Here is a 57,671-nt window from a genome sequence, read left to right on the forward strand (position 1 = left end):
CCATCGAAACTTGCCATAGAAGCCGGATTAATTTCCTGGGCCCCACCACAGATTACGCGTTCCTGCAATCCTTGTTTGATCATCAAATAACCCATTCCAATAGAATGAGAGCCGGATGCACATGCTGCGCTAAGCGTAAAATTAATCCCTTTCAGCTTAAAAATAGTTGAAAGGTTCATATTTACGGTACTGTTCATATTTTGAAAAATAGCACCGCTGCCAATGAGTGTAGTATCATGTTTTTCTCTAGCTTTATCAACGGCTTCTACAACGGACGAGGCCGTACTGTCATTTCCAAAAATGATCCCGGTTTCCGTTTTTTCAAGAAAATCTATATCCAGCCCGGCCATTTCCAACGCTTCTTTCGTCGACATATAGGCATAAATCGCTGGCTGGTGCATTCCAAGCCTCTGCCGTCTGGACAAAAATGATTTCAGGTCCGGTTCCCTTACCATACCGGTAAGCGCAGAACGAAATCCAAAATCCTTTCTTACCTGGTCAAAAATAATACCACTTTTACCTTGATATAACGACTTGGCGACCTCGTCCAGGTTTTCACCCAAACATGAATAAATGCCAATCCCGGTAATTACAACTCTGTGGTTCATAGATTAAGAATAAATCCCTCCATTAATATTTACAACCTCTCCGGTAATGTAGGCAGCCTTATCAGAACATAAAAAACTAACCAGATGTGCTACTTCATCAGCTTTACCAAAACGGTTCATCGGAATCATTTGTTTCAATTCATCCTCATTCAGGTCTTTCGTCATGTCACTCGCTATAAAACCTGGCGCAACGGCATTGACTGTGATTTTACGTTTTGCAACTTCCTGTGCCAATGCCTTTGTTGCAGATATAATGGCACCTTTTGCAGCCGAATAATTGGTTTGCCCGGCTACACCCTTCATACCCGAAACAGAGGCAATATTCACAATCCTGCCGGAGCGTTTTCTAAGCATCTGCTGTATAATATTCTGGGTTACATTAAACAATCCTTTCGTGGAAATATTCATGACATCGTCCCAGTCTTTTTCAGGCATCCACATGAATAACCCATCCTTTGTAATGCCCGCATTATTGACCAGCACACTGATGAATTTGTCTTCATTATTAGCTTTCCATGTATTTAAAACCTCGTCAACCTCAGATTTTGTCTGCACATTAAACTGCAATAATTCACCATCCCCTCCATCCTTTCTAATTTCTTCCAATGTCTCTTCGGCTGCAGTCTGATTAGACGAATAATTGATCAGAATATATAACCCGTGATCTTTTGCGAGCTGAACGGCAATGGCCCTGCCCAGCCCTCTCGAAGCACCTGTTACCAATGCACAGCTCATAATGTAAATGGGGTTTCCTTGATATATTCATAAACAGCGGCGATACTTTCCGACTGTGGAATGTCTTCTTTTACGAATTTCGCCTTCCTGCGAATCTGGTTGTAAACAGATATTGCATTAACCGATAACCTTTCCTTTTCATCAGGTTCAAGCAAATCCACCGCCTGGCAAATAGCCATAATATGAATCGCCATTACCTGATAAGAATTTTCGAGAACCTGTTTGGCAAGAACTGCACTATTGGTTCCCATACTCACAATATCCTGATTATCATTATTATTAGGGATGCTATGAACATATACCGAATTGGATAAAGCCTGATTTTCAGCAGTTGTCGATGTAGCGGTAAACTGGATTCCCTGAAACCCAAAGTTAAGTCCCCAGGTTCCGGCATTCAGAAACGGAGGGAATTTCCCGTTTAGTTTACTGTTCATCAAAAAGTTCAGCTGCCTTTCCATCAGCATAGAAAGCTTAGTCAGGACGATCTTCACTTTATCCATTTCCAATGAAATATAATCCCCATGAAAATTACCACCGTGAAACACATTGTTCTCCTCAGGATTTACAATGGGATTATCGTTGGTAGAATTCAGTTCATCTTCAATTATTTCCTGTGCGTATTTGATCGTATCGACAATAGGCCCGATAATTTGCGGCACACAACGAATCGAATAATATTCCTGGATTTTCCTTTCAAATTCCTTACGTTGTAATGCTGTATCGTCCTTAAACAATTCTTCCCGGTTGCGGATCATACCGCTGCCTTTCACAAACTCCCGCATTTCTTTTGCCACATACTTCTGGCCACGGTGGTGTTTTACAGCATTCAGTTCTTCGGAAAATGAATCGTCAAAAGCTTCGATTACTTCATTCAGCATGGACGAAGCTGCAATTGCCCACTGTACAAGACGTTTTGCATAAATGATATTGATTGCTGCAATGCCGGTCATGCAGGATGTTCCGTTGATCAATCCAAGGCCATCCCGAAGCTCCATTTTGAGTGGTGTAATACCGTGTTCAGCTAAAACTTCAGCCGTTTTCCGTCTGATTCCATTTTCATAAACATGGCCTTCTCCAATTAAATTAAGGCCTAAATGAGACAATTGTACCAAATCCCCACTCGCTCCAACACTCCCATGTTCAAAAATTTCAGGAACAATCCCATTATTAATAAACAGCACCAATTGTTTAATGACACCGGTACTTATTCCGGAATTTGCCTGTAAAAAAGCATTCAGCCGCGCCAGCATTACACTTCGGGCATAAACTTCGTTAAGAGGCTTTCCAATCCCGCTCGAATGGCTGCGGATAAGATTATATTGCAGACTGTTTAACTGGTCGGTTTCAATACGATATTGTGCCATCGGGCCAAATCCGGTATTGATTCCGTATATTATTTTATCTTTCGAAAAATCTGTTAAAAAATTAAAAGACCTTGAAACTTTGTTAAGTGCATCATCTGCCAGAACAAATTCTTTCTTCTCAAATGCGTATTGCTCGATTTGAGCTAACGAAATACTGTTCATTTATAAATACCAAAATTAAATAACATGCAAAATAAATCTTTTTTTGCGGTTTTGACAAGTTTAGCCTTTCACCGGTATTGAACATTAATAAGTTGCCGGGACACATACATTTATTTAATTTTGCCAAACACTCACGCATAACCTATTCATGATCGGTGATTTATTACTCAGGCTCAATGTACTCCTTTCAAGGCATAAACCGGTTTTCTTTTTTTGCCTGATAGGTCTGATCGGAGTTCTGAGCTATGGGATTTCCAAATTAAGGATCACTGAAAGCATATTTGCGACATTGCCAAAAGGAGAAACTTTTGAAGAGTTTAACAAGCTGGTTGAGAACAAAAACATTATCAATCAAATTGTATTTTCCATAGATGTCGATTCCGGAATCACCAGTGATGATGCAGAAATTCTGGCAGAAAAATTTGCGGATTCTTTAAAATTAATAACGAAAGGTTACATCACTAACATTCAGGCTATAAGGCCTGATATTCAGCAGGATGTATATGAATATACTTATTCCAACTTCCCGGGGTTTATTGATTCATCCTATTATTCACACATCCTGAATAAAATTCAGCCTGATTCTATCCGGGTTTCTGTAAGTTCTTCATACAACCAGTTGTTAACTCCGGGCGGGCCTTTCTTAAAGCAATATGTTGTCAATGATCCGTTGGGAATTTCGGGTGAATATTTCCGTGAACTTAATGCGGCAAATAATTCAGGCGGAATGTCGGTGGAAAACGGTGTTATGTTCTCCCGAAACAGAAAGCAGATTATCGTAACAGCAGCTACAAGTTACAATTCCGGTAACTCGGCGATGAATATTGCGTTGTTCAGCAAAGTAGAAAATTTCAAGCTTCGCTGGGACAAGCAATTTCCTCAAAACCATTTTTCCTACTTTGGTACTTTCGAAATTGCTGCCAGAAATGCCATTCAGGTTAAACAGGATTCCAACAGGACAATGATCATTGCATTGGTGGCTATCATTCTTATTCTGGTTTTATATTACCGAAAAGTTCTGATCCCGGTTTATATTATTCTTCCCGGACTTTTTGGAGGAGTTTTTGCATTGGGTATCATTGGTTTTATCCGGCCCGAAGTTTCTGGGATTTCCCTTGCAACCGGAGCTGTAATTTTCGGAATATTACTGGATTATTCCTTTCACTTTTTCACACATATCCGTCATACCAGATCTATTACGCTTGCTATTAAAGAAGTAAGCGAGCCGTTACTTACCGGTAGTCTTACAACGATTTTAGCTTTCAGTGCATTGCATTTTGCCAACTCGGTAGTTTTACAGGATTTTGGATTATTTGCATCATTAAGTTTGACCGGAGCAGCCGTATTTACACTCACCGTATTACCAGTCATTCTTCAGGCATTTTCATTCGATTACAATCATATTCCCGGCGAAAGTAAATTTTTCAATTTTCCTTCAATACCTGCAAAATTAAGATTTGCAACATTACTGGTCGTAACCTCACTCACTTTTGTATTTCTTTACTACGCACAATTCACTGAATTCGACAGCAGTTTTGAAAGCCTGAGCATGCAGAGCGGTGATATAAAGGAACGTGAAGAAAAGTTGACGGGTATCAATCCTGATACAGATAAAAGGATCTATATTTTTTCAACAAATAAAATTAAAGAAAAGGCAGAACAAACTAATTATACCGTTTATCAGAAATTAACCCGATTTAAAGCTGAAAAAAAATCAAAGAATTCGTTTCGTCAGGAGCCTTTTTAATTCCTGAAAAAATAAAACAAGAGCGAATCAGACGATGGAATGAGTTTTGGGATGATAACATAAAAGAGACTACATTTTCAGTTTTAGACCAATCTGCCAAACGATCCGGGTTTAATATTTCTGCATTTGATCAGTTCAAAAACTGGATCTCGGGCCAGAATGAAAATACTATAAACGAAAAGGAATTATTTTCCCAACTTGGATTTACAAATCTGATCGAATCTGATTCCGCAAAAACCACACTCATTACTACGCTGGTAACCAACAAAAGCCAGCTTCCATTAATCAAATCAGAATTACGGAAAATCCCCGGAGTTGAAATATTCGACCGTTCAGAACTGGCCAGTGACTTATTGTCAATGGTGAAAAATGACTTTAACTATATTCTGATCGTTTCAGCTTCTATCGTTTTCCTTACATTATTACTTGTTTATGGGAGAATAGAATTGACAATGTTAAGCTTTCTTCCGATGGTTATCAGTTGGATATGGATACTGGGGATTGCCGCCATTTTAGACATAAAATTCAATTTTGTAAATGTTGTAATCACAACTTTCATTTTTGGACTGGGTGACGATTTCAGCATTTTCGTGACGGATGGCCTTCTCAATAAATACAAAACCGGAAAAGACACCTTAAAATCTTACCAGTCGGCCATTATTCTTTCAGCACTGACAACCATTGTAGGAACCGGTGTATTGATTTTCGCTAAACATCCTGCTATTCATTCCATTGCGTTAATAAGCGTATTAGGCATTGTTTGTATTCTTTTTATTTCATTTATATTCCAACCGGTATTATTTGGCTTTTTTGTTCAAAACCGTATCAGCCGAAAAAAGGCTCCTGTCACTTTGCTTCCTTTTCTATTAAGCATTTCCAGTTTTACTTACTTTTTACTGGGTTGCCTGTTTTTGCATTCCAAATTGGTAACTATACTACTATTGCCTGTTTCCAAAAAGAGAAAGAAAGCAATGATTAACAGATCATTATCATTTTATGCCAAAACAGTAATTTATTCAGGGCCACATGTTAAAAAGAACATTTCAGGTCTTGAAAACCTTGATATGGAAAAGCCGGTTATCTTCATCGCCAATCATACTTCTTTTCTGGATATTCTACTGGCAATTATGCTGAATCCGAAAATAGTTCTGATGGTAAAAGGCTGGGTTTATAATTCGCCGTTTTTTGGCCCGATTATCCGTTATGCCGGATACATTTATACTGATGATGGAACGGAAGAAAACTTAAGAAAAATGCAGGCTTTGGTTGCCGATGGTTATTCGTTATTAATATTCCCGGAAGGCACCCGTTCCGAAGATGGAAAACCAGCACGTTTTCATAAAGGTGCATTCCATCTGGCGGAAGAATTGAATTTGGATATTCAGCCATTATTGCTTCACGGGGCTTTTGATGTGCTGCCAAAAGGCGATTTTCTGATCCGTCCGGGAGCTTTGAATGTAAGGGTTTTGCCAAGAATTAAATATGCCGAAGCTAAATGGGGAACATTGTTACGTGATAAAACCAAGAATATTTCTGCATTTTACAAAACAGAATTTGCTGATTATAAAAACGAAATGGAAGATGTATCTTATCTGAAACATAAGATATTTACCAATTACATTTTTAAGGGACCCGTTCTGGAATGGTATTTCAGGATTAAGTGGCAACTGGAAAGCAAGAATTATGCTTATTATAATACGCTGACCGGAGATAGAAAACGTATCCTGGATATTGGATGTGGATATGGTTTCCTTTCGTTTTATCTACATTATAAAAACGAAGAACGGATTATTACGGGAATTGATTACGACGAAGAAAAAATTACAATTGCAAAGCACAGTTACAATAAAACCGTGAACCTGAATTTTCAGTTTGAAGATATTATGCGGATCACAATAACCGGTCACGAAGTAATATTCTTAAATGATGTGCTGCATTATTTATCCAAAGAAAAACAATTTAATTTACTGGAAAAATGCACGGCTGCACTTGACAAAAACGGCATTTTATTTATCAGAGACGGAATTACTGATTTGACAGAAAAGCATGAGAATACCAAACGAACGGAAGCATTATCTACCGGGCTTTTTTCTTTCAATAAAAAAGAAGAGGAATTTCATTTCTTTTCTTCCAATGATATCAGGACATTTGCCAAAAGTCACAATCTGAGTTTTGAGATGCAGCAGCATTCGAACAATACCTCTAATGTGCTTTTTATATTAAGAAAGAATATTTAAAAAACACATTTACCTCACACTTTTAACTTAAAAAATATGCCCGGACTCACCGAAAAAGAATATGACTTTGTCATTATTGGTAGCGGCTTGGGTGGACTGGCTTGTGCATACATTCTGGCTTCGGAAGGCCACAGTGTAGCAGTGCTCGAAAAAAATCATCAGATCGGCGGTCATTTGCAGGTTTACAGCCGTGGTAAAACCATATTCGATACGGGAGTTCATTATGTAGGCAGTTTAAATGAGGGAGAAAATCTATATCAGTTCTTTAAATATTTCGGGATACTGGATAAGTTGAAATTAAAGCGAATGGGCGACCAGAAGTTTGATGTGGTCCGTTTTGATGATGGCAAGGAATATGATTATGCTCAGGGGTATGAATCTTTTCAAAAAGTATTACTTGATTATTTTCCCGATGAAAAAAATGCAATAGAAGCGTATTGTGAAAAAATTAAAGAGGTTTGCAGCAAATTTCCTTTGTATAATTTAAAAATCTCAGGTGAAAATTACCAACTGGATGAAGATCTTCTAAAACTGAATGCACACGACTATATTGCTTCACTGACTTCTAATTTCCGTTTGCAAAATGTACTTGCCGGAACCAATTTGCTATATGCCGGCGTGAAAGAGAAAACACCCTTTTTTGTTCATGCACTGATCATTAACAGCTATTTGTCAGGCTCTTACAAATTCATCGATGGTGGTTCACAGATAGCCATTTTAATGAGCCGCGCTATCAGAAGTTTGGGGGGAGAAATTTATAAAAGAAAGAAAGTTGTTGGGGCAAATTATGATACAGAGGGTAATATCAAGGAAGTTAAACTGGAAAGTGGAGAGACAGTCAGAGGCAAACAATTCATTTCCAATGTACATCCGTCTATGACAATTGATATATTTGGCGAAGATCGTTTTTTGAATATTTATAAGAACAGGATACATGGATTGGAAAATAGTATCTCCACTTTTTTAGTACATCTTTCTTTCTATGAAAACACGTTCGAATACCTGAATTACAATATCTATCAGCATCATAATGAGGATGTTTGGGCCGGAATAGATTATGATGAAGCCACATGGCCGCAAACTTATTTTATTTGTACACCATTTATTTCCAAACATAAAAAATATGCTGATTCTATGTCCATCATGACTTACATGAATACTTCAGAAACGGATCAATGGGCGCATACCACTAAAACAGTTTCTGAACCAGGTAAGCGGGATGCAGCTTATGACGAGTTTAAAAAGGAAAAAGAGGCAAGGGTTTTGAAGCGGATTGAAGAGGTTTTTCCAGGCATAACAACGAAAATAAAAGCAGTTCACAGCGCTTCTCCACTTACCTTCAGAGATTATATTGGAAATAAGGACGGTTCATTATACGGTGTTTTAAAGAATTCTAATTCACCGGCAAGAACACAGATCAATACAAAAACAAGAATACCAAATCTGCACCTGACAGGTCAGAATATTTCCATGCATGGCATACTGGGAGTTACCGTGAGCGCATTTGTTACCTGTTTTGCTTTTGTTGATAAAGAAAAACTCATTAAAAAAGTTATTAACGCATGATTATGCAAACAGTTGATGTTTTAGTTATTGGAGCCGGTCCGGCAGGTACAGTGGCTGCATCCTATTTAAAAAAACAGGGCTATTCGGTTACCATACTGGAAAAAGAGAAATTTCCGCGCTTTCAGATTGGCGAAAGTCTGTTGCCATGCTGCATGGAACACCTGGAAGAATCCGGCCTTTTGGAAGCAGTTAAAGTAAAAAACTTTCAGAAAAAAACCGGCGCCGCATTTATGCGTGGTGATAAAAGATGTGAATTTCTATTTTCGGAACAATTCACAAAAGGCTGGACATGGACATGGCAGGTGAAACGTGCTGATTTTGACAGTACACTTGCGAAGGCGGTTGTAGAGAATGGAGTTCAGGTGCAATTTGAATGTGAGGTATTGAATGTAGTTTGCAGTACAGGCAAACAGGTAACAGATTATAAAGATATTGATGGAAATATGCACACCATTGAATCAAAATTCATTATCGATTCCAGTGGCTACGGACGTGTCTTACCTAGGTTGTTTGATTTAAGCAAACCTTCGGCTTTTTCTCCAAGAGGTGCTGTTTTTGCGCATTTGGAAGATGTTAACCGGACAGAAAAAACAAGTAATAACATTTTTGTTCATTCGTTTGACAATAACCGTTCATGGATTTGGGCTATCCCATTTTCTGATGGCTCAACTTCGGTTGGAATTGTAAGTGATAAAGAAAAAGTAATTGAACTGGCAGCAAATGACGGAGAAAAATATAAGGATTTCATCCGGAATTTTGAAGATCTCAATGGCAGGTTTAAAAATTCAGATTTAAAATTTGAGCCCAGAAGTATCTTAGGGTATTCTATTGGCGTAAAAAAAATGTTTGGAGAAGGTTTTGTCCTTTCGGGCAATAGTACGGAATTTCTTGATCCCATATTTTCCTCTGGTGTGACTTTTGCAACCGCATCAGGATTACTTTCTGCAAAAATGACACACCGGCATTTACAAGGTGAGGACGTAAACTGGAAAACCGATTATGAAGATGTGATCCAAAAAGGAATTGACGTTTTCAGGAGTTATGTAACTGGCTGGTACAGCGGTGATTTCCAAACAATCGTTTTTACGGAACATATTAATACTGAAATCAAGAACCAGATATGTTCTGTATTGGCAGGTTATGTTTGGGATCAGTCTAATCCGTTTGTAAAAAAACACAATACAATTTTGCCTACCCTGGCTAGGGTGATTAAAATGAAAGAAAAGTTTAATAGTAAACCAGGTATTAAAAAGTGATGCAAATATAACTACGATTCTAAAACCATTTAGAAATTAAGATTGTGACTTAATGTTTCTTAATGTTGAATGGTTTAACTTAAATTGTCAATAAAATAAATCCATGCTGGACTCCTTTGTGATGATTATAGATCAGAATATTTTTAGGATTTTGAATATCGGAAAGATTAGAAATCAATAACCGGGCAGGTATTGGTTTCCCGGAAAGAAGCTGAACCGCCAGCCAAGTTGCAAAAGCGGATACGGATGGATAATCACCGACCAGGTTTTTGTAGGTATAAACAGAGCTGTGTAAAAAGAATTCCTGATGAATTTGGTCATACCAGCCATCATTCCGGTTGTCGCCACTGTAACCCAGTATTACAACATCAATTTCTTTTGCGGCAATTCCATTCCGGTCAAGAAAATGATTCATTTTGCTAAACAGCTCTTCTTTCGAAGGATAACTGATCTGGTCGGTATCTTTTATTTGCGCAATTGTTTTTGCAGATCTTTCCGCTTCAACAACAAAAAATGCTGCTCCTTCACCACAAACGGTACCTGGAGAATCAGAACTTAAAAGGTTTTCAGAAGTAGTATTTTGCCTTTTGAAAGAACCACTAAGAAAGTCTATATTATAATTATATTCTGAGATTTCTTCAACACCCCCCAACAGCAACGACTCAGCTTTTCTTTCTTCAAACAATAACATACAATCCAGCAATGCACATTCAAAAGCCAGCCCTTTATGAACATGTGTTGTATTATAACCCGTGTTTTTGCTCATTAACGCCAGATTTCCTGCTATAGCATTGGGAGTACTTTGTACAAAGTTAGTGGGAGTCAGGGTGCCTTCTTCATAATCTACGATCTGATTCAGGAATTTGAGACAATCTTCCAGTCCTCCGTTAGCGGTCCCCAATATAATTCCATCCAGATCCGGTCTCCTCTGAATCAAAGGTAACCCGGCCCCTACTCCCATTCTTACCGCTTTCCCCATTCGTCTGAGTAATCCCGCCGGTATGAGAGATCCATATACTGGTTCCAACGCTGCGTAACGATTTCCTGCATGAAATTTTATATCATTTTCAAAAAATGCGTCATCAAAAGTTCTTTGAGGTGATATGCAGGACAAGTCTGTTACAAACATGCAGGAAAAACAAAAGATTATTAACTAAGAATTTTATCAGCTTCGGAAATGAATTTTTCTATTTCACTTATGTAATCTGAAATATGCTGTTGCTTTTGTAATTCAGTCCAGTTTAATTCAACCGCCATGAGATCGGCAACAATGGGTAGTGTCCTGATTGTTGTGTCCCAATCAGTAATTTCAAGGCGGATTCTTCTTGCCAGAAAATCACGGGGAGTCACTGCCATTTCTGTACGAACTGTATAGATTATTTCTGCTTTAATGTAGGGATACCCAGAGTCCAGCCGTTCTTTTAGTTCCGGATCAGAAGTAGTTAGCCTACAAACATTTTCAGCTCTGGATCCGTATTTCTTAACTAAATGCTGGCATACATCAGCTGGTAACGAGTACTTTTTCTCTAATATCCTGTAAGACTCGAAATTGTAGTTCATGCCTCCGGCAAGTATATGTGTAGCCGTAAGGCAGGCATTTTTATTTTCGAAAATACCGTCAATCTGGTCAATCGCATCCTTAGCCATCAACCGGTATGTAGTCCATTTTCCTCCCAGTAAACTTACCAATCCGGAAACGGTATCAATTTCTACTTCATGATCCCTAAGTAAGCTTTTTGTCGATTTTCCTGTTTCAGCGGAAAGCAAAGGACGCAATCCTCCAAAACCTGCCCTAAGCTGAGAAATATCAATCTTTTTTGCCAGGTATGGATTCAGCGTATCTACCAGGTATTGCTTGTCTGCTTCATTTAATTTAGGTTCTTCCGTTATATCGTCTGATTCTGTATCCGTAGTTCCCAGCATCATTGCTCCTTCAAATGGAATTGCAAACACAACACGTCCATCCGGTGTTTTAGGAATCAGCATGGCATGTTCGCTGTTCAGTGTTTCGTACGGAAGAACAACGTGCACCCCTTTACTTGGACGGATACGTTCCTGCAAAAGCGGATTAGCCAATAAACGGATTTTATCAGAAAAAGGGCCGGTACAATTAAGTACCAGTTTTGTTTTTATTGAAAACTGGTGTCCTGACTGCGTATCTTTTACCTGTACGGTTTTAAGTTTATTAGCTTCACTCTTACCAAAGCCGTCAACTTTTAGATAATTAGCTACAATTGCACCCGATTCAGACGCCGACTGAACCAATGCCAGACAATATCTTGCATCATCCAATTGACCATCATAATACAGTACAGCGCTGTGAAGTTTGGTTTCGTTCAGTGTAGGAATCCTTTTTAATACATCAGTTTTTTTTAACCATTTACTTTTAGGCAACGAATCATGCGTAGCAAAACTATCATACATTTTTAGGCCAATGCTGAAATAAAGGCCTTCCAGCCAGGAGCCAACCGGTGTAATAAGTGCCAGTGGTCTGGCCAGATGTGGCGCATTGTTCAAAACCAGGTGCCTTTCTTCCAAACCATGGCGAACCTGCTTTAACTGGGCAAAATCCAGTTTCTTAAATGCCTGTTCAAGATATCGGACACCACCATGAATAAGCTTGGTAGATTTCGAAGACGTTTCAGAAGCAAAATCTTTTTTATCAATCAATGCTACTTTATATCCCCGTAGCGCTGCGTCCAAAGCACAGCCGGCGCCGCTCGCACCGGCACCTATTATACAAATATCAAAATCCTCACTTTCTAACTTCTTTATAGATGCCTGTCTGTTCATTCAGCGGGGTATGATATTTTTACATGTTCAATACAAAAATACAAATTGAGATGTTTGAAATCGCCAAGTGATAAAAATAACTGTGCATACTTGTGACGATTACGTAATTTCTTTGTCTGAAAGTTGTTCGCTCTTTAAATTAAAGTAGATTTGAACAAAATTATTATTACTTTTTAATAACAAAAACTAAAAATTATTATGGGACTAGTGTCTTTTTTTAAAGGAGTAGGAGAAAAAATATTTAAAAAAGAAGAAGTGGTTGCGGCAACTCCGGAGGTTGAACCTCTACGCGCAAGCGCATTATTGGCACACGTTAAATCACTTGGCCTCCCTTATAATTCATTAACTGTAAAAACATCTGGTGACACAGTTACCATTGCAGGGGAAGTTGCAGAACAAGCTGATTCAGAGAAAATTGCATTAGCAGTAGGTAATGTAGAAGGAGTAGAAGTAGTGGATAATCAACTAACGGTTGCAACCCCTGCTCCTGAAGCGACTTATCACACTGTTGTAAAAGGTGATTCACTTTCTAAGATTGCTCAGACCGTCTATGGTGATATGATGAAATATCCTGTCATTTTTGAGGCAAACAAACCTATGCTTACTGATCCGGATCTGATCTATCCAGGCCAGGTTTTACGTATTCCGGCACTTTAATTGGTCTTCGGCGGTCGGCTATCAGCTTTCCGCTCCTGCTTTTATATAAAAAAATGACAACCCGAAAGAGTTGTCATTTTTTTATGCTTTATGAGAAGTTATTAATCCTCAGCTGCAATTACGTTCAGAGAGATCTTATGTTTCACTTCTTTGTGAAGATCGATCAATGCTGAATACACACCAATAGATTTTACATCATCAACTGTAATTTTCTTACGGTCGATATCAAATCCTTTAGCTTTAAGAATATCCGAAACCTGAGTATTGGTAACGCGTCCGAAAATACGGCCGCTTTCTCCAACTACTGTACGGATATCAATTGTAAGGTCACCGATTGCAGAAGCGATATCTTCAGCATCTTTTTTAAGCTTTTCAGCTTTATGAGAAGCCTGGCGTACGTTTTCAGCAACAATTTTGCGGTTTGACGGATTAGCTAATAATGCAAATCCCTGTGGAATAAGGTAATTACGACCGAATCCTGCTTTCACAGAAACGATGTCGTTCTTATATCCTACTCCGGCTATATCAGTTATTAATATAATTTCCATTGTTCGTAGCTCTTTCTAAATTATTTCATTTGATCAGCAACGAAAGGCAAGAATGCCAAATGACGTGCTCTTTTAATTGCCTGTGATACTTTACGCTGATATTTCAAGCTTGTACCTGTAAGGCGACGCGGCAATATTTTACCTTGCTCATTGATAAGCTTTAGTAAAAAGTCCGGGTTTTTGTAATCAATATATTTAATGCCGGATTTTTTGAAACGGCAATATTTTTTGCGGTTAATGTTCTTTTCAACCGGTTCGTTTACTAGTGACATAGCTTATGCGTTTTCGGTTTTTGATTCAGTTGATTCTTCTCTCTTTCTTCCTATCAACCCTTTGCGTTTCTTCTCGTTGTAAGCGATAGAATGTTTGTCAAGAACGATAGTCATAAAACGCAGGATGCGTTCGTCACGACGGAACTCAGTTTCCAAAACATCGACTACATTCACACCGCCTTCTGGTGTTGTGTATTCAAGAATGTGATAAAAGCCAGAGTTTTTCTTTTGGATGGGATAGGCCAGCTTACGCAATCCCCAATTTTCTTCATGTACCATTACACCACCATTAGACGTGATGATCGTACTGAATTTTTCAACGGCGTCCTTTGCCTGGGCCTCAGACAAAATGGGAGTTAGAATGAACACCGTTTCATATTGCTTAGACATACGGTAATTGATTAATTAATAATGTTTATTAAAATACCTCATATTAGTGCGAACGCTAAAATGAGGGTGCAAAAATAGGGCTTGAAATCCACATTTCCAAGCCCTATCAATACTTTATCAGGAAGTTACTTATAATTTCAATGTCATCATTTTAAACCGAAATGCCCAACGGACAATTTTAGTCCTCGTCAATTGAACATTGAAAGTTGAGTATTAAACATTTTTCATTAGAACCTTAAATATTCAATGAGCAATTCTCAGCGTTCAATAATCAATGTTACATTCTCTTCGGTTGCTTGATACTAACCATCGAAAGCCGCTGTGGTTGAGCATTGTAAATTATTTTTTATTTAAAATAACATTTTTGCCAGGAATCACTTTACCGTAAAGTCTCCCTGCCCGATCTTGAAGCCTTCTGCTGTACACTTCTATTGCATACTGGCCATCTTTCATTGGAATACCGCCACGACCATAAAATATATCAACTGACTGTCCGGTATTGGTAAAATTTACATTTTGTTTAGAACTGTAAATCATTTCCTTGCCATTGTAGATAAATGAACCCGAGCCGGTGGCCATGTCTGAAAGAACCGCTCCCTCAGGATCGAGTATCCGAAGGAAGATTTCCTTTTGATTCTGCTTGGCAATTGCATTTTCACCAAGTTTGAAATTTACTCGTAGCTTGTCAATTCGTTTTGCTTTGTATTTTCCACCCTCACGTTCTTTTCCTTTTGACGATACCGCATTGATAGTCAGGTTTTCGGCACGCAGCGCTGAGGCAATATTTACCTTTTCACTCAATTCCCTGTTTACAGTAGAATAATTAATAACAGAATCATTAAGCTGCTGGCGCTCCGACTCCAGACCAGAAACCTGCTGGCTTAATTCCTGATTTTTAGAAGTTACTATTCCCAGTTCCTGTTTCAGCTGAGAAATTTCACTGTCCTTTTCAATCAGAATGGTTTCGTATGCCTTAATTCTCTTATTAAAATTAGCAGCAGCAAAATTGTTTACATTTTTAAGCTCTTGTTTATCCTTTTCCAGCTGGTTCTTTAATTTGACCAGTGAATCCACGCTTCCTCCTAATTTTTGGATCTCTGCAATTTTCAAATCCAATTGTGCTGAAATAGAATCAAGTTTAGTCTTGGTAAAAAGTACTTCTTCTGTTTTTGCTGTTATAATGTCATCCTTTACCTTATTTTCTTGTTTTTCATGATAGATAAAATAAACTAACACCAGATTAAGCAATAATAAAACGGCCAGCGCTGCCCATAGAAGGGTTTTCCTATCTTGCTTCTGTTCTTGATTATAGTCCATAGAAAAGGTTAATTTTTAAATTAGTTGGCAAAAGAACTACGTTTTTTTCAATTTTGAAATATGTTGCTTCCTATTTCTGGTTTCGGGTAGTCAAATATTTGTTTTAATCCCTTAATTATCAAATTTTTAAATCTCTTATGTCTTCAATTGCCCAAAATATTCAGCATATAGAAAACGAAATACCAGGCACAACAAAGTTAATTGCTGTAACAAAAACCAAGCCGGTTTCAATGCTGGAAGAAACTTATAATACCGGGTTCCGTCGGTTTGGAGAGAACAAGGTACAGGAAATGAGTGAGAAGTTTAATTTGCTCCCAAAAGATATTGAATGGCATATGATCGGCCACCTCCAGTCTAACAAAGTAAAATATATGGCGCCGTTCGTTGCCATGGTCCATTCTGTCGACAGTTTTAAGTTACTAAAGGAAATCAATAAGGAGGCAAAGAAAAACAATAGGACAATTGCTTGTTTACTGCAAATATTTATTGCGCAGGAAGAAACGAAATTTGGTTTATCAGCAGAAGAAGCTGAGGAAATATTACAATCTACACAACTTGGTGCTTTAACAAATATAAAAATTGCCGGATTAATGGGCATGGCATCCAATACAGAAGATCCAGAACAGGTTCGGTCTGAATTTCATAGTTTAAAAACTTTGTTTGAATCTTTTAAACAGTACAACAATGAACGTGTGGACATGCAGGAATTATCAATGGGCATGAGTGGTGATTATATGATTGCAGCCGAAGAAGGTAGTACTTTAATAAGGGTCGGAAGTGCGATTTTTGGAAGCAGGTGATTTTAAAGTGAGGAGTCAAGAGTCAAAAGTTTAGAGTTAAAAGTGTAAATAAACTCTAAACTTTGAACTTTTAACTTTACAATCTTAACTACTAACTTTAATTCCCTAAAACTTTTTCCACTTCTCCTTTCACAAATTCAAATGATAATTGAGAACAGGTTAATCCGTTTTGTCGTATAAAAACGGCATTTTCCTGTCGTCCATAACTTCCGGAATAAGGATTGTATTCCGAAAACTTGTCCAATGCTCCCATTAGTATCATCCCATATGTTCCGGTTGCATTGCCCAAATGAGAAGGCCCGCTATCCAAACCAATTAAATAACTGGCTCTTTTTATCACCTCTGCTGTTTCCAGGATTGATAGTTGTCCGCACAGATTCCGGTAAGATGCTGCTGTAACTAACAAGTTACTTTTTAGCCCGATTTCAACGATCTGGTAATTATATTGGTCTGCAAGCCAGTGGATAAGTTGCCGCCAGCGATCAGCCGGCCAGTCTTTGGGTGCATAATTAGACTGGCAATGAACGACAATATATGGTTTATCCAAACCCAGAGAATCAACCGTTTCTCTATGACTATCCTGTAAATTTACACATGGCTGATCGTCTGCGGGGAATAAAGTATGTGCAGGTATTAAATCTCCTGCCTGAGCAAATACCTCTAATAAATTCCCGAAATCCAGATAATTAAGTACACTGATCCCCCTTCTTTCCGCAACTGGATTTTCAACAGAAACCTGGCATTTGTTACAATGATTATTGTTCAAAAATTGCAATTCAAAGACTTTATCAAAAATGCCTGTACGCAATAATACCTTCCGCTGAGTTACACAGAATTCAGTAAAAGTTTCGTCAATTGAAGGGTTAAAATCAATAAGCTCGTGAAAAGAAGGCTTTACAAACCATACAATATGTGCATGAGGATAAAGCGACCTTACATATCTGGAAATAGGTTCGGCAGCAATAATGTCTCCAAAATGTTCAGTACGAATAATAGAGATAAGTTCCTGATTATCTTTTAGTCCGGCTTTTTTTAGTTTAAATCTGAGCCAATGAAAATAAGCCAGAAAATGAGCTTTGAAAATATGTGAATATTTATGATAGCGGTGTGTCCAGAGCTGGATAAATCTTTTTAAGGCCATTATTTAATCTTTTCCTGTAATGGCACAATTCCGGCCATTAAAGTGCGCAAGTTAATAATAATCCCTTTAAAGTGTTGGTTGCGCTACCACCGGGCACTACCTTTGATATTATAATTCTAAAAACATTATTCTATGAAGTTCATGATTCAGGCCGGCGGTATATTGGGTGCATTAGCAGTAGCGTTAGGTGCTTTTGGTGCTCATGCTTTAAAAGGAATGCTGGAAACATCCGGCAGATTGGAAACTTTTGAAACCGCAGTAAAATACCAGTTTTATCACGCTTTGGCCATGGTATTGGTCGGTATACTTATGCAGCGTGCAGGCGCAGATGCAGTACGTTTGTTAGGTTGGTCGGGAAATGCTTTTGCTATTGGTGTGATAATTTTTTCAGGGTCACTTTACGCGATTTGTTTTACAGGAATTACCAAATTTGGAGCCACTGCACCAATCGGAGGTTTAGCATTAATCGTCGGCTGGATACTTTTAATTATGGCGGCAGGAAAACTTGCCTGATTGTTACGGGTAAATTGTTAATTATTAATGGCTATTTAATAGAAATGCACCTCGTTTCCAGTCATTAAAATTTATCCTTAACCATTAAAAATCATCCTCTCGAAAGCGTAAATGGCCTTTGTGCATCTATTTTAAGGAAGATGAATAACAGGATAGAGAAAGACCATAACGATGACCCCCCATAACTGAAAAATGGAAGCGGAATCCCGATCACAGGCATCAGCCCGACCGTCATGCCGACGTTAACCAGAAAATGAAAGAAAATAATCCCGGCAACACAATACCCATAGACACGGGCAAAGCGGCTTCGCTGTCGTTCAGCCAGAACTACCAGGCGGGCGATCAGGGAGATAAACAATATTACCACCAATGCACTACCCAGAAATCCGTGTTCCTCGCCAACTGTACAGAAGATAAAATCAGTACTTTGCTCTGGTACAAAATCGAATTTCGTTTGTGTTCCCTGTAAAAATCCCTTCCCTGTAAATCGTCCCGAACCGATAGCAATTTTTGATTGAATTACATTCCAGCCAATGCCTCGTGGGTCAGAATCCGGATCAAGCAACACCATGATCCTTCCACGCTGGTGTTTCTGAAGGACATTGTTCATGAAAAAATCTACGCCAAAGACTACTCCGATCATTACTCCGGCTATCAGGATCGTTGCCCAAAGTCCTCCACGGCGACGTGTCATAACCGGCATGATCCAGATGGCAATACCTGCAATCAATATAATAGCCCCAGCAATATACCATTTGACAAACAGCAATGTAATAATAAGAAGTGCTGCCGTAACCATGCCAATTGCCGGAATTATACCAGGCATTCCTTCCCGGTATAATACGATTGCAAATGAAGCAAATACGAGCATAGAACCTGTCTCGTTAGACAGCAAAATTAAAAATGCAGGCAGCAGAATTATACCTATAATCGGATAATAATCTTTGAACTTCCGGGTCAGGCTTATAGCCGGATCGCTCAGATATTTGGATATAGCGAGACTGATTGCCAGTTTGGAAAATTCGGCCGGCTGTAGCGAAATAGCGCCAAATTTTATCCAGGAACGTGACCCGTTAATATTGGTACCGGCGAACAAAACAAGTATTAGAAAGAAAATGACAATGGCATAAATGATGAATGAAAAAGTTTCGTAAAACTTGTAATCAATCACCAGGATACAAATAATCAGTAACGCGGCAGTTCCAATCCACATTAATTGCTTTCCGGCATTGTTAGATAAATCAAATATACTGGTACGCACTTCCGGATTATAAACCGCAGCATAAATATTTACCCAACCTATTAAAAGACAGGCTATATAGATCAGTACTACTACCCAATCGACATTCTTTGTGATAGGTTTACCTTCTGACATCTTTTGAATTATTTTGATTTTTCAATAACATATTTATTTCCTGATTCACAAACATATTATCGGAGAAGTCTACTCTTGGTTGTATCGACGGTAATGGGTTTTGCCTGGCCAGTAATCACTACCTTTCCAAGAAAATTGGCTTCGAACATTTTTTTCTCCAGAGCTTTATTGGTGATTTTCCGTGTCAGGTATTTTTCTATGATTAAGTTGGCAATCGGCGCCGCTGCTGATCCTCCAGCTCCTGCGTTTTCTACAAAAACCGCAATTGCTATTTTAGGATCATCTATCGGAGCAAATGCAATAAAAATCGAGCTGTCATCTCCCTTCTTGTTTTGCGATGTTCCTGTTTTACCAGCAATCTGGATCCCTTCCACACGTGAGCGGCGCGCTGTTCCGCCTTCCACAGCTCCAAGCATTCCTTCTATGACCGGATCAAAATTGTGGGGAGAAACACCTGTTTCGTGGCGAACCTTGTATTTCTCATCAAGTTTCTTGTTGTCCCCCACTCCGGTTATTACATGAGGAGTATAGTAATAACCTCTGTTTGCAATAATAGCTGCAACGTTAGCCATCTTCAATGGTGTAATCAGAATTTCCCCTTCGCCAATACTAATCGAATAAATATTAGAAAATTTCCAGCGGTTTTCTCCATAAATTTTGTCGTAATAATTTTTATCCGGCAAATTCCCTTTTCTCTCACTTGGCAAATCAATACCAAGCTGCTGTCCGATACCAAATTTGCTGACACGGTCATGCCATTCCTGCAAACCTACGGCCGAGGCTTTGAACGTATTGGTAATATTATTGCTGTAAACAATTCTTCTGAAAACGTTATAAAAATATGGGTTACAGGAATGAGTTACGCCTAACGCAACTGTGGAAGTGGCAGGATGATTATGGCAATGCATCGGACAATTGGCATGGTTGAAACCGCTTCCCGGTGTAATAACACCTTCCTGAAGGCCAATCAATGCCTGTATTAATTTAAAAGTAGATCCCGGTCTGTAACTCGCCATAACAGGCCTGTTAAACAAGGGTTTGAACGGATTCTGGATCAACGCAGAATAATTCTTGGAGAAATAACGGTTTGCCAGTATTTTAGGATCATAAGTCGGAGCAGAAACCATTGATATAATTTCCCCTGTTTTAGGGTCAATGGCAACCACACTACCTACTTTGTTAACCATCAAACTATCAGCATATTGCTGGACTTCCAGATCAATTCCCGAATATAAGTTTGCTCCTGCTACGGCCATGGTATCCAATTCCCCGCCTTTCCACGGACCTTTATAAACACCGCTCACGTTTTGCATCACAAACTTTGTCCCACGTTTTCCACGCAGTTCATTCTCATATATCTTTTCAATCCCACTCTGGCCGATGTAATCACTTTGCCTGTAATACGGCTCTTCCTGCTTTTCAAGCTGTCCTTTTGTAATTTCACTCACATACCCAAGCGTATTGGCCAAGGTTGGAGCTGTGTAAGTTCGGAGGGAACTCTTAGCAAACTGAAAACCACCATAATCTACCATTACATCCTGAATGGAGGCAAAATCTTCTTTGGAAAGTTGTCGTAAAAATAAAGAAGGTTTTACGCGACTGTAAGCACTTGCGGCGGCCATTAAGCTATCGAAATCTCTTCTTTCAATGCCTAAAACTTTGCAAAACCGAAGGGTATCATCGACGCGGGCTTTATATGGAGTAACAAGTAAATCGTAAACAGGTGTGTTATATACGATCAGCTTTCCGGTGCGGTCATAAATCTGTCCACGGAAAGGTATCTCAATAACCCGTTTTATAGAATTACTGGATGATACAATGGAATAACTTTCATCCAGTACCTGTAAGTAAAAAAGTCGCGACAGGTATATTAAACCTATTATAACAAAAAATCCAATGATGACAAAGCGACGATTTTCAAGCATTCTGCACTAAATATTCCGGTTCTCTCAATTTTTCCACGAAGTTCGCGATATGTAAAGACATATCAAAGCAGATACATCCTGTTATTTGTAATTTTCCAAGACAGTTTTATGAATATAATTAAATAAAATTCATGTTACTCTCCCTTTGCTACAACCATAATCACATCCTCTTTATCCACTATAACGGCGCCCTCCGGCATTCCTTTCAATTTACGGACATATTTTTTTGGTGTGACAATTACAGGGCACAAACTATCTGTCTTTCTTTTTGAATAAAATGCGGCTAATTCTGCTGCACGTTCAATTACAGGAGAAGGGAATTTCTTTCCAGGCTGATTTTTGATAATAACATGTGAACCTGAAACGTCACGTGCGTGAAGCCATAAATCTTCTTTAAAAGCATATTGCTTTGTTAATACATCATTATTTTTTGCGTTACGGCCAATCAAAATGGTATAACCCATGAACTCTACTTTTTTGAAAAGTTCCGCAACAGTAACCGCATTGGAATTTACCGGTCCGTTCAATGCATTTGTTTTAATAAACGTCCTTAGTTCGCGCAAGATTTCTATTTTTTCAATAGCGGCAAGATATCCCTGCATTTTTATCTTTTCAGCCTCCCTGGCTTGCAGGCTGTCATTTAACCGTGAAAGCTCAATTTTCTCATTTTTAGATTTACGATAATAATTTTCCGCATTTTTCTGGGGTGACAAATCCTTTTTCAGTTTAATTTTTATAGGCTTGTCATGATAAAAATCAAACAACTCAATACTTTCAATCCTTGCCGGAATCTGATGCAAATTGGCCATGAGAATATTTGCCATTTCATCATTCCTGCCACCTTCTTCCAGTTGAACTAACTTTTTGAATGTATTTTCCAGATAATGATCGGTCTGCTGAATCCGCTTATTCAGAATCCTGATAATTTCAGCCTTTTCTTTCTCGATGCCATTAAGCCGGATATATGCATAATAAAAGGCATTTAATGCTTCTATAGGTTTATCATATTTAGCCTCAACCTCCCCTACTGACAATAGAGAAAGTGCAGGTGTAAGCTCTATTCTGGTAATATAAAACTCTGGTTTGCTCAAATCCTGTAAAAGATTCTGAATGATTTTCCAGCGCTTTTCAGGTACTGATTCCCCTTCTAATAATTTACGCAGATGCGTATTGACCAGTTTACCAAAAGTTGGAAAAAGTGTTTCGTGTCGTAAATCGCTTTGAATATATGCGTCAAAGGTCTGGTCGATAGACCGGTCAAGTGATGCAGGTGTCAGAGAATAATCCGCAGCAAGCTTGTTATTAAACAATTCCGTCACTTTATAATTGACATCAAAAGCAATTATATTGGATCTGTTCCCAAAAAGCTTAAATACCAATGTCTGGTTTCGAAACCTGATTTCAATTGCCCGTTCATTCAGAAACACGCGTACCCCGTTAACTTTTTGTCCGTAAAAACTGGTAAACAAATTGACGCTGTTTCGTCTTGCCCGGTCGAACTTATCAGGAAAACTAAGGCAGGCGAAATTGGATCGTAAAGTAGCCTTTATAAAAAAGGGATTTTGAAGAATTCCATCCGTTTCTGATTCAGCAAAAACCAGGATCAGTTCATCCTTCTCCTGACTGAAAGTTTCGATCAGTAATTTACCAGCCAGTTCAGTATGGAGCTGTGGAGCAAGTTTTTTTAAAAAATAATAATTCTGATGCAATTGAGTTTGGATTATACTTTATCTCCTCTGATTTTGAGGGCGATTATTTTATACATGCATTATTAAAATTATACAGTAAGCCCAATGAAAAAACGGCCCACAAGCCACAGAATTTATTTAATTTTCTAAAAATAAATTTCATCGACTGCTGATGTAACCTAAACCAGATCCAATACGAATTTGTGTCTTCTTACTTCCTCCAAAAGCCCGTTTCTATCCAGCCAGTCAGCATTATAATACGTATTCATGTATCTGTCTCCGGAATCGCATATCAGAGTTACAATCGAACCTGATTCTCCCTTTGCTTTCATTTCTCTTGCCAACTCTATTACACCAAAAAAATTGGTTCCTGTTGATCCTCCAACTCGTTTATTGAGAAGAGAAGTAAGCGTTAACATTGCTGCAAAACTACCTGCATCCGGCACCTGAATCATGTGATCTACAACATTGCGCAAAAATGACGGCTCTACCCTGGGCCGGCCAATTCCTTCTACCCGCGAACCAAATTCACTGCAAAGTTCTGTATCATTATTTTTCCAGTATTCATAAAAAACCGAACGTTCAGGATCAACCACGCAAATCTGGGTATCATGTTGTTCATACCGTACGTAACGCCCCAATGTAGCGGAAGTTCCTCCTGTTCCAGCTCCGGTAACTATCCAGCGCGGCACAGGATGAGCTTCATGTTTCATCTGTCGGAAAATGGATTCCGCAATATTATTATTTCCCCGCCAATCCGTCGCACGTTCAGCAAAAGTGAACTGATCCATAAAATGACCGCCAGTCTCCTTCGCAATCTGGTGTGAAACTGCGTATACTTCTGCAGGATGATCTACATAATGACACTTTCCGCCGTAGAATTCAATAGCCTGTATCTTATCCGGACTTGTTGATTTTGGCATAACCGCGATAAACGGCAATCCAAGCAATTTGGCAAAATAAGCTTCTGAAACCGCGGTAGATCCACTGGACGCTTCCACAATTGTAGTTCCTTCCTGAACCCAGCCATTACAAATAGCATACAAAAAAAGAGAGCGTGCTAACCTGTGTTTCAAACTACCGGATGGATGGGTCGATTCGTCTTTAAAATAAAAATCAATATCCGGAAATGATTGTAATTTCAAAAAGATCAGGTGTGTGTCTGCGGAACGCTGGTAATCGGCTTCAACCTTTGAAACTGCGCTACCGACCCAGGTATGCCTGGGATTTTGAAATGTTGTGTGGTTCATTAATGATGTTTGCTGACCAGGAATAACTTCCAAATCAATAATATATTATCGTTCGTATTTTCCCTTAGTTCCCTTAAAATAGGTTGTATTTATAACTCTACTACCAACCAGTCGTAAGCCAGTCTTACATGTGCAGGCAATTCGTTTTCAATATCTGCATGTTTACCTAATCTATGGCTCATATGTGTCAGATAAGCTTTCGGGATGTTTAATTTTTCAATCAGGGCAAGCGATTGAGATAAGGTTAAATGAGATAAATGTGGTTCTTTTTGCAGAGTATCCAACACCAGGACTTTTGACCCCTTAATCTTTTCCTGCTCATCATCCGAAATGTAACTCGTGTCTGTTATGTAAGTGAAATCTCCGACACGGTAGCCATATACACGGAGTTTGTAATGCATTACCTCAATAGGAATAAATGTTACCCCTTCAATATCAAAAGGCTTGTTTTCAATAGCATGCAATTCAAAATGTGGCACACCGGGATAACGGTGTTCGCTGAAAGCATAAGCAAATTCAATTTTGATCTGATCCAAAACCTCCTGCCGGCCATAAAGAGGAATATCAATCTGCTGCCGGTGATTAAAGGCACGGATGTCATCCAACCCTGCAGTATGATCCTTATGCTGATGGGTAAAAATAGCAGCATCCACTTCACGTACATGAGCACGAAGCATTTGCTGACGAAAATCAGGACCAGTATCAATAATGAATGATTTCCCGTCAACCTGTATCCAGATTGATGTACGTAATCTTTTGTCGCGTGGATCGGTAGAACGGCAAACGGCACAATCACAAGCAATAACGGGTATTCCTTGTGATGTGCCGGTTCCTAAAAAGTAATCTTCATTCGAGATTATTCTGTCAAATGCGCGACCACCTCAACAAGACGGTCGAAATTTAATGGTTTCATAAGCGCATCATCAAAGCCTGCTGCTTTAAAATCTTCGTCTGAATAATTTTTCGCATTACCTGTTATCGCTACAATTGGCGTTTTAGCTTTTTTAACGTCTGCAAGTTTACGGATGCTTTTTGCACATTCCATACCATCCATTACAGGCATGTTGATATCCAATAATATTATATCAAAATCTTCTTTTTCAAGAAGTTGTAACACTTGTTCTCCATTTTTCACGGAAGTAATTTCATAGTGCTGAAATTCCAGAATCTTCCTTGCCAGATTTTGAATTACTGAACTGTCTTCGGCAATGAGTACTCGCTTTGTGTATGACATATGATGAATCAAATATTGTGTTTAATAATTAGTAAGGTCAATTTATGCATATTTCAATCAGCAATACAAATCAGGATGCGTTGAAGTGCCAAAATTATCATAAAAAAGTAAATAAACATCCTATACATTTTCAAACATGCGTTTCAGATGTAAGTTTGCAATTCTTTTATCAATTCACCGAACTGCTATGTTTAAAAATAAAGTAATCCGATGGAGCACAATTCTGATGCTGATCGCAGTCCTGACCTATTTTTTTATTGAAAATTTTTCCAAATCCCAAGATCAGGATCTTGCCTCAACCAATCCGGAACAATATATCGCCAAAATAACCAAAGAACGAACGGCAAAAGATGAGCTTTTCAGAAACGGGCCGGATTCACCTATTACGGATAAAGAAAATTTTCATGGGCTGCATTATTTTAAAGTAAACCCAGAATTCCGGGTAAAAGCAAACATAACTCCATATACAAAGGATGATAAAGAATTGGTTATCAGATACACTGACAGCACTTCCGAAAAATACGAGCGTTATGGCTATGCGAATTTCACCATCAATGGGAAGGCCCATAAATTGCTTTTACTTAAAAACGAAGGAGTAATATCCGTTCTTTTCAAAGATGAAACCAATGGTCAGGAAACATATGGCGGCGGTAGGTATCTGGATTATCCGGTTTCCGAAATCAAAAACAATACGGTTGTTCTGGATTTTAATAACGCATATAATCCATACTGCGCTTATCAGCCTACTTATGCCTGTCCGGTACCACCATCGGAAAATACGCTTCCAATCGCTATTTGGGCAGGTGAACAAACCGAAGATGGTTCGCACTAATAATATTTATGTTACTAGAAACTTAGTTTGAACGAAACAAAAAGTTTTTGCTAATTCAACCCTTTCCGTGCTCATCAAACTTAAATCACTAATTTTGTAAAGTTTCACGAAAAGTAAAATAAGAAAATTAACACAGAGAGTACATAGGTTACTTATGGTTTAACTTCTTCCGAAGAATTTGTGTTAAGTGAGTACAAAAAGTAATTATCACCGTAATAATATCTTATCTATAGGAAAAGCGAAGTTATTAAAAGGTATCGTCCTGCTATTTTTCGCTGCTTTCTGAATTTTAAAATACCCGCATGAAAATTTCTTATAAGTGGTTAAAAGAATTAATTGAAATTACAGAAACTCCGGAGGAGATTGGCAATTTACTGACTGCTACCGGATTGGAAGTCGAAAATATTGAAGAAATTGAATCCATCAAAGGTGGATTAAATGGTGTTGTAATTGGTGAAGTCCTTACTTGTGAAAAACATCCAGAAGCAGACCGCCTGAAAGTCACCACTGTTGATGTTGGACTTGAACAGCCACTTGCCATAGTCTGCGGAGCGGCTAATGTTGCAGCCGGGCAAAAAGTAGTAGTTGCTTTGGTTGGTTCTGTGTTATACCCTACCGGAAGTGATCAGCCTTTGGTATTAAAGAAATCAAAAATCAGGGGTGCTTTGTCGGAAGGTATGATTTGTGCCGAAGACGAATTGGGGCTTGGCTCTTCTCACGATGGCATTTTGGTATTGGAAACGACTCTGCCAAACGGAACTCCGGCGTCCGAATATTTTGGTATTTCTTCTGATTATTTAATTGAAATCGGTTTGACTCCAAACCGGGCAGACGCCGCTTCGCATTTTGGTGTAGCCAGGGACCTGAAAGCCGTATTAGGACGTGCAATAAATTTACCATCAGTTGATAATTTTAAAATCGACAATCAGGCACTTCCCATTCAGGTGCGGGTTGAAAACGATGAAGCCTGCCCAAGATACGCCGGATTAACAATTTCAGGCTTAAAGGTTGGTAATTCGCCGGAATGGCTGAAACTTAAATTGCAAACAATCGGCATTCGTTCTATCAATAATATTGTCGATGTTACCAATTATATATGCCATGAGCTGGGGCAACCGATGCATGCTTTCGATGCTGCAAAAATTATCGGAAACGAGGTTGTAGTCAGGACTGTTACCGCTGGTACCGTTTTTAAAACCCTGGATAGTCTGGACAGAAAACTGACTGATGCTGACCTGATGATTTGCAATACTGAAAACCCCATGTGCATTGCTGGTGTATTTGGTGGATTTGATTCTGGCGTTACGGCTGAAACAACTGCTATATTTTTGGAATCAGCTTACTTTTCACCTGTTTGGGTGCGTCGTACTGCCCAGCGTTTTTCTCTTTAAGACGGATTCTTCTTTCCGCTTCGAACGTGGAACAGACCCTAACATGCCGTTATATGCGTTAAAAAGAGCGGCATTATTAATTCAGGAAGTGGCCGGTGGTGATGTATCGTCCGACATTACTGATATTTATCCAGCTCCGGCTGAAGATTTCCGGGTTAAAATGAGCTATCGGAATATTGACAGGCTTATAGGTAAGTCAATTGAGAAAACCCGGATTGAAACGATCCTTCTGGATTTGGATATTTCTATTGAAGATCGTGATGAAAAAGGTTTTACGGCGGTGGTACCTCCGTATCGCGTGGATGTGCAGCGCGAAGCCGATGTGATCGAAGAAATCCTACGCATTTATGGATTCAGTCAGGTTGAATTATCCGCTGCACTAAGCTCGGATTACATTTCCGATTTCCCGGTTAATGATCCTGAAAAGCTGCGTATGAGAGTTTCAGAACTATTGGCAGCTAATGGCTTCAATGAGATGATTAACAACTCTCTTACAAAACCTGAATACCAGGAATATTTGGGAGAAGAAGCGGTTGCAACTTCGGTGAAAATCCTGAACTATCTGAGCGAGGACCTTTCTGTGATGCGCCAGACCTTATTATTTTCCGGCTTAGAGGTAATTGCTTACAATAGCAACCGACGTCAGCGTGATCTCAAATTGTTTGAATTTGGAAAAACTTACCATCAGATTGAAGGTAAATACGTAGAAAAAGAAAGATTATCTGTATTTCTTTCGGGTAATATTCAAGAAGAAAGCTGGCTGGAAAAGTCCCGTGAAGTAACATTTCATGATCTTGCAGCAATGGTAAACCAGATATTATCTTCAATGAAAGTGCGGAATGTGGAAAAACAGGATGCTGCCGCTACTATTTTTCAATATGGCCAGACTCTCACTTTAAATCGTAAGCCAGTTGTTACATTTGGTTTATTAAAGCCTTTAATTGCTAAGAAAACAGACATTAAAGCATCAGTTTTTTATGCAGATTTTGACTGGGAGTATATTCTTAAACAATACAGTTCAGCGGTTAAATTTAATGAAGTCTCTAAATTTCCTGAGGTAAGAAGAGATCTTTCTCTGGTAGTTGACAAAAAAATCACTTTTGAAGAATTGCGTCAGATCGCGTACAAAACGGAAAAGCAGCTGCTCCGTTCAGTAAATGTATTTGATGTGTATGAAGGTGCAAATCTGGAAGGAAGAAAATCTTATTCTATCAGCTTTGTTTTACAGGACGATCAGCAAACTCTTACCGACAAAGTAATCGACAAATCCATGTCGAGGCTGATTTCTACGTATGAAAGAGAATTAAATGCCGTGATCAGAAAGTAAAAAATGAACAGGATCTGCCGTTAGTATTTGAAATGTACTAATTCCAAAAATCCAGGAATATCTTAAATAAGTGTTTTCTATTTCATTTTAAAATAATTTTTTAATAAAAAAGCAAGATTTAGTACTCACACTAAAAACGCAGGACAGATAAATGGAAAGAAGCAGTTCACGTTCAATAGAGCTTAAATTGACCGATTTGGAAAGAAAATTGGAAATTTTGATCAATACAAAAGAGAATCTAAGTTGGTCAGTCTCAGAATTGCAGCGTGAAAATGCTGAACTCCGCTTATCGAACATTAAACTAAAGGAAGAAGCTAAGGAAACAAAGAAAAAATACAGTACTTTAGAAAAAGACTTTAATAAGTCTAAAAGTTTCGCTAAAATTGTCTCCAGTAAACTGACACCAACGGGCGGATTAGCCGAACTGAAAGATTCAGTTGAACGATATATACAAGAGATCGATAAGTGCATAGAAATGCTTGAAGATACCTTATGAAAAAACATAATATACCTAATCCTGATGTCTCTGTCTTTATAAAACTGTTAGACAGGGGTTTCAAGCTGAGTGTACCGGCTGATCAGGAAAAATATTACAGGGAAGGTTATGAGCATTTCATGCAACGCGTAAAGCAGCATAAATCAAAGACAAACGGATACGATGATATTGAGGCAATTGGCCTTACTGCCATTGAATGCATGGTTGCATTACAGCGAATTCGTGAACAGATGGATGGGTTGGTTGAGGCATTTCAGGAAAGAATAGATAAACTTGATACCGCTGTTACCAATGCAATTGAAAGCTAAGCAAGTGTATTGTTCAGAATAAACCATATTTTGTAAAGCTTAATAAAATCTAATTAATCTTTGGTCTGAAAATCAGTCTTTTTAAAATCGTTCAGCGATAAAACTTTCGGCATTTAACGCTCAGGTAGTCGGCCAAACCCAACTATTTGTAAACATTACATAAAATGCCAGATTCATCCATTTTCATTGTCCTCTTATCCAGCATTATTGCTGTTGGTGTAGGGATATTCGCAGGTAAATATATTTTTCGGAAGTCTTACGATCAAAAAGAAAAAGAGGCCCAGGAACGCGCTGCTGATATTCTTCGCAACGCGGAACTTTCCGCTGAAAATATCAAAAAAGACCGTATTCTAGAAGCAAAAGAAAAGTATTTACGCCTTAAAACAGAGTTTGAAGAAGACGCGAACAAAAAAAGAGTGATCCTTCAAACTAACGAGCAAAAGCTTAAACAACGCGAGCAAACACTAAATCAGACAGTTGAGCAGAATAAGCGTAAGGAAAACGAGCTGGATGCGCTGAAAACTAATCTGTCGCAGCAGCTTGAAACGGCTACTAAAAAGCGTGAAGATGCCGAAAAGGCATTGCAACAACAGGTAGCCCAACTTGAAAAAATTGCTAATCTTACGGCAGACCAGGCACGTGAACAACTCGTAGATGCATTAAAAGCCGAAGCAGATACAAGAGCTGGCTCTTATGTAAAAAGTGCCATGGAAGAAGCCAGATTAACTGCAACTAAAGAAGCCAAAAAAATCGTAATTGAAACCATTCAGCGGACCGCTGCTGAACATGCCATTGAAAACTGTGTATCAGTTTTTAACATTGAAAATGATGATATCAAAGGCAAGATCATTGGACGGGAAGGCCGGAACATACGTGCCCTTGAAGCTGCAACAGGAGTTGAGATCATTGTTGATGATACACCGGAAGCAATTGTAATATCAGGATTTGATCCGGTAAGACGTGAAATAGCTCGCCTTGCACTACACCGTCTTGTACAGGATGGTCGTATCCATCCGGCTCGTATTGAAGAAGTTGTAGCCAAAACCCGTAAGAATATTGACGACGAAATTGTAGAAATCGGAGAACGTACAGTCATTGACATGGGCATACACGGATTACATCCTGAGCTCGTAAAAATGATTGGCCGTATGCGTTTCCGTTCATCTTACGGACAGAATTTGTTACAGCATTCGCGTGAAGTAGCAAAGCTTTGTGCAACTATGGCAGCCGAATTGGGGTTAAATACAAAACTGGCTAAACGGGCTGGTTTATTACACGATATTGGTAAAGTGTGGCCCGAAGAATCTGATCTGCCGCATGCTATTCTTGGGATGGAACTTGCTAAAAAATACAAGGAAAATCCGGAAGTCTGCAATGCGATCGGGGCTCACCACGATGAAATCGAAATGACCAGTATGCTCTCGCCCATCATTCAGGTTTGTGATGCAATTTCAGGCTCACGTCCCGGAGCGCGCCGTGAAATGATGGAGTCGTATATTCGACGTTTGCGTGACCTTGAGGCTATGGCTTTGTCCTTTGATGGCGTTGAAAAATGCTATGCGATACAGGCGGGAAGAGAATTACGTGTGATTATTGATGCAGACAATGTATCGGATGAAAAAGCAGGAATGCTTTCTTTTGACATTTCCCAGAAAATAGAAAAAGAAATGCAATATCCCGGACAGATAAAAATCACTGTTATCCGTGAAATGCGTTCAGTCGCATATGCGAGATAACCCAAACAAATATCAATGACATACTCAAAGCTTACAAGTTCAGAGCTGTTGCATATACAATCTCTTGGCGAACTAAAAAAAGCAGGTTATGAATCTCGTTCCATTAAACAGGAGTTGCGTGACAACCTGATAGAAAAGATTAAAAACAAGCAAAATATATTTCCGGGCATTTGGGGTTACGAAGAAACAGTAATTCCTGACGTTGAACGTGCAATATTATCCATGCACAATATCAATTTTCTCGGGCTTCGGGGACAAGCAAAAACCAGGATTGCAAGGATGATGGTAAATCTGCTGGACGAGTACATTCCGTACATCAAAGGCTCAGAATTACATGATGATCCATTGCTTCCATTAACGAGGTATTCAAAAGATATTCTTGAGCAATACGGAGACAATACGATTATTGAATGGCTGCACCGGGATGAAAGATACACCGAAAAACTTGCTACTCCCGATGTTTCTGTTGCCGATCTGATTGGTGATGTAGATCCTATTAAAGCTGCCACTTTAAAATTACCGTACTCAGACGAACGAGTTATTCATTATGGATTGATTCCACGTTCACACAGAGGAATATTTGTTATCAATGAGCTTCCCGATCTTCAGGCACGTATCCAGGTTGCTTTATTTAATATTTTGCAGGAAGGCGATATTCAGATCCGTGGATTTAAGCTTCGTTTACCTTTGGATATTCAGTTTATCTTTACGGCCAATCCGGAAGATTATACCAATCGCGGAAGTATTGTAACACCATTGAAAGACCGTATTGAAAGCCAGATCGTAACACATTATCCCAAAACGATCGAAACAGGCAAAAGAATTACAGAACAGGAAGCGGACGTTAAAAAAGAACAAAAAGAAGCTATTGTTGTCAATGAACTCATCAAAACGCTGATTGAACAAATTGCGTTTGAAGCGAGAGAAAGTGAATATGTAGACAGTAAAAGCGGCGTTTCTGCACGGTTAACTATTTCTGCATATGAAAGCCTGTTAAGTACTGCTGAAAGAAGATCTTTAATTAATTCGGAAGAATCGACCTATGTACGGATTTCGGATTTATACGGAGTCGTTTCCTCCATTTGCGGTAAAGTCGAGCTTGTATATGAAGGAGAAGTTGAGGGACCTGTAATTGTTGCTCAAAATCTGATCGGAAAAGCAATTCGCACGCAGTTTCTAAACTTTTTCCCTGATCCGGAAAAGTCTAAAAAGAGCAAAATTAATCCGTACGCCAAAGTTATAGAATGGTTTGGCGGTGGAAACGAAATGGAAATGATCGGCGATATGACTGATCGTGAATATGCGGCCAGGCTAAAAACCATCGACGGTCTGGATGATTTTGTTGATATGCTTAGTGCATATAGCAGTGAAAATGAAAAACTGTTTATGATGGAATTTGCACTGCACGGCATGGCCGAATTCTCTTTGATTGGAAAACAATCTTTGGATCAGGGTATGAAGTTTCAGGATTTGGTAAGCAGTATGTTCTCTGGGCCGGGAGACGAAGATTATGACTTTGATGACGATGATGATACAAAGCCATTTTAATAAATAAAATATCTTACAAATGTAAAATGCCACTGAAATTCAGTGGCATTTTACATTTATTCTATTTCTGAATTTATTCTGCTTCGCCTTCATCTTTGATGTTCGGCTCACTTGTATCAATCAGCAAATCCGGTTCATTATTTACCTTCCCGCGTACTTTTGCTTCCAGTTCATCCATTAGCTCAGGATTATCTTTAATAAGTGCTTTTACTGCATCACGTCCCTGTCCTAAACGATTACCGTCATAGCTGAACCATGAACCCGCTTTCTTAACGATTTCAAGCTCAACTGCAAGGTCAATAATTTCACCAACTTTGGAGATCCCTTCACCATACATAATATCAAACTCTACAACTTTGAACGGAGGGGCCACCTTATTTTTAACAACCTTCACACGAGTACGGTTACCAAGAATAGCATCTGCACTTTCCTTAATTTGTCCAACTCGGCGAATATCAAGCCTTACAGATGCATAATATTTCAATGCATTACCACCAGTTGTAGTTTCAGGATTACCAAACATTACACCGATTTTTTCACGAAGCTGGTTGATAAAGATACAGCAACATCCTGTTTTACTGATCACACCTGTTAGTTTACGTAATGCCTGTGACATCAAACGAGCCTGAAGACCCATTTTGCTATCTCCCATTTCGCCTTCCAATTCCGCACGTGGTACTAAAGCAGCCACAGAGTCAATCACAATAATATCCACTGCACCACTGCTTATAAGATGCTCAGTAATTTCAAGTGCCTGCTCACCACTATCTGGCTGGGATATCAAAAGGTTACTTGTATCAATACCTAATTTTTCTGCGTAAGCCCTGTCAAATGCGTGTTCTGCGTCAATAAATGCTGCAAGTCCGCCTCTCTTTTGCGCTTCGGCAATGCAATGCATAGACAAAGTGGTTTTACCAGATGATTCAGGGCCATAAATTTCAACGACACGGCCACGAGGTAAACCTCCTACCCCAAGAGCCAGATCCAATCCAAGTGATCCTGTTGAAATAACAGGGATATCCAATACCTTGGTATCACTCAAGCGCATTACTGTTCCTTTACCGTAAGTTTTGTCCAGTTTCTCGAGCGTAGTCTGAAGTGCCTTTAACTTGTTGTCCTTATCGGTTGTTGTTGCTGCTGCCATACTATAAGAAAAGTAGTTGATTTGTACAAAAATAGTGTTAAATAATAGCCAGAACCAAATATAACTGCTTCTGGTTGATATGTAAATTTAACCTTTTTCAGATACATTTGAAAGACATCCTTTTTGATTCGATGCCTGCCTTTCTACCTGATTAAAGTAATACAAAAATACTAAAAGATAATTTCAGTAACAAATAATTGATACAAATAATATCAATTATTTGTTACTGAAATCGAAAATTTAACAATAATAATTTAAAACAAAAACAACCTGGTTATCAGGTTGTCCCATAAACATTTTAGTTACATAAGGTAATTCCATCATTTCTGTGTGGTATTACATAATATCCATTCCCGAAACAATTCCTGGTGCAGCATTGAATATTGATTTAAACTATATGTAAATATTAAAACATGCAATACATTTGTTTAAGTAACAGCAGATAAACCAAGGGTAGTGTGTTAAAAAAAATATTGCTTGCAGTTGTAATCATCCTACTGATATCAGGACTCTACTACCGCGATTTGGTAAGCTATGGATGGATGCAGGCAAGAGGGCAAATCGGTATATTATTAAATGTGCAGGAGGTTCAGGAAGTGTTAAGTGATCCTGCTTTCCCGGATTCGCTTAAAGCACGGGTTCGTTTGATTGAAGAAATAAAGAAATTCGGTGTTGACTCATTAGGATTGACTCCTTCCAGATAACTATACTACCTTCTACAATCAGCATGGGAAACCGTTGATTTGGGTCATAACCGCATCGGACCGATATCGTATTAAAGCCTATCAATGGCAATTTCCAATTGTAGGAACATTTCCCTACAAAGGTTATTTTGACTCTACAAGAGCAGTAAGAGAAGAGAAAGTATTAATACAAAACGGATACGACACTGATATCGGCGAAGTATCAGCGTGGTCAACCCTGGGTTATCTGAAAGATCCTATCTTATCCAGTATGCTGCGACGAAAAGAAGGAAGCCTGGCCAATCTGATTCTGCACGAACTGACGCATGGAACACTTTTTGTAAAAAATAACCTCGAACTAAATGAAAATCTCGCAAGCTTTGTCGGGGATTTGGGAGCTATCCGTTTTTTGAAGCAAAAATATGGTCCTGAATCAAAAGAATTACGTATATACGAATATTCAAAGAAATATAACGATGCTTATTCGCAGCATATACTTAGAGGAATAGGTAAAATGGATAGCTTATACAGCACTTTTGGAAATAGTATGAAACCGGAACCGGGAAAAGATTCATTGAAGAAAAGTAGAATTTTAAAAATTCTTAATGATGCAGACACACTTCTGGGCAATAAAAAAACGTTGAAAGCCAACAGCTACTGGCATAACCATCCATTACCTAACAATGCCTTTTTTATCAGTTATCAGACTTATAAATCAAAACAAAACATTTTTCGAAATGAGTATGAAACCCGGTTTGGCAGAGATTTTAAGAAATACCTAGGTTATTTGAAACAAAAATACTCTTCTCTGTAATTATAAATATTTGGCATGAACAAAATACTCATCTCATTAATTGTCGTATCAGTTATTCTCTTTATTTCTTTTAAACAATTTGAATTGCACAGAGTTGTTCCTAACAGAAGTTTCGGATTTGGCGAAAAGGTTGAATACCGGGTTCACTATGGGTTTATTAATGCCGCTGAAGCGAAAGTAGAAGTAGATAAAAAAATCACCATGGTCAACAACAGGCCATGTTATAAAATAAATGTTTATGGACGCACTGTCGGCCCGTTTGATCTAATAACCAGAGTTCGCGATACCTGGCGTTCCTATATTGATACGTCCGCTATCCTTCCACATGCTTTTTACCAGAGCGTACAGGAGAATAAATACAGAAAAGAAGAGACAACTGTATTTAACCATGACAGGGATCAGGCCGTTTCGAGCAAAAAAGATGAGTCAAAAACTTACAACGTTCCTAATAATATACATGACATCGTTAGTGGTTATTTCTTCTTACGTACGCTCAATTTTGATAAAATAACAGAAGGTGAGGTAATAGAAGTACCTACATTTTTTGATGGAGAAATTTACAAATTAAAAATCCGGTATGTAGGAAAGGACGTGATCAAAACTAAATTCGGCAAAACAAGGGTTTTACGATTAAATCCGCTTATTCCCGATAATAAGCTATTTAAAGGTGAAGGTGCCATGCGTCTTTGGGTTTCGGATGATGCCAATAAAATCCCCCTGAAAGTGAAGGTAGAGTTAGTTATAGGATCTTTGGAAATGGATATAAAATCGTATAAAGGATTGCGGAAAGATCTTATCTGGTTTTAAGCAAAAGGTTTTTTCGAAAATGCTGGATTTGCTTCAATGGAAACGGGAGATCATTTTTTTGAATTTCAAAGAAAGGCTTCGTTTCCCCACCAAAACTTTTATAAAAATCAGAAACAGAATCTATTTCAGGGCTTTCAAAATCAAAATGCATATTACTTCCGGCGTTTCTTTCGAAGAATTTATTCAAAAGATAAGTTCTGCCATTTCCCTTTCGCCCTATTTCATCAGCCGCATTAAATAAGTAAACTGCTTTACTGCCTCTCTTGACAAACAATGCCCCGGCATGAATAACACCATCTGAAACTGCATACCAGATTTCAGCATAATTTTTAGAAATTAACTTCTGAGTTAACACTGTTAGAATTTGATATGCCTGAGAACTTACACCACTTCTGATTCTGTGTGCATGATGTTTCTCAAATAATTCAATCAATGGTAATAAATCTTCACTTCGTTCCATCGTCCATATAAATTCGCCCGCTTTCCTAAGATTTGATTTCCTATCTGTATTATATCCGTTTTGAATTACTTCAATGGAATTATTCAGTGAAAGCCAATAAGTATGATTTAATTTAAAATTGAGAGCAGGAAACTTGGGTAAAACAGCCAGAATCACTGAATGATTATGCGGATGGAAGCTGTATGTCGAGATGTAGGAAAAGTGACTGGAAAGAATTGTTAGAAAATCAATTGTTTGCTGTTCGGTAAGCTCATTCCTGGAAAATATCCCAAGGTACTGACAAAAGAAAGGTTGCTGGATGACATTAATATAACACTTATTCCTGATTGGAAGAGGCATTACAATCTGAAAATCATCATCCGCCGGCCAGACTATCGCATTCCATTCTTCACAAACTATATCCAGGTACCAGCTAAATCCATAGATAATACTTTGCCGAGAGCAGGTTATCAGTTCATCCCATTGCCGGTCATTTATCTGAGAACGAGTTAGCAGAACAGGGGTCAAGGAAGTAGAAACTAGTTTACAGTATTGAGTTCAAGGAATGCGTCAATCAACTTTAAGGAAGAAATGTCTTTTGTTTCTATTTAAAATAACTACGCAATTTCTGCAGTGTTTCTTCCACGTCCGGCGTTTCGTCCATCAGAAGATTAATGCTTTGAATTGAATGGATAACGGTACTATGATCGCGACCTCCAAAATGATAACCTATTGATTTTAAAGGTAGTTCTGTATATTCTTTTGCCAGAAACATAGCAAGCTGCCGGGGATAAACCACTTCTTTCTTCCTGCTTTTACTTTTAAGATCTGCGATTGTTACCTGAAAATAATCTGCAATCACTTCCTGAATCGTATCAATAGTGACTTCCTTATCTTCATTCATTACAATATTGCGCAATGTACTTTTCGCAAGTTCTACGTCGATTTCCCGCCTTGTTAAGGAAGCCTGTGCCATAAGTGATACAATTACACCTTCAAGCTCTCTAACGTTGGAATTTACACTATGTGCAACGTATTCGATCACATCGTAATCAATCGAAATTCCTTCTGACTGAATTTTCTTTTGAATGATAGCAATACGGGTCTCGAAATCCGGTGTTTGGAGATCAGCAGTAAGCCCCCATTTAAAACGGGAAAGCAACCTATCCTGCAATCCTACAAGTTCTCGGGGCGGACGGTCACTCGTCATGATAATTTGCTTGCCGAGCTGATGCAGGTGATTAAAAATATGGAAGAAAGTGTCCTGTGTCTTTTCCTTTCCTGACAAAAACTGTACGTCATCAATTGCCAGGACATCCACTTTCATGTAAAAGTCGTTGAAGTCCTGCAACGTATTGTTTTTGATAGAATTTATGAACTGATTGGTAAACTTTTCCGACGATACATACAGCACCAGTTTGTTATCAAAATGGTTCATGATGTAGTTTCCGATGGCCTGAACCAAATGTGTTTTCCCTAAACCAACACCACCATACATCATCAGCGGATTGAAAGAAGTAAGTCCGGGGCGTTGGGCAACAGCAAATCCGGCCGATCTAGCCAAACGGTTACAATCCCCTTCAATAAAATTATCAAATGAATAGTTCGGGTTCAGATAAGTATCCAGATTCATCGAATCGTGGTCTTTTAACTTTATAGTAGGAACTAAACGGGGATCAGTAGAAAAATTGTCAGGTTTAGATGCATTAGGCGACTTCTGGGTAGAAACATTCATTGTCAAAGGCTGATGTTTATCATTTCCTTTGTCAACGATGATAGAATATTCCAGAAGCCCGTCACGGCCAATGGCATAATCCAGGGCTTTTCTCAGAAGATTCACGTAATTATCTTCCAGCCATTCGTAAAAAAACTGGCTGGGAACTTGTATAGTAAGCACTTTACCATAAAGCTTTAACGGACGTATGGGTTCAAACCACGTCTTAAAGCTTTGCTCAGGTATATGCTGCTGAATTACCCTCAGGCATGCGTCCCAAATTTGGTCTACTTCTCTGTATGTGCTTACTCTTTCCAATGTAAAATAACCCGAAGTCAGAATGTCAAAAATCAAATGGGACGGCAAAGATATAAAAATACCTGATCTGTGCAGGCGAAACCAATATTCAATTTAATACCAACCTCAATGATAACCAAGCCAAACACTAAATCTATTTCAATATTCAGCCATCGGTAAGTCGACAATTCATATTGCTTAGTGCTTCAATTATGTAAATTCAAATTTGTAGTTTTGCTAAGATACGCTTAGATTTATAAAGGTCACATCAACACTTTGCAGATTATGTCCGAAAATATATTTTCAGAATTTTCTCCTTCCAATAAAACCTCCTGGAAAAGGCAGGCTGAAAAAGAATTGAAAGGATCTGTTGATGAGCTTAAAAATATCAAAATTACGGGCACAGAATATGCAGAGCCATATCTAACATTGGAAGATTTGGATTGGATTCAGGTTAAAGACATACAAAACTGTCAAAAAAAATCACCTGGCTGGCTGAATATCCCCATGATCAAATGGAGTAATTCTGCATCAGTTAATTCAAAAATGATCAATGCCTTATCCAATGGTGCACAAGGCATTCTGCTGGATATTAAAAATATAGAACCTGCTAAATGTGAATTTCAAAAACTACTTCATGGTGTAAGATTAAGTGACACACCGGTTTATTTTGAAACTGAACAAAACGGAAATATTATTTTTGACCTGATTTCAAAAGGTGCAGGATATTATATTAAAGGAGGCATTGCATACGATCCTGTTGCAAACTGGATGCGGTCGGGGCAGGATTACCGTAACGCTTTCCATGAAATTTCAGCATTGTCAAAAAAGACAAAAAATATGCATGAATTTTTTCCCGTTATGGTAGAAAGTCATGTTTACCACAATGCGGGTGCAACTCCGGTGCAGGAGCTTGCATATATGACGGCAGTGATGGTAACTTATTTAGATGTTCTTACTGACGCCGGCATATCTCCTTTACAGGCCATAAACCGCTTCTTTTTTCAATTTCTATTGGAACAGATTATCTGACTGAAATTGCCAAATTGAGGGCATTTCGATTTCTTTACCAAAAGGTTAGCCGTGCGTATCAGTTACCAGACAATCTTTGCCACGCATTTGTCCACACTTGTACTTCTTCCTTTCTTAACACTGAACAACTACCACATAACAACATGAGCCGTTCAACATCTGAGGCTATGAGCGCTGTTGTAGCAGGTTGTAACGCTTTAACTGTAAAACCATTTAATCATACTTTTGCTGAACCAAATCATTTCTCGGAACGCATTGCCCGAAATGTTTCCTTGATCATATCCGGTGAAAGCTATGTAAACCAGGTTGCAGATCCGTCCGCCGGTTCTTATTTCATTGAAAATCTTACATTGAAATTAGCAGATGCCGCCTGGGAATTGTTTCTTCAATTAGAAAAAAAGGGGGAATTATTCCTGCATTTGAAAACGGGATTATTCAGGAGGAAATAGAAAAAGCATGGATTGAGAAACTTAATTCTCTAAATGATGATCGGATAATAATTGGCGTCAATAAATATTGTTCGGATGAAACACCAATTCAAAAAGCTGTGTCAGGTGATTATGCTAAAAATGCAGTAAATCAGCTTCGGACTTTACCCGACAGAAACCTGTCTGAGAGCTGGAATGAATCAAAAATCAGTATGCATCAATAACGTCCTAACAATACAAAATAATATAACAATGTTAGATATTGACAATTAAGCTTACCAGCGCCATTTTATTTAGTATTATTTCACAACCATGAAACCGGACTTTACAAAAATATCCTTTGATCAAAGTAAGCTTAATGATCCGGTTATTGAAAAACCATTCAGTTTTTTTAATACTCAGGAAGGAATAAAATTAAAACCAATTTATGGAGAAAAGGATACAAATCATTTAGATTATCTTCAGTATAATGCCGGAGAACCTCCGTTTGTCCGTGGTCCTTACGCGAGTATGTACTTACAACGTCCCTGGACAATTCGTCAATATGCAGGATTTTCGACTGCAGAAGAATCCAATGCTTTTTATCGACGTAATCTGGCTGCCGGACAAAAGGGACTATCCATTGCTTTTGACCTGGCTACACATCGCGGATATGATTCTGATCATCTCAGAGTCGTTGGCGATGTTGGAAAGGCCGGCGTAGCCATTGATTCAGTTGAAGATATGAAAATCCTCTTCGATCAGATTCCATTGGATGAAATGTCCGTATCTATGACAATGAATGGTGCCGTTATTCCCATCCTGGCATTTTATATTGTTGCAGCCGAAGAACGGGGTGTTTCTCCTCAAAAATTAATGGGTACCATTCAGAATGACATTCTGAAAGAATACATGGTCAGAAATACCTATATATATCCGCCAAAACCATCTATGCGAATTGTGGGAGATATTTTTGCTTATGTTACCCATTATATGCCGCAATTTAATTCTATAAGTATCAGTGGATATCACATGCATGAAGCCGGAGCTCCTGCACATATAGAGCTAGCCTACACCCTTGCAGACGGACTTGAATATATTCGGACAGGTTTGGCAGCAGGAATGAGCATTGATGATTTTGCTCCACGTTTATCATTCTTTTGGGGTATCGGCATGAACCATTTTATGGAAATAGCCAAGCTAAGGGCTGGAAGAATGTTATGGGCTAAAATTGTCAAAAAATTCAACCCTGAAAATGAAAAGTCATTAATGCTGCGTGCTCATTGCCAAACAAGCGGTTACAGTCTCACTGAGCAGGATCCCTTCAACAATATTGGCAGAACGTGTATTGAAGCAATGGCAGCAGTTATGGGGCACACACAATCGCTTCATACGAACTCACTGGATGAGGCAATTGCATTACCAACTGATTTTTCAGCGCAGATTGCCAGAAACACACAGCTCATTTTACAGTATGAAACAGATATTTGCAAAGCAGTGGATCCATGGGGAGGTTCCTATTATGTTGAATACCTGACAAATGAATTGTATAAAAAAGCATGGCAGCTCATTGAAGAAGTAGAGAAACTTGGTGGTATGACCAAAGCAATTGAAACTGGTCTGCCCAAAATGAGGATTGAAGAAGCTGCTGCCAGAAAGCAAGCCAGGATTGACTCAGGCCGGGACATATTAGTTGGTGTAAATAAGTATCAAACTGAAAATAAAGAACTACTGGAAATTCTTGGGATTGATAACAATAGCATTCGTGAATCACAGATAGAAAAAATTAACAATGTTAAATTAAACCGTAATTCATTGGAAGTCAAGCAATCTCTGGATATTATAACATTAGCGTGTAAAGAGACAGGGGGAACAGATATGCAAAATAATTTGTTGGCTCTTGCCGTTCAGGCAGCCCGCAAAAGAGCTACATTAGGTGAAATTTCTGAGGCTATGGAAAAAGAATTTGGAAGGTACAGATCAATAATTCGGTCCGTATCGGGTATTTATCAATCGGAAGCGTCCGACGATGAAAATTTTCAGCTGGCCTTGAAGATGTCGGATGAGTTCACTGAAATGGAAGGCAGAAGGCCGCGTATTCTGGTTGCCAAAATGGGGCAGGATGGCCATGACCGTGGAGCAAAAGTAATTGCCACAAGTTTTGCAGACTTAGGTTTCGATGTAGATATAGGCCCGCTCTTCCAAACGCCGGAAGAGGTAGCGGTACAAGCTGCTGAAAATGACGTGCATGTAATAGGAGCTTCAAGCCTTGCTGCCGGACATAAAACTTTAATACCTCAATTAATTGCAGAACTGAACCGAATTGGCCGTGGTGATATTATGGTGATTGCCGGCGGAGTTATTCCAGCCCAGGATTACCAGTTTTTGTATGATGCTGGTGTAAAGGGGGTTTTTGGGCCGGGAACAATTATTTCAATTGCAGCGCAAAAAATACTGAAACAACTGATGGAATAATATAACCTCCTTAATTTTAATTAAGCTTTTCCCAACACAAGGGAAGTACAATTTCCTCCAAAGCCGAAAGAATTAGAAAGCACATAATTAACAGAGATGTTTTTAATCAGTTCCGAAACCGGAGGAATATTAAAATTAACAATTGGCTTCTCAAAGTGCAGACTTGGAAATATTTCTGATTTTATAATACTTAAAATACTGAAAACTGCCTCCACAGATCCGGCTGCACCCAATGTATGCCCGGTAAATGATTTTGTAGAATTATATGGTGGAATTGTTTCAAAAAGTGATGTTAAACCAAACAGCTCAACCTGGTCGTTATTTGGAGTTCCGGTTCCGTGGGTATTTACATAGCTAATCTGCGACGGCAATATACCAGCCGATGCAATTGCCTCTCTCATACATAGAATTGCACCGTTCGCATCATCAGACATAGCAGACGGATGATGTGCATCATTGGCATTTCCATATCCGCATATTTCGGCATATACTTTTTTACTGCCAACAATTTCCTCAGATTCTAAAACCAGATAAGCCGCTGCCTCACCCAGATTTAATCCGTCCCGCTCCTCATCAAATGGTTTGGAAGGAAACTGAGAAAGTATTTTAAGTGCATTGAATCCGTTTACGGTGTATTTGGCAAGACTATCAACACCACCTACTATAACACGTTTGGCCCGTCCTGATTTTATAAGCCGTGCTCCCAGCATAATTGCATTTGCTGAGGAAGAACACGCTGTATTGATGGTATCTGAAAAGCCTTTGATCTGATATTTTTCAATGAGTTTTAAAGTGTGAGCAGCGCAGTTATAAGCATCCAGAAATTCAGAGCCACCCGATTCCAGGTTGGCATCCTGATAAAGCTGATCCGTAAGGCACATCCCGCCAACCGTACTGGCTGAAATAAGAGCAGTTTCATAGGAAGAAAGCTGTTCCTGGTTCAATCCGGAATCTATTATTGCTTCCTCAAAAGCTTTCACAGCAAGCAGGCACGTTCGGGTATAGCCTGGATGGTCTTCCAGATGTAGCTGCTGCTTTAATTCATCGTTACTGCATTTTACTTCGCCAAATGGTAAAGTGGAAGTATAAAGAGACTCAAAATAAGTTGCTTTGGTTATACCGCTGCGGGCATGGTGCAGACTATCATAATTTTCAGAAATATTATTGCCAATTGCACTGATAATACCGATTCCGGTCACCATTACCCTACTCATAATATCAGGCCGTTTTGGTATGAGCCAGAATATATTCTGCCATGTGGTTTACGTCAATAAGTATTTTCCTTCCTTCAGCCGGATTGTTAATTTTAATTCCGTATTCTCTTTCAAGCAAAACTACAAGTTCCAGGGAATCAATTGAATCCAAACCAAGATCACCTCCAAAGAGTGGTTCGTCATCCTTAATATCTGTTGGATTTATATCCAGTAAATTTAAATACTGTACAATTTGCCCTTTCAAAATGGGCTTCAGAGTGTCAACGTTCATGTGTCTGTTTTAACTAATACTATTTATCAATTATTTAACGATCAGCTTTCCTGTTCTTCTGATCCCTTTTTAATTATTTACAACTAAATAATTTTTTCTATTTTAAGTTTAAAGTAAGTGCAAAGTTGGCAAATGATAATGAATACTCCGAGAAATAAAAATATCCTGCCGAGTTCATGCCAGCTTCCACCTTTGAGAAATAACACATAAAAACCTTCCAGACACCAGTGTAGCGGAGAAAACATACTTATAGTTTGCATAAATCCCGGCATTACAAAGGTAGGTACTAAAATTCCTCCAATTGCTCCGAAAATGATAATTGAAATTGCCCCAAACCCGTTTGCCTGTTCCTGCGTGCGGGCAACGGAGCCAATCAGTAATGCATAACTTACTGCTGCCATGCTGCTCACAAAAACCACCATGGCAAATGCAAAGAGATTGGATGGCAAACTCAACCTTGGTAATCCTAAGTGTGGCAATACCCACATTCCCATTGAAAACGTTATAGTAACCTGCAATACTGCCACCATCACATAAATGCCCATCTTGCTGAACATCACCAGCATAAAACTTGTCGGCATGGTTTTCAATCTTAAAAAGCTGCCATTCACACGTTCCTTAACAATATTACTTCCAAGTGACACAACCATGAAAAACATAGCAAAAATGGTCCATGCAGGTACATTGTGCTGCGTAGAATTGGGAACTGCCATAGATTGATTATTACTTGCAATTATCTGATTAATTTGCACCCGGTTTTTAATCATTCGCTCTTTTAATTTATCAGATTTCCCGGCTATGTCCATGGTAATGTACATTTTATCAATCATTAATGAGTTTTCAATCACACTCATATAAGACTGAATAATACCCATTACAGAATAAGTATAATTTTCCTGAAGAACTGGATCCCTGTAAAACGAAAGAGCGGGTATAGATACAGATTTGGATTGGGAAGAATCATTTTCTAATCCCAAATCATTCATCAGGATTTGGCTCACTTCCCCTGCATTGCTTTCTAATCCCGTAGAAAAAGTGGCTGGAATATATAATGCAATCATTTTCCCTCTCGCTAATAATTCAGACTTAAGCATTTCAGGCGAAGGATTAATAATAGTATCAATTTCAAACAAGCCTGATCTGTTTAATACACTTACCAGTTTTACTCCTTGCAGACCTATATCATGGTTCATGATCAATAGCGGGATTTTATTCTCATTAACCACTTTATAAACACTATCCTGAATGATGGTAATGATAAATACAAGTAGCAAAGGCATCACAAACATGAGAGCCAACCCTACCCGATCGTTAATGAGCAGCAGTAATTCTTTTCGTATAGATGAATATAGTTTGAACATGTATTAATCTCTATACTCCTCCCCGGTTAATTTAATGAATAATGATTGCAAATTTCCTACTTGATTTTCGTCTTTAAGGTAAGTCAAATCCCCTTCTGCAATAACTTTCCCATGATCGATAAGGGCAATGCGGTTACAAAATTCTTCCGCCTCCGACATGTGGTGGGACGTATAAATAATGGTTGTTCCCAATGAATTTATTTCCTGAAGATAGCGGATGATGGCATTTTTGCTCTGCACGTCGACCCCAACCGTGGGCTCATCTAAAAATAGGATTCCGGGTTTGTGGATAATACCTATTGCCAGATTAACGCGTCGCTTCATTCCTCCTGAAAATGTTTCAACTTTTTTATCAGCAGCTTTTGACAAACCCAACACATCAAGCAACTCTTCTCTGCGCAGAATTAATTCATTTTTAGGAATGTTATACATTGCACCAAAATAATCAAGGTTCTGGCGTGGTGTTAACTCCTGGTAAAATGCATATTCCTGCGGAACAAAACCAATTACACTTCTTCTCGATGATTCTGAAATAAGCGAATCGTTTTGATAAAAATTGATTTCACCCGAAGTAGGCGGCATTATACTGCAAAGAATAGAAATCAACGTAGTTTTACCCGCCCCATTTGGTCCAAGTAATCCAAAAACATCAGCAGTATTAATGGTAAGGGAAACATCGGCCAGGCTATTTTCCTGAGCTGATTTATATTTTTGAAATACATTCCGAATCTCAATACAAGGAAGATCTGTCATTATTTGATTAAACTAACTTCCCCAAATTCATTTTGGAAAGTTTTAAAAATGCTTCCTTTTCTACCGACCTGATATTCAACAGCATGTCAGCTATTTCGTCAAAGTCCTTTTGCTCCGTTAACCTACCTTTGTAAACCCCAGCCATTTTAATGGCACTGGAACGCCAGAGATCACCTGATTTGGTAAATTCCTCAGACATTGTACTTAGCCTTTCATCCTGCAGATAAGCTGCTGCTTCTTCCAGAAATGCTCCATATAAAAAACGAAAACCGCCTCCGCCAGTGCCTATTTCTTCCTGCATCCGCACAATTTGCCCTAAATACAAACCAGCTTTTTTCAATCCTAGTTTGTCTCTCCATTTTCGGATATTATTGGAAGTATACCGGATTCCATTTACACCAGCAAAATTACCAGGAATGCTGATCATGTCCCTAATATTCCGGCGAATCCCTTTTACTATCCCTTTCCGGATCAGGTCGTCATCAATTTTTCCTACTTTTTCAGGAAAATAAAGATGTCCTTTGGGAGCAAGCGGCCCTTGCGCAAACCGGACCCTGGAAAGTTCCTGACGAGATAAAGTCGTAACGCCTTCCATAACCGGATCACTGATCATATAGTTATCATCATGCTGGCCGTACACGATCAGGTTATGTGCATTGAAATGAAACCGGTATTCTTTTGGGAAATAAGTAAGGTGAAAAACTCCAACCTGGCAACCGACCGGAACGCCTTCTCTAATCTTTTGTTCCAGGAACAATTCTGCTTTTTCCGGATTACTGAATTTCTTACGCGTAACTTCTACTCCAAGCGATTTGCAGGTCCTTTTGAAAATAGCACCTGGCATAGTCCTGAAAGAAATAGCTGGTCCGTTATTGATGGTGAGAAAAGGAATTTGTATATAAAAAAGACCCGAACCCATGCCAAAAGCCAATGGTTCAGTCATAAAATCAAGTCCATGATAGCGCAACAAAGCAGTTGTTACTCCATTTTCACAATGTGCAGTCTGTACGTGACGAAATTCCTCCGTCTGAAAATCAATATTCACCAGAATTAACCTTTAAAATTTTTCAATTCATCCACTGTAATGTCGAAAGCTTTGGCATATTTTTCAAGTTTCTTATCACTAAGCCCTTTAAAAACAGAAGGTTTAAAATGCCTTTTGATAAAAAAACTAAAAAACCCAGTATAACCTGACAAGACCGGCAAATCCATTAATCTAAGTTCCATAAAATAATATACCGGACTTTTATCACCGTTTTCAACTGCTTTTCTAGCTTCCTCCACACGTTCATTCACTTCATCCCAGGCGCTATCGAGCGCTTCTTTCTTCACATTCCATCCACGGCTTAAAGCTGTTTCATATTTCCCTTCCTCATTTTTGACATAACATAATTCACGTGTCAACCTGAAAAGGGCACCGGGTTCCTGAGGCAAATCTTCCTTTTTCATTTCAAATAAGAATGTGAAAATTTTATGAATTTGATACCGGACAACAATTTAAGAAATTTATGCAACTGTCTTACAAGACGTTACCTGTTTTACCGTATCAGCAAACAGTAAGTAAACAAAACATGTAGGAAAATCTGGAACTTTCAGGAACGGCCAAAAGTATTTTCTCTCCCTTTTTCAGTACATTACTATTGAAAAGTTCTTCAACCATCATATAAATAGATGCCGCACCAACATTTCCTTTTGTTGCCAGGTTGGTAAACCATTTTTCTTTCGGTACCGGTATGCCATTTTCTATCAAAACGTCTTCAATTTTACTCTCAAAAAAGTAACTCGAAATGTGCGGAAGAAAATAATCCACATCGTTCATATCAAATCCTTTATTGATCAGGATATTTTTGAGATTCGTAAATCCGAGTTTTACAATCTTCTCGCTTAAAAGCTTTACATCCTGTTTGATGCTAAAAATTGACTTTTCCAGGATTTCTTCATTTGAAAAATCTTTAAAACTTTTCAATGTGCCATCCTCCTGTTTGTAAGCGCCCATATACATACAAGCTTCTTCCTCATTAGCAAACGAGCAACCATCTATCCACTCAATTTTCAGCGATTGCCCTTCCTTATTTGGCTGGCCTTCCACCAAAAATGCACCGGCACCGTCAGATAACATCCAGCGTAAAAAATCCTTGTCAAATGAAACATAAGGATTTTGTTCCAATTTGATCAGCTGCTGTACTTCATCCTCAAACTGTTCAGCGCGTAATGATGGTGAAAAACGTTCAGAAGCTACAGCAACGGCCATTTTCTTATCTTCCAGTTTTACCGACATATATGCATATTTCAATGCATGCATTCCTGCGCAGCAAACGCCGGACGGGGAAACTACTTCAATAGAACCAGTTTCCGGCAGCCAGCCATGTATCATTACACCATGTGAAGGCATGATCTGGTCGGGGCTTGAAGTACCGGAACTCAGCAAGTCCACATTTTTAATTTCATCAGTATTTTCCAGAAACAGGCCTTTAATTGCTAATGCCGCCATTTCTGCATTGGTATGCGTTGGAATTCCTTCCTTTGTGTAGGCGTAATAACGGCCCTTTATTTTGTTATTTCTGAGAACAATAGATTTTGACTTGGATGGCTTACCATTTATATATCCTAAATAGGCTTCCATCTCCTCATTAGGTACGGATTCGTTGGGCAAAAATTTAGCAATTCTGGTAATGTACGCTTCTGACATTGTAATATTGGGGTAATAAATTAATGGGTTGATGATGGCCTAAGTGCATAATTAAAGCATAAAATGCTATATCTATCTTAACTCCACACCATAAAAATAGTCTTTTTCTTTCTGGATTTTACGTTTTGAGAATGGCGCTATCAGTATGAAATAAAATGTGAGTATGATCGGTGAAGCTACAAACAGAGCAATCAGCAAATAATATTTAAACAGCGTCACGAAGAATTTTCGTTTTTCCGGGGTGGTTCCTTTTTTCTTAATCAAGCCAGCCCAAATCCTGAAAATCTTCTTCCCTTTCATTTCAATAAACCAGATGTCTGTGGGGATTTCAATAAGCCCAAGGGAAAGTATTTTCTTTTGCAAACCTGCAAATTCCCCTTTTTCCAGCGCTTCTTTTACAATTGAACCAAAGCGGTCAGCACTTTCTATATCGTTCTGGCTTACTCCCGGAAGCGGAAGCAAATTCCACTTTCTCTCTTTTTTGCCAGTAAGCATCCAGTGAAAAATGGTTAGTACACTGATCAGATTCGGCTCCCGGTCCATCAAAGGGATGTTTCCTACTAATATTCCTCCTGCTTTTTGAATATAGGCTTTAAGACTTTCCTGCGAATTCAGCCACATGTTTCTTCCGCCAATAATTGTCACTACAGGCGTTCCTTTCAATTTTTCCTGAAAATCGGGATCTTGTAAAAGTGAGGTAACGGGTAAAGACGGAGACAAAAACCATGGCTGATAACCGATTACAATCAAATCATATTTTTCAGATCCATAACTAACAGGCTCTAAGTCAACTGCTTCTTCCACCACACATTCAGGCATTGTGTTATAGAACACATCGCTTGTCCAGGGAAATTTAAAGGGCTTAACAGGTTTTATATAAACTCTCTCAATTTGCGAAGAATCAAATGGCAGCAAAAAATTATTAATTATTTCATGCAACTGCCCCGATTGCGAATAATTGATCACAAGTACCTTTTTCATTCAACTGATTATTCAAATTTCACTTACCCAGATACCTGTTATTTCAAATCTTCCTTTTTAATAACCCCTGAGCTGGCCGAATAGTTTTTAATTATTTTTTGTAAATCAGGATCAAGCTTTTCATACCCGGTTAATACAACTTTTTTATCCTCTTCTAAATTTTTGTTGTATTTAAGTATTTTTGGTGCATGTTCCTGAATAATAAGACGCAAAAACCGGTATTCAACATTATCACGGATGATTCTGATTTCTCCTTCCAACAACCCTGCACCTTTTTTAAAAGTTTTAACCTTGTTATTTACTCCTTTCAGAAACCCTGCTTTTTTCATTAACATTGCTCCCAAATAAGCATTGTTGACTGAGCTTTTTTTTGCATTGTCCAGTTTTGTAATTTCCCTGTCAATGCTTTCTTCCGATTGGCTGGAAATTGCTGAATAGTAAGTAGTTCTGTCTGAATTCAGTAATATATAAGATGAATTTATTATCAAAATTAAAACCAGAACGTAAATCAAACTTTTCATTATCTATTATAGAATTCGATTTACAAAGATAGAAATTTAGTGTTTAAATCTGTTTAAAGCCTTTTTTTGCACTCTAAAACAGAGTGATAGCTATCTCCGATGAGCGGATAGGTTTCTATTACTTCAAAACCTGCCTGCCGAACCAGCTCTTTCATTACTTCAATTTTATACATTTTACTGTTTCCGTTTGCCATAATTGTAAAATACAAAGATGTCGCTACCAGGCTGTATTGTGCTGCCGGATAATCCTGGTTATCAAAAAATGGCTCTAATATGTACAGGGTAGTTTGTTCGTCAGCCGCTTGCCAAGCATTTTTCAGAATCTGAATAATTTCTTCTTTGGAAAAACAATCCAAAAATTGACTCATCCAGATAACATCGGCTCCCTGTGGAATAACTTGATCTTTATCCAACAGGTCGATGGCATGAAAATCAATCCGGTCAAGAAGACCTCTTTCAGTTGCATTTTGCCTTGCTACTTTTAGCTGAACAGGTAAATCAAGTATCCTGATTTTTACATCCGTATCATAATTACAACAAGCAAATGACCATTTTCCGGTATTTCCACCTATATCAAAAATAGTTTTTGGTTTTGTTTTAAATACAATCTTCAATGCCGCGGGAAAGGCACCATCAGAATAGTAATGATCAAATTCGAACCAGGATTTTTTGGCAGGTTCCGGTAAAATCGACAACCCTTCATATATCGTTGGCCAGTCTCCAAGCACTTTTAGTCCTTCCGGTTTTCCATTTTTTATGCTGTCTGTCATGGCTTTTGCCCCCATATAACACACATCGTTCATAAAATTGACATTGATACGCGTCATTTCGTCTTTTAAAAGAAAAAACCCGGTTTTAGTGATTTTCACTTTTTCGTCAACAATCTCAACTACGCCTAAAACTTCCGCGGCTTCTATCAAAAGGTTAATTCCATATTCTGACACGTTCATTTTTTCAATTATTGTGTCAATACTGACACCTTTTCGCTGGCTGTTAATAAATTCCAGTATTCCCAAATCCCTCAGAGCCACAACGGACTGAAAGAACATCGGGCCAAATGCTATCTTTTGTGCTTCGTATTTGGCTTCTATGGCCGACAATTCTTTTTTCATTCGATACTTTTATGGTTCTTTTGTTATTGACGGGGCAGGTATTATCCTGTCTTTAAATCTTCTCCTATATCTTTTCTTCTTCAAATCCTCTTCATGCCATTGAATATATTGTCCCATTGTTCCTCTGAAACGCTGGAAAAAATTCTCCCGGTCTGACAATTTCACAAAACCTTTCCTGACCGTGCTCTTAGAATCAATAACGGGTTCGTACAAATTCATTATTTTAAGTGTGTCTATGACTGTTGGTAAAAGACCAATTGGTAAATCAAACTTCTTTATAAACTTTCGCATATAACTAGTTTGAATCGGATCAGTTGCCAGTGCAATTTTTGTAAATCCAAGCTTTTTGGCGAGCCGGTAAGAATAGTAAACGTTTTCTGTGCTGTGTTCTGCTTTTTCTTCCGTAAAAATATTTTTTGCAGGAATTCCAAGTGCTTCTGCATAAGTTGCCATTACCCTGCTTTCCACAAAAGAGGTAGCAACGGCAGACCCGGAAAAAATCACATTTTTAGTATATCCTCTCTGGTACAAATAGGCTGCCCAGTGAATTCGCATTTTTAATACCATATCCCAGTTTTTTCCATTGAAAGGAAATCCGGGAACAATAACAGCATCATAGGGTTGGTTTTCGATTCCTTTATGAAATGCCTTCGCCGCAGAACGGTAAAAAATCCTGTTACATCCTGAGAGCAACAAAACAAGCAGAAAGGAAAAGATACACAGTCTTGAAATCACGTTGGCAGGTTATCTGTTAAACAGGAAGCTGTGAACATATCACCAAATGGTGAACAATTCACAGCTTGCAATAAAACTTATGTCCCAAAAATACCTTTAAAGCTTGAAAATAAGAAACTATTTCTAAAATGGGATACAGCTATTACGATTTGTAAGGCTTACTCCACTGCTTATAATACTTGGAATCTATGTTTTGATTTATTTTATATACGGCACCGGCCCAATAATTTCTAAATCCGAAGCCACCCGCTTTTCCTTCAATCTTTTCTGTATGTATCACTTTTTTAGAATCCAGGTCAATGAAAGTAACCCAGGCAGTCATTCTTTCTGCTGTTTTACTAAGGCTTTCTACTACATAAACAATACCAATTCCGTCCTTCTCGCTCAACGAATATTTTGAAACCGATTTTTTTACCTGATCCTCAGTAATACTATATTCTGAATCTGTGATGTTGTCGGCCACGTTGGCAGATTTATTGTATTTGATCATATCTTCCACTTTGGAAGAATATTGGCCATCCCTTAGTTTTAATGGTTTTTGCAAAGAAAATTTCTTTGGTTCAACTTCTATGAGCGTATTCCAGCTAGCCATATGCTGATTTTGTATGGCAGTAGGATCCATAAAACCGGCACGTCCGATGTACTTTGCCTGCGTAAAATCAAGCCCCAGAAATACAACCTTTGCTTTTCCGCTAAACATATCGGCCAAGGTATACTGTGCCGATGCTTGTCCGAAACAAAACAAACCAAAAACGAGAAGAAATAACTTTTTCATAATAATTATATGATTTTATTGTTAGAAAAATTCATCTGAAAATTTCGATAGTAACTTTCATTTTATGTGAATTATAACATTTCAAATATAAATCAATTTTTCAGGTTTGCGTTTCTCCTGTTTATATATTCTGAATGTGAGTTCTTCAGCGGTAACAAATTCCATTGCAGGTGATACCCGAAGCTTGGATTTAAATAAAGAATGAAGCATATCCTTAAAAACAGCAGTTTGTAACTGCATAGGCAGCAAGATTGTTATTTCATCATTTCCATATTCGTTTTTAGAAACAACTACCTGATATAGTTCTATTTCTTTTACCATATCCAATACATCAAATAATGCAGGGGGAAAAATGGTCGTTCCTTTAAATTTTATCATTTGTTGTTTACGGCCTACAACAGGCCCTAAACGTGCATTTTTTCTACCGCAAGCACAAGGAGAATAATAAATATGGCATAAATCCCCGGTTTTGTATCTCAGCAACGGCATCCCTTCAACGCCCAAAGTGGTAACAACAACTTCTCCTAACTCCCCTTCTTTCACTACATTACCTTTTTCATCTACCACTTCAAGAATGATGAGGTCCGGATTTAAATGACCACCATTTCCCTCACCGCACTCAGTAAACGCCGCACCCATTTCTGTTGATGCATAGGTTGAATAGAGCTTGACATTCCATTGGGAATTAATGCGTTTACCTAGTTCATTAGGCGTAAAATCTGAATTACGAATGGGCTCACCAATACAGATAATAGATTTCACACTGGAAGCTCTGTAATCTATTCCATTAGCATCGGCATAATCCAGAAGACGTGGAATAAAAGATGGAATGGCGATCAAAACAGTCGGTGAAAAGCGCTGTATGGATTCCCATTGCAAAAAAGGTGCTCCCGGCCCTACCCTTATCATCCCGGCACCCATTTTTCTTGCTCCCATCCAATACGCCAAACCAGCCATAAAACGCTTGTCGATGGTTGTCATCAACTGATAAATATCGTTTTCACTTCCATCTGCGCAACGAAAGGATTCGGCTTCATTGTTTGCCAGCCTTTCCACATCTGAATCCGTCAGATAAAACGCTACCGGGTCACTCAGTGTGCCCGATGTTGTAACGAAATCTGTGATTTTACCTTTGGAAACACATAAAAAATCGTCATTGTACAATGCCAGATCGTCTTTTGTTGTAAAAGGAAGTTGGGTTAAATCAGCTGGGTTTTTAATGGATTTAATATCAATATTTTTTTCTGCAAAAATTCGCTGGTAGAATGGGGAATTTGCTGACACGTATTGTAACAGCTGCCGTAATTTTTCGTTTTGGTTGTCGATAGTAGTTTCGGTTGTCATGTTTATATGGCTGGCTCTGATACTTTCTGGTCATACATGTAACTGTAATTCTCTGACTCTGACCTTCACTGTGATTCAACGGACGGTGCCTGTTGGTTGAGGTATTGAGCCCTTTCAGGCCGGGTTAGTTGGTTTGGCTTTCTTTTAATTTAGCTGATATGGCATTTTTTTCGTTTTCGGACGAGACTTCGTGCTGTAATGATTCCAGATAATACGCCTTTGCTTTTTTATAGTTTTTATTTTTTTCAAAGTAATTCCCCAATGATAAATAGGTTACATAACTTTCAGGATTGTTCGCAATAAAATCCTTTTCTGCCTTTGTTGAAAGCACGAATGGAATATCCAGCATTACAAATTTACTGATTTGCTGTTTTATAATTTTAAACGCTTCATACTTCTTATAATCATTGGAATTTACAAAAGGATCTTGCTGAATAGCCAGGGATTCTATTGAACTGAAAGTTTGACTATGAGAAAAAACCTCATTCAAATCGTAACAGATAAAAGTTCCAAGTTGATACGGAGGCGTTGATATCCAAAATTTATGTGCTGCCGGTTTAAAAAGAATTCCGTGGTGGGCTATGAGCTGGTTCAGGGATTTGGAATTGCCGTAACCAATGAACTGGTTTTTTAATCCGTTTTTGTTTCTCAAAATTGCAGCTGCTTTTTCCACATCCATAGGATATGACTGCTGCATGAGTTCGTTCATTCTGTCAAAACGGTATTTGGAATCGGTATCTTTGATATTGCTGATATTGACCGAATCCCTGATAAAAGCTTCACCCTGATAGTGATTCGCACAAACCAGATAATCTGTTCCGGAGGTATAAACATCCATTTTTTGAGGCGATTTTTCAATAATCACTGCCTTATTATCCTGAGCCGACCCGATCAGCAAAGATTCTGATACGAAGGTTTTACTTCGTTTTGCAATGGTATTAGCCTCGGCAATTGTGGCGGCATATTGCAGGATTTCTCTGGCAAGAATCGAAATAGGCTCTTTGGCTGAATAAGGAATATCAGATTTCGAAGCATTCAGGGTAACAGTAATTCCTTTTTCGTTCATACCCGAAACCACGCCAGTCAAACCTGCCCACGAATAAGAAGCAAATTTGTAGCCTTTATCAGGATTCATAAAAATGATCAGCTTGTCCTCTGCAAAAGCATCCCCCATATAAAAATCGAAATTCCGGGCGATTAAAAGAGTTGAATCTTTTGACAATGAATTACTTACCGCAAAGGAAGTACAACCAACCATATTCAGGTCAGTAAGTGCATGGCCAATGTCATGAGCTGCGTGATAATTAAGAATCCGGTAGTATTTTGGCCCAATATAATTAAACTGGTCAGAAAAAGATTGTGCAACACCATAAATTTCCTGCTGGTTTTCTTCGGGAATATACTTGTAAATGTCTCTGTTAAACCAACCAACAAATCCTTTTAAAATCTGAAGAAAAAAGCACTTGGTATCATTTCTTTAATCTGATTCACAAAATGGACTTCCTGCTTTTCCATTAATTCTTTGGCCAGAATGCCATAAATGAGTCCCCGTTCGTAAGGAGAGCCTTCCAGGTACATCTCCCAGATTCCATATTTATTCTTTTTTAACCAGCAACGGTCAACCTGAAAATGATCCGGGCCAACCTGAACCCGTTTGTAACTTTCAATAGTTTTAGTACTTTCAAATTTCGGGGCCGGGACATATATAAGCCACAGGAATATCCCAAACAGTATTCCGGTTCCTAAAAAAAAGATACTTATAAACCTGATAAATCTTCTGGCAATTTTATTTTGAGACCACATATTAAAATGAAAGAGCAAGAAGCCTTGAAAATTGGATTTCGGTCAGTAAAATTTGAAGTTAATGCCTGACTGCTTTAATACATTCAAATTTTAGTTATCTTACGGTAACATAGTCAACTGTTGAAATACCTGCATTGATCAATAGCAGCAAAATTAACAATAATATGGGCATCCTTTACATAAAAAAGCCATCCAAAAATTCGTTGCTTGGTCTTTGGCATATTACTGAATCAGTTGAGACCCTTTTAAAAGCGTTGGATCTTTCACCTGCGGACCGGGAAATTTACCAAACGAAAAAAAATGATAAACGAAAAAAAGAATGGCTGGCATGCAGGAATTTACTTAATGGAATGTTTCCGGAGAAAGTAAAGGTGTATTACGATCAGGAAGGCAAACCTTATCTTGATGAAAATAAATTCCAAATATCTATGTCCCACTCGGGAGAATATGCCTGCGTTTATGCGCATGAGATCAAACCTGTTGGAGTTGATGTTCAAAAGTTAAAACCGGGCATTCAAAAGGGACTTGATTTTTTCATAAACGAAACCGAGCGTGGCTGGATTGATGCGGAAGATAATCTGATGCTGCATATAATCTGGTCGGTAAAAGAATCGGTTTTCAAATATTACGGATTGAATGAACTGGATATGAAAAAGGATGTAACTGTATCTTCCTTCAAAAGCAACCAAAATGCAATGATTGAAGTTAGTATTTTGAATCATGATCTTAAAAACAAGCTTTTTATTACTTTTGAAATTTTTGGCGATTATGTACTGACCTATACCACCTGAATTTTTTATCCTTTGTTGCTTATTTATAATACTTCTCCTTTTACTATTACAGCATGAAAAAAATTGTAACGCTTTGTCTTCTTTTCTTATCCATTCGTGCCATTGCCCAGGTTCCGGCACTTTCTTCCAGCGAAATATTTTTAAATATAAAGAAACTGAATGTGCTCGGTTCAGTCTTGTACATCGCGGCTCATCCGGATGATGAAAACACTCTGATGTTATCCTATCTTTCAAAAGATCAGCTGGTTCGTACCGGATATCTGTCGCTTACACGCGGTGATGGCGGACAAAAC

At 38.5% G+C, this 57,671-nt stretch carries 54 protein-coding genes and 2 pseudogenes (2 of these 56 cut by a window edge); 22 read left to right on the plus strand and 34 right to left on the minus strand.

Annotated elements, in window-relative coordinates; translation table 11 throughout:
* The 3 genes in view from KZC02_RS04970 to hutH are tightly spaced (at most 3 nt apart) and all read right to left on the minus strand, a layout consistent with a single transcriptional unit that may run on beyond the window.
* A protein-coding gene (locus KZC02_RS04970; RefSeq protein ID WP_221393103.1) for a beta-ketoacyl synthase crosses the window boundary here: on the minus strand, positions 1–608 show its start. Its footprint begins 610 nt before the window's first position; only the first 608 of its 1,218 coding nucleotides appear in the window; it begins with the start codon at positions 606–608; its stop codon lies beyond the left edge, outside the window.
* A 3-nt stretch (positions 609–611) separates the two neighbouring features.
* Positions 612–1,343 carry a 3-oxoacyl-ACP reductase FabG gene (gene fabG, locus KZC02_RS04975; RefSeq protein ID WP_221393104.1) on the minus strand — a complete coding sequence of 244 codons (732 nt, stop codon included), beginning with the start codon at positions 1,341–1,343 and terminating at the stop codon, positions 612–614.
* The gene (gene hutH, locus KZC02_RS04980) at positions 1,340–2,869 is read right to left on the minus strand and encodes a histidine ammonia-lyase (RefSeq protein ID WP_221393105.1); all 1,530 of its coding nucleotides are present in this window, start codon (positions 2,867–2,869) and stop codon (positions 1,340–1,342) included. Before hutH ends, fabG begins: the two co-directional genes overlap by 4 nt.
* Before the next feature lie 148 nt (positions 2,870–3,017).
* On the opposite strand from hutH, the gene KZC02_RS31460 reads away from it, so the two are divergent.
* The 4 genes from KZC02_RS31460 to KZC02_RS04995 all read left to right on the plus strand — a co-directional run bounded on the left by KZC02_RS31460 (position 3,018) and on the right by KZC02_RS04995 (position 9,675).
* Positions 3,018–4,616 (plus strand): hypothetical protein, encoded by a 1,599-nt coding sequence (locus tag KZC02_RS31460; protein WP_229253996.1) that lies wholly within the window; start codon positions 3,018–3,020, stop codon positions 4,614–4,616.
* Between the two features lie 359 nt (positions 4,617–4,975).
* Positions 4,976–6,853 (plus strand): 1-acyl-sn-glycerol-3-phosphate acyltransferase, encoded by a 1,878-nt coding sequence (locus tag KZC02_RS31465; RefSeq protein ID WP_229253997.1) that lies wholly within the window; start codon positions 4,976–4,978, stop codon positions 6,851–6,853.
* Between the two features lie 36 nt (positions 6,854–6,889).
* Positions 6,890–8,419, plus strand: coding sequence for an NAD(P)/FAD-dependent oxidoreductase (locus KZC02_RS04990; RefSeq protein WP_221393106.1), 1,530 nt, complete (start codon positions 6,890–6,892; stop codon positions 8,417–8,419).
* A gap of 2 nt (positions 8,420–8,421) precedes the next feature.
* Positions 8,422–9,675, plus strand: a complete 1,254-nt coding sequence (locus KZC02_RS04995; protein ID WP_221393107.1) for an NAD(P)/FAD-dependent oxidoreductase — start codon at positions 8,422–8,424, stop codon at positions 9,673–9,675.
* Positions 9,676–9,754: 79 nt separating this feature from the next.
* On the opposite strand, the gene KZC02_RS05000 is transcribed toward KZC02_RS04995, so the two are convergent.
* Positions 9,755–10,804: a beta-ketoacyl synthase chain length factor gene (locus KZC02_RS05000; RefSeq protein ID WP_221393108.1), complete on the minus strand. Its 1,050-nt coding sequence runs from the start codon at positions 10,802–10,804 to the stop codon at positions 9,755–9,757.
* A gap of 20 nt (positions 10,805–10,824) precedes the next feature.
* Positions 10,825–12,468, minus strand: coding sequence for a glycerol-3-phosphate dehydrogenase/oxidase (locus KZC02_RS05005; protein ID WP_221393109.1), 1,644 nt, complete (start codon positions 12,466–12,468; stop codon positions 10,825–10,827).
* A 198-nt stretch (positions 12,469–12,666) separates the two neighbouring features.
* Between KZC02_RS05005 and lysM the strand changes: the two genes are divergently transcribed.
* A complete protein-coding gene (gene lysM / locus KZC02_RS05010) occupies positions 12,667–13,125 on the plus strand; it encodes a peptidoglycan-binding protein LysM (RefSeq protein ID WP_221393110.1) in 459 nt (152 codons plus the stop codon).
* A 101-nt stretch (positions 13,126–13,226) separates the two neighbouring features.
* On the opposite strand, the gene rplI is transcribed toward lysM, so the two are convergent.
* From rplI to KZC02_RS05030, 4 genes are all read right to left on the minus strand, one after another.
* Entirely contained in the window at positions 13,227–13,673 is a 447-nt protein-coding gene (rplI, locus tag KZC02_RS05015; RefSeq protein ID WP_221393111.1) for a 50S ribosomal protein L9, read from the minus strand.
* Positions 13,674–13,693: 20 nt separating this feature from the next.
* Positions 13,694–13,945, minus strand: coding sequence for a 30S ribosomal protein S18 (gene rpsR, locus KZC02_RS05020; RefSeq protein ID WP_221393112.1), 252 nt, complete (start codon positions 13,943–13,945; stop codon positions 13,694–13,696).
* Between the two features lie 3 nt (positions 13,946–13,948).
* Positions 13,949–14,335 (minus strand): 30S ribosomal protein S6, encoded by a 387-nt coding sequence (gene rpsF, locus KZC02_RS05025; protein WP_221393113.1) that lies wholly within the window; start codon positions 14,333–14,335, stop codon positions 13,949–13,951.
* 339 nt (positions 14,336–14,674) lie between these two features.
* Entirely contained in the window at positions 14,675–15,652 is a 978-nt protein-coding gene (locus KZC02_RS05030) for a hypothetical protein (RefSeq protein WP_310590404.1), read from the minus strand.
* Between the two features lie 137 nt (positions 15,653–15,789).
* Here KZC02_RS05030 and KZC02_RS05035 point away from each other — a divergent pair, with 137 nt between their 5' ends.
* Positions 15,790–16,452 carry a YggS family pyridoxal phosphate-dependent enzyme gene (locus KZC02_RS05035; protein ID WP_221393114.1) on the plus strand — a complete coding sequence of 221 codons (663 nt, stop codon included), beginning with the start codon at positions 15,790–15,792 and terminating at the stop codon, positions 16,450–16,452.
* A gap of 97 nt (positions 16,453–16,549) precedes the next feature.
* Here the strand turns inward: KZC02_RS05035 and KZC02_RS05040 are convergent, their stop codons facing one another.
* Complete coding sequence (locus KZC02_RS05040) at positions 16,550–17,593, minus strand: glycosyltransferase family 9 protein (protein WP_221393115.1); 1,044 nt, start codon at positions 17,591–17,593, stop codon at positions 16,550–16,552.
* Positions 17,594–17,725: 132 nt separating this feature from the next.
* Between KZC02_RS05040 and KZC02_RS05045 the strand changes: the two genes are divergently transcribed.
* On the plus strand, positions 17,726–18,106 hold the full coding sequence (locus tag KZC02_RS05045; protein WP_221393116.1) for a DUF423 domain-containing protein: 381 nt from the start codon (positions 17,726–17,728) through the stop codon (positions 18,104–18,106).
* A 91-nt stretch (positions 18,107–18,197) separates the two neighbouring features.
* On the opposite strand, the gene rodA is transcribed toward KZC02_RS05045, so the two are convergent.
* From rodA to KZC02_RS05070, 5 genes are all read right to left on the minus strand, one after another.
* The gene (rodA, locus tag KZC02_RS05050) at positions 18,198–19,481 is read right to left on the minus strand and encodes a rod shape-determining protein RodA (protein WP_221393117.1); all 1,284 of its coding nucleotides are present in this window, start codon (positions 19,479–19,481) and stop codon (positions 18,198–18,200) included.
* A 56-nt stretch (positions 19,482–19,537) separates the two neighbouring features.
* Positions 19,538–21,406 (minus strand): penicillin-binding protein 2, encoded by a 1,869-nt coding sequence (mrdA, locus tag KZC02_RS05055; RefSeq protein ID WP_221393118.1) that lies wholly within the window; start codon positions 21,404–21,406, stop codon positions 19,538–19,540.
* Positions 21,407–21,540: 134 nt separating this feature from the next.
* Complete coding sequence (locus tag KZC02_RS05060; RefSeq protein ID WP_221393119.1) at positions 21,541–23,115, minus strand: NFACT RNA binding domain-containing protein; 1,575 nt, start codon at positions 23,113–23,115, stop codon at positions 21,541–21,543.
* A 158-nt stretch (positions 23,116–23,273) separates the two neighbouring features.
* Positions 23,274–24,344, minus strand: a complete 1,071-nt coding sequence (locus KZC02_RS05065; RefSeq protein ID WP_221393120.1) for a PLP-dependent cysteine synthase family protein — start codon at positions 24,342–24,344, stop codon at positions 23,274–23,276.
* 89 nt (positions 24,345–24,433) lie between these two features.
* Complete coding sequence (locus KZC02_RS05070) at positions 24,434–25,084, minus strand: MBL fold metallo-hydrolase (protein ID WP_229254450.1); 651 nt, start codon at positions 25,082–25,084, stop codon at positions 24,434–24,436.
* On the opposite strand from KZC02_RS05070, the gene KZC02_RS32440 reads away from it, so the two are divergent.
* The gene (locus tag KZC02_RS32440) at positions 25,053–25,187 is read left to right on the plus strand and encodes a hypothetical protein (protein ID WP_255637260.1); all 135 of its coding nucleotides are present in this window, start codon (positions 25,053–25,055) and stop codon (positions 25,185–25,187) included. The genes KZC02_RS05070 and KZC02_RS32440 overlap by 32 nt on opposite strands.
* A 13-nt stretch (positions 25,188–25,200) precedes the next feature.
* Here KZC02_RS32440 and KZC02_RS05075 read toward each other — a convergent pair whose 3' ends face one another.
* Entirely contained in the window at positions 25,201–25,578 is a 378-nt protein-coding gene (locus KZC02_RS05075) for a response regulator (RefSeq protein ID WP_221393121.1), read from the minus strand.
* A 187-nt stretch (positions 25,579–25,765) separates the two neighbouring features.
* On the opposite strand from KZC02_RS05075, the gene KZC02_RS05080 reads away from it, so the two are divergent.
* From KZC02_RS05080 to KZC02_RS05105, 6 genes and pseudogenes are all read left to right on the plus strand, one after another.
* Complete coding sequence (locus tag KZC02_RS05080; RefSeq protein ID WP_221393122.1) at positions 25,766–26,410, plus strand: DUF1684 domain-containing protein; 645 nt, start codon at positions 25,766–25,768, stop codon at positions 26,408–26,410.
* A 302-nt stretch (positions 26,411–26,712) separates the two neighbouring features.
* Positions 26,713–29,128: pseudogene (gene pheT / locus KZC02_RS05085) on the plus strand (phenylalanine--tRNA ligase subunit beta).
* Positions 29,129–29,279: 151 nt separating this feature from the next.
* The gene (locus KZC02_RS05090) at positions 29,280–29,624 is read left to right on the plus strand and encodes a hypothetical protein (RefSeq protein WP_221393123.1); all 345 of its coding nucleotides are present in this window, start codon (positions 29,280–29,282) and stop codon (positions 29,622–29,624) included.
* Positions 29,621–29,932, plus strand: coding sequence for a cell division protein ZapA (locus KZC02_RS05095; RefSeq protein ID WP_221393124.1), 312 nt, complete (start codon positions 29,621–29,623; stop codon positions 29,930–29,932). Before KZC02_RS05090 ends, KZC02_RS05095 begins: the two co-directional genes overlap by 4 nt.
* Before the next feature lie 164 nt (positions 29,933–30,096).
* The gene (gene rny / locus KZC02_RS05100) at positions 30,097–31,668 is read left to right on the plus strand and encodes a ribonuclease Y (RefSeq protein ID WP_221393125.1); all 1,572 of its coding nucleotides are present in this window, start codon (positions 30,097–30,099) and stop codon (positions 31,666–31,668) included.
* Positions 31,669–31,683: 15 nt separating this feature from the next.
* On the plus strand, positions 31,684–33,216 hold the full coding sequence (locus KZC02_RS05105) for a sigma 54-interacting transcriptional regulator (protein WP_221393126.1): 1,533 nt from the start codon (positions 31,684–31,686) through the stop codon (positions 33,214–33,216).
* Positions 33,217–33,289: 73 nt separating this feature from the next.
* Here KZC02_RS05105 and recA read toward each other — a convergent pair whose 3' ends face one another.
* Complete coding sequence (recA, locus tag KZC02_RS05110) at positions 33,290–34,360, minus strand: recombinase RecA (RefSeq protein WP_221393127.1); 1,071 nt, start codon at positions 34,358–34,360, stop codon at positions 33,290–33,292.
* A 458-nt stretch (positions 34,361–34,818) separates the two neighbouring features.
* Here recA and KZC02_RS32810 point away from each other — a divergent pair, with 458 nt between their 5' ends.
* The 3 genes from KZC02_RS32810 to KZC02_RS05120 are packed head-to-tail and all read left to right on the plus strand — an operon-like array spanning position 34,819 to position 36,664.
* A complete protein-coding gene (locus KZC02_RS32810; protein WP_310590405.1) occupies positions 34,819–35,064 on the plus strand; it encodes an aminopeptidase in 246 nt (81 codons plus the stop codon).
* Positions 35,065–35,098: 34 nt separating this feature from the next.
* Entirely contained in the window at positions 35,099–35,857 is a 759-nt protein-coding gene (locus tag KZC02_RS05115) for an aminopeptidase (RefSeq protein WP_310590406.1), read from the plus strand.
* Between the two features lie 15 nt (positions 35,858–35,872).
* The gene (locus KZC02_RS05120) at positions 35,873–36,664 is read left to right on the plus strand and encodes a DUF3108 domain-containing protein (protein ID WP_221393128.1); all 792 of its coding nucleotides are present in this window, start codon (positions 35,873–35,875) and stop codon (positions 36,662–36,664) included.
* On the opposite strand, the gene KZC02_RS05125 is transcribed toward KZC02_RS05120, so the two are convergent.
* On the minus strand, positions 36,651–37,631 hold the full coding sequence (locus KZC02_RS05125) for a GNAT family N-acetyltransferase (RefSeq protein ID WP_221393129.1): 981 nt from the start codon (positions 37,629–37,631) through the stop codon (positions 36,651–36,653). The two genes, KZC02_RS05120 and KZC02_RS05125, sit on opposite strands and share 14 nt — an antisense overlap.
* A 76-nt stretch (positions 37,632–37,707) precedes the next feature.
* The gene (gene dnaA / locus KZC02_RS05130) at positions 37,708–39,168 is read right to left on the minus strand and encodes a chromosomal replication initiator protein DnaA (protein ID WP_229254451.1); all 1,461 of its coding nucleotides are present in this window, start codon (positions 39,166–39,168) and stop codon (positions 37,708–37,710) included.
* Positions 39,169–39,660: 492 nt separating this feature from the next.
* Here dnaA and KZC02_RS31470 point away from each other — a divergent pair.
* From KZC02_RS31470 to scpA, 3 genes and pseudogenes are all read left to right on the plus strand, one after another.
* Positions 39,661–40,595 (plus strand): annotated as a pseudogene (locus tag KZC02_RS31470) (methylmalonyl-CoA mutase family protein).
* A complete protein-coding gene (locus KZC02_RS33225) occupies positions 40,580–40,798 on the plus strand; it encodes a hypothetical protein (protein WP_409014280.1) in 219 nt (72 codons plus the stop codon). The pseudogene KZC02_RS31470 and the gene KZC02_RS33225 overlap by 16 nt, the downstream one beginning before the upstream one ends.
* Positions 40,799–40,886: 88 nt before the next feature.
* A complete protein-coding gene (gene scpA / locus KZC02_RS05150) occupies positions 40,887–43,028 on the plus strand; it encodes a methylmalonyl-CoA mutase (RefSeq protein ID WP_221393131.1) in 2,142 nt (713 codons plus the stop codon).
* A 20-nt stretch (positions 43,029–43,048) separates the two neighbouring features.
* On the opposite strand, the gene KZC02_RS05155 is transcribed toward scpA, so the two are convergent.
* From KZC02_RS05155 to KZC02_RS31475, 15 genes are all read right to left on the minus strand, one after another.
* Positions 43,049–44,242 carry a beta-ketoacyl-[acyl-carrier-protein] synthase family protein gene (locus tag KZC02_RS05155; protein ID WP_221393132.1) on the minus strand — a complete coding sequence of 398 codons (1,194 nt, stop codon included), beginning with the start codon at positions 44,240–44,242 and terminating at the stop codon, positions 43,049–43,051.
* A gap of 4 nt (positions 44,243–44,246) precedes the next feature.
* The gene (locus KZC02_RS05160) at positions 44,247–44,513 is read right to left on the minus strand and encodes a phosphopantetheine-binding protein (RefSeq protein ID WP_221393133.1); all 267 of its coding nucleotides are present in this window, start codon (positions 44,511–44,513) and stop codon (positions 44,247–44,249) included.
* An 83-nt stretch (positions 44,514–44,596) separates the two neighbouring features.
* On the minus strand, positions 44,597–45,874 hold the full coding sequence (locus KZC02_RS05165) for an ABC transporter permease (RefSeq protein ID WP_221393134.1): 1,278 nt from the start codon (positions 45,872–45,874) through the stop codon (positions 44,597–44,599).
* Positions 45,875–45,877: 3 nt separating this feature from the next.
* On the minus strand, positions 45,878–46,627 hold the full coding sequence (locus tag KZC02_RS05170; protein WP_221393135.1) for an ABC transporter ATP-binding protein: 750 nt from the start codon (positions 46,625–46,627) through the stop codon (positions 45,878–45,880).
* A gap of 7 nt (positions 46,628–46,634) precedes the next feature.
* A complete protein-coding gene (locus KZC02_RS05175) occupies positions 46,635–47,672 on the minus strand; it encodes a BtrH N-terminal domain-containing protein (protein WP_221393136.1) in 1,038 nt (345 codons plus the stop codon).
* A gap of 5 nt (positions 47,673–47,677) precedes the next feature.
* Positions 47,678–48,076 carry a hypothetical protein gene (locus tag KZC02_RS05180; RefSeq protein ID WP_221393137.1) on the minus strand — a complete coding sequence of 133 codons (399 nt, stop codon included), beginning with the start codon at positions 48,074–48,076 and terminating at the stop codon, positions 47,678–47,680.
* 97 nt (positions 48,077–48,173) lie between these two features.
* Positions 48,174–49,316: a beta-ketoacyl-ACP synthase III gene (locus KZC02_RS05185; RefSeq protein ID WP_221393138.1), complete on the minus strand. Its 1,143-nt coding sequence runs from the start codon at positions 49,314–49,316 to the stop codon at positions 48,174–48,176.
* A gap of 72 nt (positions 49,317–49,388) precedes the next feature.
* On the minus strand, positions 49,389–50,297 hold the full coding sequence (locus tag KZC02_RS05190; RefSeq protein WP_221393139.1) for a hypothetical protein: 909 nt from the start codon (positions 50,295–50,297) through the stop codon (positions 49,389–49,391).
* 38 nt (positions 50,298–50,335) lie between these two features.
* Positions 50,336–50,818: a hypothetical protein gene (locus KZC02_RS05195; protein ID WP_221393140.1), complete on the minus strand. Its 483-nt coding sequence runs from the start codon at positions 50,816–50,818 to the stop codon at positions 50,336–50,338.
* A 53-nt stretch (positions 50,819–50,871) separates the two neighbouring features.
* A complete protein-coding gene (locus KZC02_RS05200) occupies positions 50,872–51,930 on the minus strand; it encodes a methyltransferase (RefSeq protein WP_221393141.1) in 1,059 nt (352 codons plus the stop codon).
* 9 nt (positions 51,931–51,939) lie between these two features.
* A complete protein-coding gene (locus KZC02_RS05205; RefSeq protein ID WP_229253998.1) occupies positions 51,940–52,665 on the minus strand; it encodes a YdcF family protein in 726 nt (241 codons plus the stop codon).
* Between the two features lie 142 nt (positions 52,666–52,807).
* Positions 52,808–53,440: a hypothetical protein gene (locus tag KZC02_RS05210; protein WP_221393142.1), complete on the minus strand. Its 633-nt coding sequence runs from the start codon at positions 53,438–53,440 to the stop codon at positions 52,808–52,810.
* Between the two features lie 81 nt (positions 53,441–53,521).
* Positions 53,522–54,784, minus strand: a complete 1,263-nt coding sequence (locus KZC02_RS05215; protein WP_221393143.1) for a phenylacetate--CoA ligase family protein — start codon at positions 54,782–54,784, stop codon at positions 53,522–53,524.
* A gap of 124 nt (positions 54,785–54,908) precedes the next feature.
* Complete coding sequence (locus KZC02_RS05220) at positions 54,909–56,231, minus strand: C45 family peptidase (RefSeq protein ID WP_310590467.1); 1,323 nt, start codon at positions 56,229–56,231, stop codon at positions 54,909–54,911.
* Positions 56,225–56,587: a hypothetical protein gene (locus KZC02_RS31475; RefSeq protein WP_229253999.1), complete on the minus strand. Its 363-nt coding sequence runs from the start codon at positions 56,585–56,587 to the stop codon at positions 56,225–56,227. Before KZC02_RS31475 ends, KZC02_RS05220 begins: the two co-directional genes overlap by 7 nt.
* A gap of 164 nt (positions 56,588–56,751) precedes the next feature.
* On the opposite strand from KZC02_RS31475, the gene KZC02_RS05225 reads away from it, so the two are divergent.
* Together KZC02_RS05225 and KZC02_RS05230 are read left to right on the plus strand one after the other, a co-directional pair.
* On the plus strand, positions 56,752–57,378 hold the full coding sequence (locus KZC02_RS05225; protein ID WP_221393144.1) for a 4'-phosphopantetheinyl transferase superfamily protein: 627 nt from the start codon (positions 56,752–56,754) through the stop codon (positions 57,376–57,378).
* A 53-nt stretch (positions 57,379–57,431) separates the two neighbouring features.
* Positions 57,432–57,671: the 5' portion of a PIG-L family deacetylase gene (locus tag KZC02_RS05230; protein WP_221393145.1), read on the plus strand. 2,238 nt of this gene lie beyond the right edge of the window; 240 of the gene's 2,478 nt are visible here — the first part of the coding sequence; the start codon lies at positions 57,432–57,434; the stop codon falls past the right edge of the window.

The sequence above is a fragment of the Dyadobacter sp. NIV53 genome, assembly GCF_019711195.1.
GTDB lineage: Bacteria > Bacteroidota > Bacteroidia > Cytophagales > Spirosomataceae > Dyadobacter.

Coding starts and splice junctions, on each gene's coding strand:
- KZC02_RS05000 (WP_221393108.1), bottom strand. CDS start 10,804: ATGTTTGTAACAGACTTGTCCTGCATATCACCTCAAAGAACTTTTGAT.
- rpsR (WP_221393112.1), bottom strand. CDS start 13,945: ATGTCACTAGTAAACGAACCGGTTGAAAAGAACATTAACCGCAAAAAA.
- KZC02_RS05185 (WP_221393138.1), bottom strand. CDS start 49,316: ATGTCAGAAGCGTACATTACCAGAATTGCTAAATTTTTGCCCAACGAA.
- KZC02_RS04990 (WP_221393106.1), top strand. CDS start 6,890: ATGCCCGGACTCACCGAAAAAGAATATGACTTTGTCATTATTGGTAGC.
- KZC02_RS05030 (WP_310590404.1), bottom strand. CDS start 15,652: ATGGACTATAATCAAGAACAGAAGCAAGATAGGAAAACCCTTCTATGG.
- KZC02_RS31465 (WP_229253997.1), top strand. CDS start 4,976: ATGGTGAAAAATGACTTTAACTATATTCTGATCGTTTCAGCTTCTATC.
- KZC02_RS05080 (WP_221393122.1), top strand. CDS start 25,766: ATGTTTAAAAATAAAGTAATCCGATGGAGCACAATTCTGATGCTGATC.
- KZC02_RS05090 (WP_221393123.1), top strand. CDS start 29,280: ATGGAAAGAAGCAGTTCACGTTCAATAGAGCTTAAATTGACCGATTTG.
- fabG (WP_221393104.1), bottom strand. CDS start 1,343: ATGAGCTGTGCATTGGTAACAGGTGCTTCGAGAGGGCTGGGCAGGGCC.
- hutH (WP_221393105.1), bottom strand. CDS start 2,869: ATGAACAGTATTTCGTTAGCTCAAATCGAGCAATACGCATTTGAGAAG.
- rodA (WP_221393117.1), bottom strand. CDS start 19,481: ATGTCAGAAGGTAAACCTATCACAAAGAATGTCGATTGGGTAGTAGTA.
- mrdA (WP_221393118.1), bottom strand. CDS start 21,406: ATGCTTGAAAATCGTCGCTTTGTCATCATTGGATTTTTTGTTATAATA.
- KZC02_RS05225 (WP_221393144.1), top strand. CDS start 56,752: ATGGGCATCCTTTACATAAAAAAGCCATCCAAAAATTCGTTGCTTGGT.
- KZC02_RS05095 (WP_221393124.1), top strand. CDS start 29,621: ATGAAAAAACATAATATACCTAATCCTGATGTCTCTGTCTTTATAAAA.
- KZC02_RS05165 (WP_221393134.1), bottom strand. CDS start 45,874: ATGTTCAAACTATATTCATCTATACGAAAAGAATTACTGCTGCTCATT.
- KZC02_RS05195 (WP_221393140.1), bottom strand. CDS start 50,818: ATGAAAAGTTTGATTTACGTTCTGGTTTTAATTTTGATAATAAATTCA.
- rny (WP_221393125.1), top strand. CDS start 30,097: ATGCCAGATTCATCCATTTTCATTGTCCTCTTATCCAGCATTATTGCT.
- rplI (WP_221393111.1), bottom strand. CDS start 13,673: ATGGAAATTATATTAATAACTGATATAGCCGGAGTAGGATATAAGAAC.
- KZC02_RS05065 (WP_221393120.1), bottom strand. CDS start 24,344: ATGAACCACACAACATTTCAAAATCCCAGGCATACCTGGGTCGGTAGC.
- KZC02_RS04995 (WP_221393107.1), top strand. CDS start 8,422: ATGCAAACAGTTGATGTTTTAGTTATTGGAGCCGGTCCGGCAGGTACA.
- KZC02_RS05200 (WP_221393141.1), bottom strand. CDS start 51,930: ATGAAAAAAGAATTGTCGGCCATAGAAGCCAAATACGAAGCACAAAAG.
- recA (WP_221393127.1), bottom strand. CDS start 34,360: ATGGCAGCAGCAACAACAACCGATAAGGACAACAAGTTAAAGGCACTT.
- KZC02_RS05005 (WP_221393109.1), bottom strand. CDS start 12,468: ATGAACAGACAGGCATCTATAAAGAAGTTAGAAAGTGAGGATTTTGAT.
- KZC02_RS05155 (WP_221393132.1), bottom strand. CDS start 44,242: ATGAGTAGGGTAATGGTGACCGGAATCGGTATTATCAGTGCAATTGGC.
- KZC02_RS05075 (WP_221393121.1), bottom strand. CDS start 25,578: ATGTCATACACAAAGCGAGTACTCATTGCCGAAGACAGTTCAGTAATT.
- KZC02_RS05160 (WP_221393133.1), bottom strand. CDS start 44,513: ATGAACGTTGACACTCTGAAGCCCATTTTGAAAGGGCAAATTGTACAG.
- KZC02_RS05170 (WP_221393135.1), bottom strand. CDS start 46,627: ATGACAGATCTTCCTTGTATTGAGATTCGGAATGTATTTCAAAAATAT.
- scpA (WP_221393131.1), top strand. CDS start 40,887: ATGAAACCGGACTTTACAAAAATATCCTTTGATCAAAGTAAGCTTAAT.
- KZC02_RS05040 (WP_221393115.1), bottom strand. CDS start 17,593: ATGGCCTTAAAAAGATTTATCCAGCTCTGGACACACCGCTATCATAAA.
- KZC02_RS05180 (WP_221393137.1), bottom strand. CDS start 48,076: ATGAAAAAGGAAGATTTGCCTCAGGAACCCGGTGCCCTTTTCAGGTTG.
- KZC02_RS05045 (WP_221393116.1), top strand. CDS start 17,726: ATGAAGTTCATGATTCAGGCCGGCGGTATATTGGGTGCATTAGCAGTA.
- lysM (WP_221393110.1), top strand. CDS start 12,667: ATGGGACTAGTGTCTTTTTTTAAAGGAGTAGGAGAAAAAATATTTAAA.
- KZC02_RS05120 (WP_221393128.1), top strand. CDS start 35,873: ATGAACAAAATACTCATCTCATTAATTGTCGTATCAGTTATTCTCTTT.
- KZC02_RS31475 (WP_229253999.1), bottom strand. CDS start 56,587: ATGTGGTCTCAAAATAAAATTGCCAGAAGATTTATCAGGTTTATAAGT.
- KZC02_RS05105 (WP_221393126.1), top strand. CDS start 31,684: ATGACATACTCAAAGCTTACAAGTTCAGAGCTGTTGCATATACAATCT.
- KZC02_RS31460 (WP_229253996.1), top strand. CDS start 3,018: ATGATCGGTGATTTATTACTCAGGCTCAATGTACTCCTTTCAAGGCAT.
- KZC02_RS05210 (WP_221393142.1), bottom strand. CDS start 53,440: ATGAAAAAGTTATTTCTTCTCGTTTTTGGTTTGTTTTGTTTCGGACAA.
- KZC02_RS32440 (WP_255637260.1), top strand. CDS start 25,053: ATGAATGATTTCCCGTCAACCTGTATCCAGATTGATGTACGTAATCTT.
- rpsF (WP_221393113.1), bottom strand. CDS start 14,335: ATGTCTAAGCAATATGAAACGGTGTTCATTCTAACTCCCATTTTGTCT.
- KZC02_RS05190 (WP_221393139.1), bottom strand. CDS start 50,297: ATGAAAAAGGTACTTGTGATCAATTATTCGCAATCGGGGCAGTTGCAT.
- KZC02_RS05035 (WP_221393114.1), top strand. CDS start 15,790: ATGTCTTCAATTGCCCAAAATATTCAGCATATAGAAAACGAAATACCA.
- KZC02_RS05215 (WP_221393143.1), bottom strand. CDS start 54,784: ATGACAACCGAAACTACTATCGACAACCAAAACGAAAAATTACGGCAG.